This is a genomic window from Streptomyces sp. NPDC040718, assembly GCF_055593565.1.
This window is the reverse complement of sequence record NZ_JBVIXO010000026.1, coordinates 1-42247: the sequence shown is the minus strand read 5'-3', so window position 1 is coordinate 42247 and position 42247 is coordinate 1. Positions and strand designations below refer to the sequence as shown.

At 72.6% G+C, this 42247-nt stretch carries 40 protein-coding genes; 13 read left to right on the top strand and 27 right to left on the bottom strand.

Features of this window, described 5'->3' with window-relative positions:
- Nucleotides 1–98 precede the first annotated feature (98 nt).
- Complete coding sequence (locus ACZ597_RS34680; RefSeq protein ID WP_471339209.1) at nt 99–773, bottom strand: polysaccharide deacetylase family protein; 675 nt, start codon at nt 771–773, stop codon at nt 99–101.
- Between the two features lie 408 nt (nt 774–1181).
- Here ACZ597_RS34680 and ACZ597_RS34675 point away from each other — a divergent pair, with 408 nt between their 5' ends.
- On the top strand, nt 1182–2108 hold the full coding sequence (locus ACZ597_RS34675) for a hypothetical protein (protein ID WP_471339207.1): 927 nt from the start codon (nt 1182–1184) through the stop codon (nt 2106–2108).
- Between the two features lie 109 nt (nt 2109–2217).
- Here ACZ597_RS34675 and ACZ597_RS34670 read toward each other — a convergent pair whose 3' ends face one another.
- Nucleotides 2218–3411 (bottom strand): RtcB family protein, encoded by a 1194-nt coding sequence (locus ACZ597_RS34670; protein WP_471339205.1) that lies wholly within the window; start codon nt 3409–3411, stop codon nt 2218–2220.
- A gap of 208 nt (nt 3412–3619) precedes the next feature.
- On the opposite strand from ACZ597_RS34670, the gene ACZ597_RS34665 reads away from it, so the two are divergent.
- The 3 genes from ACZ597_RS34665 (at nt 3620) to ACZ597_RS34655 (ending at nt 6929) form a co-directional block, all read left to right on the top strand.
- On the top strand, nt 3620–4519 hold the full coding sequence (locus ACZ597_RS34665; protein ID WP_471339203.1) for a DUF3558 domain-containing protein: 900 nt from the start codon (nt 3620–3622) through the stop codon (nt 4517–4519).
- A gap of 134 nt (nt 4520–4653) precedes the next feature.
- On the top strand, nt 4654–5442 hold the full coding sequence (locus tag ACZ597_RS34660; RefSeq protein ID WP_471339201.1) for a DUF3558 family protein: 789 nt from the start codon (nt 4654–4656) through the stop codon (nt 5440–5442).
- Nucleotides 5443–5540: 98 nt separating this feature from the next.
- The gene (locus ACZ597_RS34655; protein WP_471339199.1) at nt 5541–6929 is read left to right on the top strand and encodes a DUF2637 domain-containing protein; all 1389 of its coding nucleotides are present in this window, start codon (nt 5541–5543) and stop codon (nt 6927–6929) included.
- 78 nt (nt 6930–7007) lie between these two features.
- Here the strand turns inward: ACZ597_RS34655 and lysS are convergent, their stop codons facing one another.
- Nucleotides 7008–8750 carry a lysine--tRNA ligase gene (lysS, locus tag ACZ597_RS34650; protein ID WP_471339197.1) on the bottom strand — a complete coding sequence of 581 codons (1743 nt, stop codon included), beginning with the start codon at nt 8748–8750 and terminating at the stop codon, nt 7008–7010.
- 191 nt (nt 8751–8941) lie between these two features.
- Here lysS and argS point away from each other — a divergent pair, with 191 nt between their 5' ends.
- The gene (gene argS, locus ACZ597_RS34645) at nt 8942–10708 is read left to right on the top strand and encodes an arginine--tRNA ligase (RefSeq protein WP_471339195.1); all 1767 of its coding nucleotides are present in this window, start codon (nt 8942–8944) and stop codon (nt 10706–10708) included.
- Between the two features lie 342 nt (nt 10709–11050).
- Nucleotides 11051–11491 (top strand): DUF3995 domain-containing protein, encoded by a 441-nt coding sequence (locus ACZ597_RS34640; protein ID WP_471339192.1) that lies wholly within the window; start codon nt 11051–11053, stop codon nt 11489–11491.
- Nucleotides 11492–11494: 3 nt separating this feature from the next.
- Here the strand turns inward: ACZ597_RS34640 and ACZ597_RS34635 are convergent, their stop codons facing one another.
- Entirely contained in the window at nt 11495–13927 is a 2433-nt protein-coding gene (locus ACZ597_RS34635; RefSeq protein WP_471339190.1) for a tetratricopeptide repeat protein, read from the bottom strand.
- Nucleotides 13928–14063: 136 nt separating this feature from the next.
- On the opposite strand from ACZ597_RS34635, the gene ACZ597_RS34630 reads away from it, so the two are divergent.
- Nucleotides 14064–14861: a VOC family protein gene (locus ACZ597_RS34630; RefSeq protein WP_471339213.1), complete on the top strand. Its 798-nt coding sequence runs from the start codon at nt 14064–14066 to the stop codon at nt 14859–14861.
- Between the two features lie 183 nt (nt 14862–15044).
- Here ACZ597_RS34630 and ACZ597_RS34625 read toward each other — a convergent pair whose 3' ends face one another.
- Genes ACZ597_RS34625 through ACZ597_RS34615 form a run of 3 tightly spaced genes read right to left on the bottom strand, consistent with a single transcriptional unit; the run spans nt 15045 to nt 18152 of the window.
- Nucleotides 15045–17414, bottom strand: a complete 2370-nt coding sequence (locus ACZ597_RS34625) for an ATP-binding protein (protein ID WP_471339188.1) — start codon at nt 17412–17414, stop codon at nt 15045–15047.
- Nucleotides 17411–17782, bottom strand: a complete 372-nt coding sequence (locus tag ACZ597_RS34620; protein ID WP_471339186.1) for a hypothetical protein — start codon at nt 17780–17782, stop codon at nt 17411–17413. Before ACZ597_RS34620 ends, ACZ597_RS34625 begins: the two co-directional genes overlap by 4 nt.
- A gap of 37 nt (nt 17783–17819) precedes the next feature.
- Entirely contained in the window at nt 17820–18152 is a 333-nt protein-coding gene (locus ACZ597_RS34615; RefSeq protein WP_471339184.1) for an ATP-binding protein, read from the bottom strand.
- A gap of 176 nt (nt 18153–18328) precedes the next feature.
- On the opposite strand from ACZ597_RS34615, the gene ACZ597_RS34610 reads away from it, so the two are divergent.
- Nucleotides 18329–19330, top strand: a complete 1002-nt coding sequence (locus ACZ597_RS34610; RefSeq protein ID WP_471339182.1) for a helix-turn-helix domain-containing protein — start codon at nt 18329–18331, stop codon at nt 19328–19330.
- A gap of 21 nt (nt 19331–19351) precedes the next feature.
- Here ACZ597_RS34610 and ACZ597_RS34605 read toward each other — a convergent pair whose 3' ends face one another.
- Together ACZ597_RS34605 and ACZ597_RS34600 are read right to left on the bottom strand one after the other, a co-directional pair.
- The gene (locus ACZ597_RS34605; RefSeq protein WP_125817550.1) at nt 19352–19624 is read right to left on the bottom strand and encodes a DUF1876 domain-containing protein; all 273 of its coding nucleotides are present in this window, start codon (nt 19622–19624) and stop codon (nt 19352–19354) included.
- Nucleotides 19625–19672: 48 nt separating this feature from the next.
- Nucleotides 19673–20458 carry a TetR/AcrR family transcriptional regulator gene (locus ACZ597_RS34600; RefSeq protein ID WP_471339180.1) on the bottom strand — a complete coding sequence of 262 codons (786 nt, stop codon included), beginning with the start codon at nt 20456–20458 and terminating at the stop codon, nt 19673–19675.
- A 94-nt stretch (nt 20459–20552) separates the two neighbouring features.
- On the opposite strand from ACZ597_RS34600, the gene ACZ597_RS34595 reads away from it, so the two are divergent.
- Nucleotides 20553–21473, top strand: a complete 921-nt coding sequence (locus ACZ597_RS34595; protein ID WP_471339178.1) for an ATP-binding cassette domain-containing protein — start codon at nt 20553–20555, stop codon at nt 21471–21473.
- Nucleotides 21470–22216: an ABC transporter permease gene (locus ACZ597_RS34590; protein ID WP_471339176.1), complete on the top strand. Its 747-nt coding sequence runs from the start codon at nt 21470–21472 to the stop codon at nt 22214–22216. Before ACZ597_RS34595 ends, ACZ597_RS34590 begins: the two co-directional genes overlap by 4 nt.
- Nucleotides 22217–22238: 22 nt before the next feature.
- On the opposite strand, the gene ACZ597_RS34585 is transcribed toward ACZ597_RS34590, so the two are convergent.
- The 10 genes from ACZ597_RS34585 to ACZ597_RS34540 form a co-directional block, all read right to left on the bottom strand.
- Nucleotides 22239–22511, bottom strand: a complete 273-nt coding sequence (locus ACZ597_RS34585) for a DUF1876 domain-containing protein (RefSeq protein WP_471339174.1) — start codon at nt 22509–22511, stop codon at nt 22239–22241.
- Between the two features lie 79 nt (nt 22512–22590).
- Nucleotides 22591–23112, bottom strand: a complete 522-nt coding sequence (locus ACZ597_RS34580) for a hypothetical protein (protein WP_471339171.1) — start codon at nt 23110–23112, stop codon at nt 22591–22593.
- Between the two features lie 98 nt (nt 23113–23210).
- On the bottom strand, nt 23211–23801 hold the full coding sequence (locus ACZ597_RS34575; RefSeq protein WP_471339169.1) for a TetR/AcrR family transcriptional regulator: 591 nt from the start codon (nt 23799–23801) through the stop codon (nt 23211–23213).
- Nucleotides 23802–23898: 97 nt separating this feature from the next.
- Nucleotides 23899–24900 (bottom strand): porphobilinogen synthase, encoded by a 1002-nt coding sequence (gene hemB / locus ACZ597_RS34570; protein ID WP_471339167.1) that lies wholly within the window; start codon nt 24898–24900, stop codon nt 23899–23901.
- A 75-nt stretch (nt 24901–24975) separates the two neighbouring features.
- Complete coding sequence (locus ACZ597_RS34565) at nt 24976–25353, bottom strand: hypothetical protein (RefSeq protein WP_471339165.1); 378 nt, start codon at nt 25351–25353, stop codon at nt 24976–24978.
- A gap of 155 nt (nt 25354–25508) precedes the next feature.
- Nucleotides 25509–27194 (bottom strand): bifunctional uroporphyrinogen-III C-methyltransferase/uroporphyrinogen-III synthase, encoded by a 1686-nt coding sequence (locus tag ACZ597_RS34560; protein WP_471339163.1) that lies wholly within the window; start codon nt 27192–27194, stop codon nt 25509–25511.
- Nucleotides 27191–28159 carry a hydroxymethylbilane synthase gene (gene hemC / locus ACZ597_RS34555; RefSeq protein ID WP_471339161.1) on the bottom strand — a complete coding sequence of 323 codons (969 nt, stop codon included), beginning with the start codon at nt 28157–28159 and terminating at the stop codon, nt 27191–27193. The genes ACZ597_RS34560 and hemC overlap by 4 nt, the downstream gene beginning before the upstream one ends.
- On the bottom strand, nt 28156–30186 hold the full coding sequence (locus ACZ597_RS34550; protein WP_471339159.1) for a glutamyl-tRNA reductase: 2031 nt from the start codon (nt 30184–30186) through the stop codon (nt 28156–28158). Before ACZ597_RS34550 ends, hemC begins: the two co-directional genes overlap by 4 nt.
- On the bottom strand, nt 30183–31019 hold the full coding sequence (locus ACZ597_RS34545; RefSeq protein WP_471339157.1) for a redox-sensing transcriptional repressor Rex: 837 nt from the start codon (nt 31017–31019) through the stop codon (nt 30183–30185). Before ACZ597_RS34545 ends, ACZ597_RS34550 begins: the two co-directional genes overlap by 4 nt.
- Nucleotides 31020–31292: 273 nt before the next feature.
- Nucleotides 31293–31571: a glutaredoxin family protein gene (locus tag ACZ597_RS34540; RefSeq protein WP_125602560.1), complete on the bottom strand. Its 279-nt coding sequence runs from the start codon at nt 31569–31571 to the stop codon at nt 31293–31295.
- Between the two features lie 99 nt (nt 31572–31670).
- Between ACZ597_RS34540 and ACZ597_RS34535 the strand changes: the two genes are divergently transcribed.
- The 3 genes from ACZ597_RS34535 to ACZ597_RS34525 all read left to right on the top strand — a co-directional run bounded on the left by ACZ597_RS34535 (nt 31671) and on the right by ACZ597_RS34525 (nt 35269).
- Entirely contained in the window at nt 31671–32678 is a 1008-nt protein-coding gene (locus ACZ597_RS34535) for an HAD family hydrolase (protein WP_471339155.1), read from the top strand.
- Between the two features lie 340 nt (nt 32679–33018).
- Nucleotides 33019–33825, top strand: coding sequence for an ECF subfamily RNA polymerase sigma factor, BldN family (locus ACZ597_RS34530; RefSeq protein WP_471339153.1), 807 nt, complete (start codon nt 33019–33021; stop codon nt 33823–33825).
- A 232-nt stretch (nt 33826–34057) separates the two neighbouring features.
- A complete protein-coding gene (locus tag ACZ597_RS34525) occupies nt 34058–35269 on the top strand; it encodes a DUF5667 domain-containing protein (protein WP_471339151.1) in 1212 nt (403 codons plus the stop codon).
- 138 nt (nt 35270–35407) lie between these two features.
- Here the strand turns inward: ACZ597_RS34525 and ACZ597_RS34520 are convergent, their stop codons facing one another.
- From ACZ597_RS34520 to ACZ597_RS34485, 8 genes are all read right to left on the bottom strand, one after another.
- Nucleotides 35408–36388 (bottom strand): lysophospholipid acyltransferase family protein, encoded by a 981-nt coding sequence (locus ACZ597_RS34520; RefSeq protein WP_471339149.1) that lies wholly within the window; start codon nt 36386–36388, stop codon nt 35408–35410.
- A complete protein-coding gene (locus ACZ597_RS34515; RefSeq protein ID WP_471339147.1) occupies nt 36388–37449 on the bottom strand; it encodes an NAD-dependent epimerase/dehydratase family protein in 1062 nt (353 codons plus the stop codon). The genes ACZ597_RS34520 and ACZ597_RS34515 overlap by 1 nt, the downstream gene beginning before the upstream one ends.
- Before the next feature lie 96 nt (nt 37450–37545).
- Complete coding sequence (locus ACZ597_RS34510) at nt 37546–37644, bottom strand: 30S ribosomal protein bS22 (RefSeq protein ID WP_003948845.1); 99 nt, start codon at nt 37642–37644, stop codon at nt 37546–37548.
- Between the two features lie 144 nt (nt 37645–37788).
- Entirely contained in the window at nt 37789–37998 is a 210-nt protein-coding gene (locus ACZ597_RS34505; RefSeq protein ID WP_162688852.1) for a helix-turn-helix domain-containing protein, read from the bottom strand.
- A 115-nt stretch (nt 37999–38113) separates the two neighbouring features.
- Nucleotides 38114–38944, bottom strand: a complete 831-nt coding sequence (locus ACZ597_RS34500; RefSeq protein WP_471339145.1) for a phosphatase — start codon at nt 38942–38944, stop codon at nt 38114–38116.
- 91 nt (nt 38945–39035) lie between these two features.
- Nucleotides 39036–40184: an acetoin utilization protein AcuC gene (locus ACZ597_RS34495; protein ID WP_471339211.1), complete on the bottom strand. Its 1149-nt coding sequence runs from the start codon at nt 40182–40184 to the stop codon at nt 39036–39038.
- Nucleotides 40156–41379: an MFS transporter gene (locus ACZ597_RS34490; RefSeq protein ID WP_471339143.1), complete on the bottom strand. Its 1224-nt coding sequence runs from the start codon at nt 41377–41379 to the stop codon at nt 40156–40158. The genes ACZ597_RS34495 and ACZ597_RS34490 overlap by 29 nt, the downstream gene beginning before the upstream one ends.
- 43 nt (nt 41380–41422) lie before the next feature.
- On the bottom strand, nt 41423–42076 hold the full coding sequence (locus ACZ597_RS34485; protein WP_471339141.1) for an HAD family hydrolase: 654 nt from the start codon (nt 42074–42076) through the stop codon (nt 41423–41425).
- Nucleotides 42077–42247 lie beyond the last annotated feature (171 nt).

The following is a 42247-nucleotide window of genomic DNA, read 5'->3' as shown; positions in this document are numbered from 1 at the left end:
GCCGCCGGCATCTGGCACAACTGGACCACCGGCACCAAGATCAAACGATCCCTGATCGCCTACGACCACTAAGAACATCGGACTCACTCATCTAGCCGCTACGGGACCAGCCCGGCGCTCTTCAGGTGCGGCATCAGGGCCGCCGGCTTCAGGCCGGCGGCCTTCGCCGCGTCCAGGGCCCGCTGGAGGTCGGCCGCCAGGGTCGGCGTGAAGTGCAGCAGCACGATGTCCCCGGCCTTCAGCTGCGGGGCGGGCGGGGTCTGGCCCCAGGTGGTGAAGTCGTGCGTCCAGGTGACCAGCGCCTTCACCCCACAGGCCTTCGCGGCGAGCCGCACGTCGTCGTCGACCGCCCCGTACGGCGGGCGCAGCAGCTTCGGCGTCCTCCCGAAGGTCTCGGCAAGCCGCTCCCCGGCCCCGCACACCTCGGCGTCCTTGCCGGCGGCGTCGAGGGCGGTGAGGTCGGGGTGGTTGACGGTGTGGTTCTCGACGGTGGCCCGGCCCTGGTCGACCAGGCCGGTGAAGTAGGCGGTGTCGTACGAGGTCGCCCCGGGCAGCAGGAACATCGACACCGGCACCCGCCTGTCGGACAGGATCCGGGCGGCCTCGGGGTCGTGGTTCCAGCCGTCGTCGATGGTGATGAAGACGACCTTCTCCTGGGTCGGCACGTGCGACACGACGGGCGGCAGCCCCACCCCCGCCTGCGCGGACCCGGCGGCTCCGAGGGCGAGCGACAACGACGCGAGCGCGGCGACAAGCACACGAGTTCTCCACATGCCGCACACCTTGGTCTAGACCACCTCCCCCCGTCAATCCCCCTTCCACAAACGGAAGTTGCACCCCCGGCCCCCCTTCCGAGCCCGTACGGGCGAATCCGGGCCTATTGCCCGCGGGCCCCGACGCGCTCCCGCCCATGAGGCACGACACCGCAGTCGCGGACGGCACGTCCGTCCCGATCCCCGGATCCATCGGCATCAGCCCCGAACTGCCCGTGGACCTCGCCCTGGACGGGAGGAGCAGCAGGACCGGGCACGAAACATCGGCCGATCGGCGCCATTTGTGACACCTATCTGATGATCAGACCTCGCGCCTCACGTCGTACGGGCTCCGGCGGGCGAACCATGCAGTCCGAGGCCGCAAACGCCTCCAGGTCAGACCCCCGGTTCCCACGAGGAGCACCACACATGAGTCCTGAGACAAGGACCCCGTCGGGCATGGGCCCGCTGCCCCGGCGGAGCAGATGGCTCGCCGGCAGCGCGGTGGCGTCGATGGCCATCGCCATGCTCGCCTTCACCGCCCCCGCACAGGCCGACACCGAAGCGCCGGAGGCGGCCACCACGACCGCCCTCGCCGGCGACAAGTGCAGGGACGACGACTACGACGACGACCCTGGCCTCAAGGGCGCCGAAGCCAAGCCGCGCAAGGACAAGTGCGACGAGAAGGTCGGCCCCCCCGGGCCTCCCGGACGCCCCGGACGCCCCGGGCCCCCCGGGCCGCCCGGACCGGCCGGACCCGCCGGACCCGCCGGAGCCCCCGGTAAGGACGGCGCGAACGGTGCCCCCGGCGCAGCCGGTGCCCCCGGCGCTCCGGGGAAGGACGGCGTGGACGGCCGGGACGGACGGGACGGACGGGACGGCGCACCGGGCGCACCCGGCTTGCCCGGGCCCCCCGGACCTCCCGGACCTCCCGGACCCCCCGGGCCCCCCGCACATCACGGGCCCGGCGCGTGCGACAACGGCAAGGGCAGGGACAAGGACACCGCCCCCGGCCCCGCCGCCGACCCCGACCTCGAGGAGGAGTCCGACGAGTTCGGCGTCTTCCTGATCGACGGGGTCACGTACGTGGGCCACCGGGACGCCGGCCAGGCCGGACCCTCCTCCCGTCCGGACAGCACGACCGTGCACCCCGGCGACCCCGCCAAGGCCGCCGTCTGCGCCCCCGGCGACGCGACCCTGAGCGCCGCGCCGGCCATCAAGCCCGCGGCGACGGGCAGGACCGTGTACGAACGCCGGACCCCGCAGCGCTGGAACCTCGTCGCCCTCGACACGCTGCTTCCCAACGGACTGCCCGCAGCCGAGAAGGGCAGCCCGACACACTCCCGGCGCCCCTGACCCGACCCGTCAGGACCGCCGGAGAGGACCGCAGAAACACGTGTGCCGTGTCCGGAGCCTCCCGGACACGGCACAGTGCGTCAGCCGGCCCTCGGCCGCCCGGGTGCGTTCAGCCCTTCACGCAGACCACGGCCTTGAGCTTCGCCACGACCCGCACCAGGTCGGTCTGCTGGTCGATGACCTGCTCGATCGACTTGTACGCGCCCGGGATCTCGTCCACGATGCCGGAGTCCTTGCGGCACTCCACGCCCTGCGTCTGCTCCGCCAGGTCCCGCGTCGAGAACCGCTTCTTCGCCGCCGTCCGGCTCATCTTGCGGCCCGCTCCGTGCGAGGCGGAGTTGAAGGCCTTCTCGTTCCCGAGCCCCTTCACGATGTACGAGCCCGTGCCCATCGAGCCCGGGATGATCCCGTACTCGCCGCTGCCGGCGCGGATCGCGCCCTTGCGGGTGACCAGCAGGTCCATGCCGTCGTACCGCTCCTCCGCCACGTAGTTGTGGTGGCAGCTGATCTCCCGCTCGAAGGAGACCTTCGCCTTGCGGAACTCCTTGCGGACGACCTCCTTGAGCAGGCTCATCATCGCCGCGCGGTTGTACTTCGCGTACTCCTGCGCCCAGAAGAGGTCGCTGCGGTACGCGTCCATCTCCGGGGTCGCCGCGAGGAACACCGCGAGGTCCCGGTCCACGAGGTTCTGGTTGTGCGACAGCCCCCGTGCCACACCGATGTGGTGGGCGGCGAGCTCGTTGCCGATGCCGCGCGAGCCCGAGTGCAGCATCAGCCACACCACCCCGGACTCATCGATCGTGACCTCGATGAAGTGGTTTCCGGAGCCAAGTGTTCCGGTTTGCCGCAGCGCCCGGTCCCGCCGGAACTTGACCTCGTCCGCGAGGTGGTCGAAGCGCTCCCACAGGTCCCCGAAGCCCGCCTCCGAGAAGCCGTACAGCCGTGACGGGTCCACCGGCTCGCGGTGCATGCCCGCGCCCACGGGGATCGCCCGCTCGATGCGCGAGCGCAGCTTCGACAGGTCCCCCGGGAGGTCGTTCGCCGTCAGCGACGTCCTGACCGCCGACATGCCGCAGCCGATGTCGACGCCGACCGCCGCCGGGCAGACCGCGTCCTTCATCGCGATCACCGAGCCGACCGTGGCGCCCTTTCCGTAGTGCACGTCCGGCATCACGGCCAGGCCCTTGATCCAGGGCAGCCCGGCCGTGTTCTGGAGCTGCCGCATCGCGCTGTCCTCGACCGACGCCGGATCCGCCCACATCCGGATCGGGACCTGCGCCCCGGGTACCTCTACATACGACATAAGACAACAATCCCCTGAAATCCACAGAAAAGTATGAATACGCGAAAAGCCGCGCTCATCACCCCAAAGCAGACAGGGAACCGGCGCCGGCACGTGCGTGTGCGATAGACATTGTGTCCATCCGTGCCCAAGTCGCGGCAACGGATTTTCCCGAGGGAGCCAAGGGGAGCCAGTGGACGTGGACCCAATGCCGGTACACCGGATGCCGGTGCGTCGTCGCCGAGTCCTGCCGGGCATCGCGATGCTCACCGCGCTCGTGGCCGGAGCGGCCGGGCTCACCGGCTGCACCGACGGCAACGGCATCGGGACGAGCGACCCGAAGGGCGGCGGGAGCACCGCCGCCCCCGCGCAGCCCGGCAAGTACCGCAGCCTGCCGCAGCCCTGCAAGGCCGCCGATCCCAAGCGGCTCAAGGCCATGCTCCCGGCCGCCGACTCCCTCACCACGGAGCAGCGCGACCGGCTCTACGCCGGGACCGCGGACGCCTCGTACGACGGGGACCGGCACGTCGGCTGCCGCTGGAACGCGCAGACCCCCGAGGGGAACCTGCTGCTGTCCGTCACCTTCGAGCGCGTGGTCTCGTACGACCGCGCCACGACGAGCGACGACGACAAGGCCCGCCAGGTGTACGTGCGCCGGCTGACCGACGCGAAGCTGCCCTTCCCCGGACCGACGGGACCCACGGGACCGACGGGACCCTCGGGAAGCCCGACCCCCGGCGCCTCCGGTAACGGTACGAATACGAGTACGGGCCCCAGCACGCCCCCCGCCACCACCCCCGGCGGCAGCACCGCACCCTCCCCGGCCGCCTCCGCTCCCGGTTCCGCTTCGCCGTCCGCGCCGCCCTCCCCGACCGCGCCGCCCGAGCTCGGGTCGCGCGTACTGGAGGGGCTCGGCAGCGAGGCGTTCCTCGACGACAAGCTCGGCGCGGCCGGCGCCACCGCCGCCCAGGCGCGGACGGTGCGGATCGTGTTCCGCACCTCGAACGTCCTCGTCACCGTCGAGTACAGCGTCCAGCCGTCCGGACCGGGCTCGGTCCCCCCGAGCGCGGACACGCAGGAGAAGGCACGCCAGTTGGCGCAGGCCCTGGCCGAGCGTTTCAACGAGTGACAGCGCCGCCCCGAGGGGGCGCGCACGCCCCGCGTGACGGCGCGCACAGCAGCCGGGCGCCCGCTCGGGCTACCGTTGCTCGGGTCCAGCGCCCGTAACGCGCCCCGAAGAAGACCCCAACGTCTGAAGGAACCATGCACCGATCAGCCTCGCGCCTCACCCGCGTTCTCGCCTGCGCAGCCGTCCCGGTGATCCTCACCGTCGCCGGCTGCTCGTCCGACTCGGACAAGTCCTCGGGTGCCAAGGACTCCGGCAAGAAGTCCGATTCCTCCTCGTCCGCCAAGCCGAACGCGAAGTCCGCGGCTCCGCTGGAGAAGGTGGCCTTCGCGAAGCTGCCGGACCCGTGCAAGGCGGTGACCGGCAAGAGCATCGACTCGCTCGTGCCCGAGGCGAAGGAGAAGAACGGCACGGCGGCCAAGTCGAACGACCTGTCCAACCGCGCCAGCTGCTCCTGGAACGGCCTCAAGACGGACGGCGCGAAGGGCTCGCAGTACCGCTGGCTCTCCGTCTCCCTGGTCCGCTACGACTCGCACGCCTCCCTCGGCAGCGGCAACAAGCGCGCGGAGGACCAGTTCAACAAGCAGATCGAGCTGGCGAAGACCACCGAGGGCGCGCACGACGTCAAGGCCGAGCCGGCCGAGGGCGTGGGCGACGCGGCCACCTCCGTGGTCTTCGGCGTGAAGAAGGACGTCGACTTCGCCAACAACTCGATCGTCGTCCGCGCCCAGAACGTGGTCATCACCGTCGACTACAACGGTGCCGCCTACGAGGGCGCCGGCGCCCCCGACCAGGGCAAGCTGCTCCAGGACGCGATCACCGCGGCCAAGGAGACGGTGGCCGCGGTCGGCGCCGCCAACACGGGTGAGGGCGCGGCTCCGTCGGGTTCCGCTTCGGCCTCCGCTTCCCCGTCGGCGCAGTCGTAACGACACCCCCTGCGACAAGAGGGGGCCTAGGGCACGGGTGACGCGCAGTCACCCGTACGCTGTGCCTGCCGTAGCTCGACAAGGGGAGGGGATCGCGGGTGGCCGCGATGCAGCTGACTCGTACGCACCGGATACTCATCGGTGTCGTGGTCGCCGGGGCCGTGGTCATCGCGGCCATCGGTTTCGCGGGTTCGTACGCCGCGGTGCGCGCGCTGGCCTTGAAGAAAGGCTTCGGCAGCTTCTCGCTGGTGTTCCCGATCGGCATCGACGCGGGCATCTGCGTCCTGCTGGCGCTGGACCTGCTGCTGACCTGGATCCGCATCCCGTTCCCCCTGCTGCGCCAGACGGCGTGGCTGCTGACGGCGGCGACGATCGCGTTCAACGGCGCGGCGGCCTGGCCGGACCCGCTGGGCGTGGGCATGCACGCGGTGATCCCGGTGCTGTTCGTGGTCACGGTCGAGGCGGCCCGGCACGCCGTGGGCCGGATCGCGGACATCACCGCGGACCGGCACATGGAGGGCGTGCGGATCACCCGCTGGCTCCTCTCCCCCGTGCCCACCTTCAAACTGTGGCGCCGGATGAAGCTGTGGGAGCTGCGCTCCTACGAGCAGGCCGTCGGCATGGAGCAGGACCGGCTGATCTACCAGGCGCGGCTCCAGGCCCGGTACGGGCGGGCCTGGCGGCGCAAGGCGCCCGTGGAGGCGCTGATGCCGCTGCGGCTGGCCCGGATCGGCGTGCCGCTGTCGCAGACGGCCCCCGAGGGGCTGGCGGCGGCGGGCATCGACCCGGTGCTCCTGCCTCCGGCGGTCGCGAAGAGTCCGGCCGTCGCCGCCGGGCCGGCGGTGACGGGCCCGGACGCGCACGCCGTCCCGGCCCTGCCGGCGGCGCCCGGGGCCGCGGGAGGCACCTCTGCCGCGGTGCCGGCCCAGGCGGGGCCCGCGCCGGCGGCCACCGCCGGGGCCGACGGGTCCGACGGCGGCGCGGCGCCGGAGGTTCCCGAGCAGCGGGAGGGGCCGGACCGGGCCGCGGTGCAGCCGCGGCAGGCCGCCGCGGCGGTGCCGGCCCCGTTCGCGGTGGACCCCACGGCCATGCCGGCCGCGCACGACAGCGCCTGGTTCGCGGGGCCGCGGGCTCCGCAGGCCACGTACGAGGGCGACTACAACCCCCAGTACGTCGAGGGCCTGGAGCCGACCCCGGTCATGGCCCCGGCCGGCCCGGACGAGGAGCGGCCGGAGCGGCCGGAGCAGCTGGAGCCGGAGGCGGAGCCGGACGACGCCGAGGAGGAGAAGTTCGCGGAGGCCGCGTACGAGGTCTTCCGGGCGTACATCGACAAGTACTCCCAGTTCCCGGAGCCGGACGAGCTGGACAAGCACCTCTCCGCCCGTCTCGGGATGACGCACCCGCGCAGCGAGGCCGAGCTCAAGCGGCGGATGCCCGCGCTCAAGCAGCGCTACCAGCGCGACCTGGAGAGCGAGCACATCGCGTAGCCGGCGCGACCACGCGGAAGGGCCCGCACCCCCCGGGGGTGCGGGCCCTTCCTCATGCGCGGCGCGCGGCGTGCGGGATCAGGCGGCGAGCAGCTTGCGCACCCGCTCCGCCCCGACCGCGAGCAGCAGCGTGGGCAGACGCGGGCCGGTCTCCCGGGTCACGAGCAGGCGGTACAGCAGGGCGAAGAACTCGCGCTGGGCGACCTTCAGCTCGGGCGTCGGCTTGGCATCGGGCTCCAGCCCGGCCATGACCTTGGGGACGCCGTAGACGAGGGTGGTGAGCCCGTCCAGCGACCAGTGCGAGTCGAGGCCCTCCAGCAGCAGCCGCAGGGATTCGCGCCCGGCCTCGTCCAGGGAGGACAGCAGCTCGGTGTCGGCGTCCTCGCGGACCAGGGTGCGCTGGTCTGCCGGGACCTGGGTGGTGATCCAGTTCTCGGCGCGGTCCAGGCGCGGCCGTACCTCGTCGAGGGAGGTCAGCGGCTGCGACGGGTCCAGGTCGGAGAGGATCCGCAGGGTCTGCTCGTCGTGCCCGGCGGTGATGTCGACGACCGACGCGAGGGTGCGGTACGGCATCGGACGCGGGGTGCGGGGCAGCTCGTGGGAGGCGACGCGCACGGCGCGGGCGTGCGCGGCGGCGTCGGCCGGCAGCACGGAGCCGTCGGCGACCTTGCCCTCCAGCTTGTCCCACTCGTCGTACAGGCGCTGGATCTCCTGGTCGAAGGCGATCTTGAAGGACTGGTTCGGGCGGCGGCGCGCGTACAGCCAGCGCAGCAGCTGCGGCTCCATGATCTTCAGCGCGTCGGCCGGGGTCGGAACCCCGCCCTTGCTGGAGGACATCTTCGCCATGCCGGAGATGCCGACGAAGGCGTACATCGGGCCGATCGGCTGCTCGCCGCCGAACAGGCCGACGACCTGCCCGCCGACCTGGAAGGAGGAGCCGGGCGAGGAGTGGTCAACGCCGGAGGGCTCGAAGACGACGCCCTCGAACGCCCAGCGCATCGGCCAGTCGACCTTCCAGACCAGCTTGCCGCGGTTGAACTCGGACAGCTTGACGGTCTCGGTGAACTGGTCCTCCGTGCAGACGTAGGTCAGCTCGGTGGTCTCGTCGTCGTACGCGGTGACCTTGGTGAAGTCCTTGTTGCACTCGGCGCAGTACGGCTTGTACGGGAAGTACTCCGCGCCCTCGGCGCTGCCGTCGTCCTCGCCGGCCGCGCCGGAGCCCTCGGCGGCCTCCAGCTCGGCCTCGTCGACCTGCTTCTGCTGGGGCTTCTTGCCGCCCGGCTTCTGCTTGGTGCGGTACTGGGCGAGGATCGCGTCGATGTCACCGCGGTGCTTCATCGCGAACAGCACCTGCTCGCGGTAGGCGCCGGAGGTGTACTGCTCGGTCTGGCTGATGGGGTCGTACTCGACGCCCAGCTCGGCCAGGGAGTCGACCATGGCGGCCTTGAAGTGCTCGGCCCAGTTCGGGTACGAGGAACCCTCGGGCGCCGGGACGGCGGTCAGCGGGCGGCCGATGTGCTGGGCGTGGGACTCCTCGGTGACACCGGGGATGCCCTTGGGGACCTTGCGGTAGCGGTCGTAGTCGTCCCACGAGATGAGGTGCCGGACCTCATGGCCCCGCCGGCGGATCTCGTCCGCGACCAGGTGCGGGGTCATGACCTCGCGCAGGTTGCCCAGGTGGATCGGGCCGGACGGGGAGAGTCCGGACGCGACGACGATGTCTTTGCCGGGGGCTCGGCGCTCCGCCTCGGCGATGACCTCGTCCGCGAAACGGGAGACCCAGTCGGTCTCTGTGCTGCTGCTCTGCGCGCTCTGAGCCACGACACGTCCTTCTATCTCGAATGCTGGCTACGGCCATTCTCCCAGACGGAAGGGGCCGCTCCGGGGTTGCTTCCGCCCACTGATACGCGCCGCCATATGCCGGGAAACGGGCAGCCTCCGCGTGGGATACTCGGCACTTGTCGGAACAACCAAGTGCACGCGCACGTGCAACCTCACAGGAACGGCAGCTCATGGCCTCGGTCCCTTCCCTCGCTTCTTCCGTCGAACAGCGCGTCTCGGACGCCCTCGCCTCCGCCCTGCCGGAGGCCGGTGCCGCCGACCCGCTGCTGCGACGAAGCGACCGGGCCGACTTCCAGGCCAACGGCATCCTGGCGCTCGCGAAGAAGGCCAAGGCCAACCCGCGCGAGCTCGCCGCGACCGTCCTCGAAGGCCTGGACAAGGGCGGCGTGATCAAGGACGTCGAGGTCTCCGGCCCCGGCTTCCTCAACATCACCGTCTCCGACGAGGCGATCGTCAGGACGCTGGCCGCCCGCGCGGCCGACGACCGGCTCGGCGTGCCGCTGAGCCCGTCCGCCGGCACCACGGTGATCGACTACGCGCAGCCGAACGTGGCCAAGGAGATGCACGTCGGCCACCTGCGGTCCGCCGTGATCGGCGCGGCGATGGTGGAGATCCTGGAGTTCACGGGCGAGAAGGTCATCCGCCGCCACCACATCGGCGACTGGGGCACCCAGTTCGGCATGCTCATCCAGTACCTGCTGGAGCACCCGCACGAGCTGGACCACAAGGCCGGTGACGCGGGCGAGGCGGCCGGCGAAGAGGCCATGTCCAACCTCAACCGCCTCTACAAGGCCTCGCGCGCCCTCTTCGACTCCGACGAGGAGTTCAAGACGCGCGCCCGGGCCCGGGTGGTGGACCTCCAGGCGGGCGACCCGGAGACCCTGGCACTGTGGCAGCGGTTCGTCGACGAGTCGAAGATCTACTTCTACTCCGTCTTCAACAAGCTGGACATGGACATCCAGGACCCCGACGTCGTCGGCGAGTCCGGCTACAACGACATGCTGGTCGAGACCTGCAAGCTGCTGGAGGAGTCGGGCGTCGCCGTCCGCTCCAACGGCGCGCTGTGCGTGTTCTTCGACGAGTACAAGGGCCCGGACGGCAACCCGACCCCGCTGATCGTCCAGAAGTCCGACGGCGGCTTCGGCTACGCCGCCACCGACCTCTCCGCGATCCGCAACCGCGTCTCCGACCTGGCGGCCACCAGCCTGATCTACGTGGTGGACGCGCGGCAGTCGCTGCACTTCAAGATGGTCTTCGAGACGGCCCGCCGGGCCGGCTGGCTGAACGACGGGGTCAAGGCCGTGCAGCTGGCCTTCGGCACGGTCCTCGGCAAGGACGGCAAGCCGTTCAAGACCCGTGAGGGCGAGACGGTCCGGCTGGTCGACCTCCTGGACGAGGCGGTGGACCGGGCCGCCGCGGTCGTCCGCGAGAAGGCCCAGGACCTCACGGAGGAGGAGATCGCCGAGCGTGCCGCGCAGGTGGGCATCGGCGCGGTGAAGTACGCGGACCTCTCCACCTCCGCCTCGCGCGACTACAAGTTCGACCTGGACCAGATGGTCTCGCTGACCGGTGACACGTCCGTGTACCTCCAGTACGCGTACGCGCGCATCCAGTCGATCCTGCGCAAGGCGGGCGAGGCCCGCCCGGCCGCCCACCCCGAGCTGGAGCTCACGGCCTCCGAGCGGGCCCTGGGCCTGCACCTGGACGGCTTCGGCGCCCTGCTCGCCGAGGCCGCGGCCGAGTACGCCCCGCACAAGCTGGCCGCGTACCTGTACCAGCTGGCGTCGCTGTACACGACGTTCTACGCCGAGTGCCCGGTGCTCAAGGCCGACACCCCGGAGCAGGTCGAGAACCGCCTGTTCCTGTGCGACCTGACCGCCCGCACCCTCACCAAGGGCATGTCCCTCCTCGGCATCCGCACCCCCGAGAAGCTCTGACGAACCGCCCGGCGGCCCCCTGTGCACCCGGCGGTTTCTAGGGGCCGTCGCGTTTCCGGGGCCCTCGCGCAACACGTGCGGGGTGTGCCGGGCGGGCCACACGGAGGAGGACGACGCGAAGCGGGCCGGCCGCCTGCTGGCCTCCGCCGCGATCCCCTCGGAGGAGCGCCCGGACGCGGTGGACGCGCCGGCCGCGGTCTACGGGACGTCTCGGCCTTCCTCGCGGGCAAGCGCTTACCGGGCTGACCCGCCTTCCACGTGACGCGCGTCACGGGGAACGTTCCCCCGGGGCCGGTCCTCTTCGGTGTGTCAGGGCGCGGCACGGCGGAGGGGATCACGCACATGAACGGCATGGAGCGCACGGCGCGGCGGCGGGCCGCGGTCGCGGTGGCGGGGCTGCTGGGGGCCGACGGCCTCGTCCACCTGTACTGGGCCACCGGCGCCACCTGGCCCGCCTCCGAGGAGCGGAGCCTGTCGCTGGCGGTACTCGGCACGGAGGTGTCCTTCGGCCCGCCCGTCGTCCTCCCGCTGGCCGCGCTGACCCTGACCGCCGGAGCAGCCGTCCTCGCGCACGGGTACGGTCGCGGCGGCCGACTGACGCGGGCCGTCACGGTCGCGGTGGCCGCGGGCCTGGCCGTACGCGGCCTCGCGGGCCTGGGCTGGGCCGCCGGCCTCCTCGACAGCCCGCCGGACAGCCCCTTCCACGCCCTCAACCTCGCGGTGTACACCCCGGCCTGCCTCGGCTTCGGCTGGGCCGCGGCCCGGCTGGCGCGGGAGCGGTGAGGGTCACCGCCGCCGCAGCCGCCGCCACCAGCCGCGCAGGCCCCGGTGGCGGACGGCTTCGTACGACCGCTCGGCGCGGAGCGCGTCCTCCTCACGGCCGGACTCCCGGAACAGGGCGGCGGCCTCCCGGTATGCCTCCGCGGACCGGACGAAGTCGCCCGTCCGGTGGTACGCGGTACCGAGCGCGTACAGCGCGTCGGCCGACCACGTGGGTTCGTCGGCGGACCGGCCTTGCCTGAGGGCCTCGTTGAGCACGCACACGGCACCGGCCGCGTCCGAGAGCCAGAGCAGGGTCACACCCATCTGGGTCAGGGCGGAGCCTGCTTCGCCGTGGGCCCCGGCCGCCGCGGCACACTGCGCCGCATCCCACAGCGCGAGGGCTGCCTCGTCGAGGCGACCCAGCTCCCGGAGCAGCAAGCCGAGTTGCAGCATCACCGCGCCCTCCTCGTACCGTTCTCCGACGCGCCGGAACATCACGGCGGCCTCCCGGAATCGGGGGATCGCCTCGCCGGCCCACCCGTCCGCCACCAGGGCCGAGGCCAGGTGGCCGAGCGCGCGTGCCCTGTTCAGGGACTCGCCGTACTCCGACAGCACGCCCACGGCGCGTTCCAGTGTGTCGGCGGCCTCTGCGGTCAGGCCTTGTTCGGCCAGGGTCACGCCCAGGGCGGTCAGGGCCTCGCCCTCGGTCTCGCGCGCGCCCAGCGCCCGCAGGAGGTCGACGGACCGTTCGATCGCGGTGCGGGCTTCCTCCGGGTGCCCGGCGGCCGACCGCCAGGACGCGAGGTTCCCCAGGGCCACGGCTGTGGCCACGTCGTCGTCCCGCGCGCTGTAGAAGTCGAGGATCTGCTCGCCCAGTTCGGCCGCCTCCTCGGAGCGGGAGGTCTCCCACAGCGCCGTGGCGAGCGCGCTCAGCAGGAGGTGCTCGGCTTCCACGTCCTCGGCCCTCCGGGCCGCCTCGGCTCCGATCCGGGCGTTGGCGATCGCGTCGTCGAAGAGCCGACGCCTGATCAGGTAACCGGACAGCCTCACGGCGAGGACGGCCGCCTTCGCCGGCCTGCCGTGTGCGGCACAGAAGGACACGGCGGCCAGCAGGTTGGCGCGCTCCTCGTCCAGCCAGCGCAGGACCGTCCCGGCATCCGGGAAGTTCGGCGCCTGGGGCTCGCCGGGCCGCCGGGGCAGCAGGTGGTCCTCCGCGCCGAGCATCATGCCGGCGTAGACCGTCAGGACCTGGTCCACGACCGCTTCCCGTCCGTCCTCCTCGGCGTGCGCCGCCGCGAGTTCGGCCGCGTACAGCCGGACCAGGTCGTGCATCCGCCAGCGTTGGGAGCCCTTCGGCTGCTCCGCGAGGAGCCCGGCGCCGGCGAGGGCGGCCAGCAGGGCCCGCGTGCCTGCGACGGCGGTGTCCCAGTCCGCCTCCGCGACCGGTCCGCGCAAGGTGGAGGCCGCGAAGCCGGTCTCGCAGTCCGGCCCCGGCACCGCCGTCAGCAGCCGCAGCATCCGCTGCTGTTCCGCCGGCAGCCGGGCGTACGACAGCCCGAACGCGGCCCGCACCCCGGTCGGGAGGCCGTCGCGGTCGCGGGGGCTCAGGGCCTCCAGGCGGGTGCGGGCGTCCGCGAGCTGGCGGGCCAGCTGCGCCGCCCGCAGGCCGGGGTCGCCCGCCAGGACCGCCGCCGCCACGCTCAGCGCCAGCGGCAGCCGCCCGCAGTGCCCCGCCACCTCGGCCAGGGCCACCGCCTCCGCACCCGGCCTCGGGTCGTCGGGCCGTACGCGGCGCAGCGCGTCGGCGAGGAGGTCCGCGGCGGCGTCCGCCGCAAGCACCTCCAGGTCCAGCACCCGCGCCCTGAAGTCCGGGGCGACGAGCCGGTCCCGGGAGGTGACGAGCAGCCGGTGGGCGTCCCCGCCGGGCGGTACGAGGTCCCGGACCTGGGCGGCGTCGCCCGCGTCGTCGGCGACGACCAGCACGCGGAGCCCCTCCCCCGCACGGGCCGCCAGCTCCGACCGGTACCGGGCGAGCTGCCCGTCGGGGCCGGCCGGCAGCTCGGCGTCCACACCGCACAGGCCCTCCAGCAGGGTCCCGACGGCCTGCCCGGAGCCCACCGCCCCGGACGGGTCGTACCCGCGCAGCGACAGGAGGAGCACCCCGCCGGTGAACCAGCCGCGCGCCACGGCCCGTTCGGCGGCGGTGACGGCGAGCGCGCTCTTGCCGACCCCGGCGAGCCCGGCGACGACCACGGCCCGCTCCCCGCTGCCGGGCTCCAGCGCGGCCAGCAGCCCCCCGAGCTCCTCCTCCCGCCCGACCAGCGCCTCGGGGGCGTCGGGCAGGGCACGCGGCGGCACCGGCCCCCGGCCCGCACCGGCGTAGTAGTCCCCGCTCACGACGAACTGTTGGATCCGGGCGCCCCCTTCGGCCCGGGCCCACTGCTCCGAACTCGCCATGCCCCCACGATGGCACCGGCGGCGGACCGCGCCCAGGCCCGGGTGTCACCCGTTCGGCCCGATTCCGGGTGCCGGAGCCGGGTAGGGGATGGCCCGTCCAGCCCCAGCACCACCGACGGAGGCATCCGTGCCCGACATGAACGGCCCCTACAAGCCCGGCACCCCCTGCTGGATCGACCTGATGGTCCCCGACCAGCAGGCGGCGCTCGACTTCTACTGCGACCTCTTCGGCTGGCAGGGCGAGGTAGGCCCGGCGGAGCAGGGCGGCTACTCCGTCTGCACCCTCAAGGGGAAGCCCGTAGCGGGGATCATGAAGGCGATGAACCCGGACGGTACGGTGCCGGACCCGCTGCCGCCGACCGTGTGGACGACCTACCTGTCCACGGACAGCATCGACGCCACCCTCAAGTCCGTCACCGACGCGGGCGGCACGGTCATGATGGGCCCGATGGACGTCATGGAGCTCGGCCGGATGGCCGTGATCTCCGACCCGACGGGCGCCGTCGTCGGCCTGTGGCAGCCCGGTACGTTCGACGGCGCGGGCATCGTCAACGAGCACGGCGCGCTGATCTGGAACGAGCTGACCACCGGGGACCTGAAGGCGGCCTCGGCGTTCTACTCCTCGATCCTGCCCGTCACGACGGCGGAGTCGGAGATGGAAGGCGCCGAGGGTTACGTCGAGTTCAAGGTGAACGACCGGGCGGTGGGCGGGATGATGGACATGAGCAAGCTGCCGCCGGGCGTGCCGCCGCACTGGCAGCCGTACTTCCACGTGGACAGCGTGGACGACGTCCAGGCGGCCGCCGTCCGCGCGGGCGCGACGGTCCTGGCCCCGGCGTTCGACATGGTCGCGGGCCGCATGGCGGTCCTGGCCGACCCGCAGGGCGGCGCGTTCTCCGTCATCACGGCGTCGATGCAGGAGGACCCGGCCTAGGACTCGTCCCCAGCCTGTGGACGCGCGCCGCCTCTACACGCGGGGCGGCGCGCACGAGGCTCCGGCCTGGGGTCGTCGGCATCGGTAGCGGTGGCGGGGCCGGGGGCGGCGACGGGGTGGGGTCCGGGGCGGAGCTCCGGGGAACCGGCGAAGGGCGGGTAGGGGACGGCCCCGCGGGGCCCCTCAGCGGCGCCGCCACCGGCGGCGGGGGCGGGCTGCCTGTCCGCGCAGCGAGGCGGCGGACGCCCGGGCCACCGCCTCCCGTTCGGTGTCGCCGAGCCCCGCGTGGAGTCCCGCCGCACGCTCGAAGGCATCGGCGGCGTCCGCGTGCCGGTCCAGGGCGTGCAGCGTCAGGCCGAGCGCGCCCGCGAAGGCGGCCTCGCTGTGCCGGTCCCCCGCCTCCGCAAGGAGCCCGCAGGCACGCTCCAGTGCCTCCCGCGCCTGGTCCAACCGCCCCGCGCGGCGGTGGAGCAGGCCGAGGTTGCCCAGGGTCATCCCCTGGCGGTGCGGGTCCTCCTCCGCGACGGCGTCGAGGGCCTCCTCGTACCGCGCCCTGGCTTCCTCCTCCCGTCCCAGCTCGATCAGCGACTCCGCGAGGGCGGTCAGCGTCCGCGCCGCCTGCTTCCGGTTGCCGAACTCCCGGTGGGTGGCCAGCGCCCGTTCCCGTGCGGCCACGGCCTCCTCCCGCTGTCCGGCCCGCCAGAGCACGTCCGAGAGGGAGTTCAGCGAGGACGCCTCCCGGTGGCGGTCGTCCAGGTCGTTCATGAGGGAGACCGACTGCCGCAAGGCGGCGATGGCCTCGTCCAGGCGGTCCGTGTGCTCGTAGATCTGGGCGAGACCGGCCAGCACGGTGCCTTCGGCGTGCCGGATACGCAGCTCCCGGAAGACGTCCAGCGCCTCTCTGAGCACCTTCTCCGCCTCCGCCCACCGGTTCTCCACGGCGTACAGGCTGCCCAGCATGTTCAGGGCCTTGCCCTCCCCCATGCGCAGGGAGTTCTCACGGAACACCGCCAGCGCCCGGGTCAGCGGCCCCGCCGCCTCCTGCGGCCGGTCCGTGCCGAGCCAGGCGAGGCCGAGGTCGTACAGCCGCCCCCCGACCTGCTCGGGGGTCCCCCTGCCTTCCGTGGCCGCGAGGAGCAGGCGCGCCACCGTGAGCGCGTCCTGCCGGTACCGGTAGATCTGGAGGTACGACATCAAGGTGCCGCCCAGTTCCACGGCGGTCCCCGGCCGTCCGGAGTCGACGGCGAAGCCCACGGCCGCGACCAGCATGGCCCGTTCGGCTCCGAGCCAGTCCAGGACCTCGCCCATCGACGGCAGATCCGGCCCCGCCGCCCGCCGCGTGTCCACGCCGAGGACGTACTGCGCCACTTCGGCCTGGATGACCAGACACCCCAACAGGGTGTCCACCGCCTCCTCCCGGCCGTCCTCCGCCGCGCACTCCTCCCCGCGCTCCCGTGCGTACAGCCGGACCAGGTCGTGCATCCGCCAGCGCCCCGAGCCGACCGGCTCCTCCACGAGGAGGGAGGCCCGTACGAGTGCCGCCAGCTTCGGCCGCAGGTCGGCCGGCCTCTCGCCCGTGAGCAGCGCGGCGTACTGCGTAGCGCAGTCCGGGCCCGGGTTCACCGTCAGCAGGCGGAAGACGCGGGCCTGGTCGGCCGGGAGCCGCCCGTACGAGAGGTCGAACGCCGCCCGGACGCCGTCGGCCAGCTCCGAGTCCAGCTTCGCCAGCCGGGTCCGGGCGTCGGCCAGTTGGGCCGCCAACTGCGTTACGGGGAGTCCCGGATCTCCCGCCATGAGCGCCCCCGCCACCGTCAGGGCCAGCGGCAGGCGCCCGCACTGTTCGGCCACCTCCGCGAGGGCGTCCGGTTCCGCCGCCGGGCGGGGGTCCTGCGGCCAGGTGCGCAGCAACGCCCCCGCGAGGAGTTCGGAGGACGGGTCGGGCGCCAGTTCGTCCAGCAGCACGACCCGCGCGAAGAAGCCCGGGCCGACGAGCCGGTGCCGGGAGGTGATCAGCAGCCGGTGTCCGGGGTGCGCCGGTACGAGGCCCCGGACCTGGGCCACCTCGCCCGCGTCGTCGGCGACGATCAGCACCCGCTGCCCGGCCTTCGCGTACTCCGCCAGCCGCGCCCGGTACAGCGCCGCCCGGCCGTCCGGGGACTCCGGCATGTCCGCGTCCCGGATCCCGAGGAGGCGCAGTATCTCCCGTACCGCGTCGGGCCCGCCGCCGGGGGCGTAGCCGTGCAGGCGCAGGAAGAACACCCGGTCCCCGAACCAGCCCAGCTCCGCCGCCCGGTGCGCCGTCGCCACGGCGAGCGCGCTCTTGCCGACCCCGGCCAGGCCGGCGACGACGGCGACCGTGGGCCCGCCGTCGGCGAGGAGGGCGATCAGCTCCTCGGCCGGCCCGTCCCGTCCGAGGAGTACGGGGGGCGCCTCGGGCAGGCCGAGCCCGGCGCGGGGCGCGGGTCCGGCGCCGGGGGCGTAGTTGATCTGGTCACCCGCGATCTGGGTGATCCGCGCGTTGCCGCCGGCCCTGGCGCGCTGCTCGGCCGTCACGGGCACTGCTCCTCGGCCTCACCGCCGCCGCGCTGCTGGATGCGGGAGTCACCGTCGGCGCGGGCCTGCTGGTCGACCCGGTCGGGGGCGGTGCGACCGCCGTCCTGGGTGATCTGAGAGGTGCCGGATGCCCGGGCGCGCTGGCGTACGGAGTTCCCGCCGTCCCCACCGGAACCTCCGGCCCACCAGCCGCCGACGAGGGCGATCACGGCGGCCATGGCCCCGCCGAAGCCGGCGGCGACGGAGGCCCGGTCGGACTCCTTCTCGGGGAACCAGCCGAAGGGGTCCCAGAGCCCGAACCTGAAGGCGATCAGGAACCCGATCCCGGTGGCCGCCACGACCACGACCCATCGCCACGGACGCGACATTGCTCCCCCTACGGCCATATCTTCCGATCAGCCGAAACTAGCAGTCCCCGGACCGGAACTCGGCCCATACGACCTTCCCGGGCGAGCGCGGCAACACCCCCCACAGGTCGGCGACGGCTCCGACGATCCGCAGCCCGTTGCCGTGCGGCCGCCCGAGGATCCGCGACCGCCCGGGCCCGCTGTCGTGCACCTCGACGCGCACGCAGCAGCCGAAGTTCAGCAGGCGGAGGCGGTACGCGCGGCCGCGCGGGATCCCGTGGCGGAGGGCGTTGGTGGCCAGCTCGCTGACGCAGAGCACGATGTCCTCGCGGCGAGCGGGAAGGTCCCAGGCGGCGAGCGTCTCGCGGGTGAACACCCTCGCGGTGCCCACTGTTTGGAAGGCCCGGGGGAACAACCGCTCCCGCATCAGGCCGGGTTGAGCATTTAGATTCACGGGACGACGATCGCGCACTGTGACTAGTCTGCAACAGTGCGTCGGCCCGTACTCTTCGAGGAGTACGGGTCAGCAAGGGGTAATCCACCTCCGAGGGCGGGGAGTTCATCGCCATGCCACCGAAGAAGCGCCCGCGCGCGAACGCGACGACCATGAAGATGGTCGGCCGACAGGCTGCCACTGCCAGGGCCGCCAAAGGCCTGACCCAGAGGGAACTCGCCGCCCGGATCAAGGTGGACGAGGAGACCATCGCCTCCATCGAACAGGGCCGCCGCCGACTGATGCCGAACGTCGCCGAGCTGCTGGATCTCCACCTGGGCCTGCCCGGGCTGCTGACCATCGCGGCCAATGAGATGCCGGAACGGGACCCCCTTCCCACCTGGTCCGAGCACTACATGGAGCTGGAGAAGCAGGCGATTTCCCTCGACTGGTACGAATGCCTCGTCATCCCGGGGCTACTCCAGACCGAGAGCTACATGCGCGCCCTCTTCCACAACCGCATCCCGGCGTTCCCCCAGGAGGAGATCGAGACCCTGACGGCCAAGCGGCTGGCGCGCACGCAGATGCTGTATCGACAGGACCCACCCAGTCTGAGTTTGGTCGTCCTGGAGGGAGCCCTCCGCGACCGGATCGGCGGCGACGCTGTCTACGTCGAGCAGGTGCGCCATCTGCTGGCGTGCATGGAGCTTTCCCACGTCACGCTCCAGGTGCTGCCCTTCGGCCAGACCGCCCACCCTGGCCTCTCGGGCCCCTTCACCATGCTGGAAACCCCTGAACACGAGCACCTTGGATACTTCGAAGGCCAGCGAGGCAGCAGGATCATCAGCAGCCCCGACGACGTAAGCATCATGGCGCGCCGGTATGCCATGCTGCGGACACAGGCCCTCAACCCCCAGGAGACGGGCTGCCTGTTGACCCGCTTGCTAGGAGCAGCTATGAGCACCGAACTCACTTGGTTCAAGTCCAGCTACAGCAGCGACGAGGGCGACAAGTGCGTCGAGGTCGCCACCACCCCCGCCACCGTCCACGTCCGGGACTCCAAGGTCCCGGACGGCGACACGCTGACCCTCGCCCCCGCGAGCTGGGCGGCGCTCACCGGCTGGGTCGGCCGGTAGGGGCACCGCCCAGAATCGGAATCAGCGCGTGATCGGGTACGACGTGCGTCCCGATGCCCCGTCGATCTCGTCGTGCGCCTTGGTCAGCAACTGCTCCTTCAGATCGTTGAGCGCGCGCGCCGCCGCGAGCTCCTCGCCCACCCTGGGCTGATTACCGTCACTGGGGTGACGGCTGGCGTAGCCGTGAGAGCGCAGCTCGCTCCCGTCCGGCAGCCGGACGAGGGCGGCGGCGCGGGTGCGTTCGCTGTCCTCGTCGAACTTCACGTCGACGTGCCATCCGACGGCATCCTTCATGGCGATCACCTCCGTGGCCGCTGGCTTCCAGCGTGCACCCGTACGCGGCTAAGCGCTCGGCGGGGCCTCCTGTGCCTCGCGTTCCGCGATCAGGCGGGCCAGGCCGTCGAGGATGCGGTCCAGGCCGAAGCGGAACTGGAAGTCGGGTTCGCCGGAGCCGGCGAAGGCGGCCGAGTCGAGCAGGCGGGTCAGGGCGGGGTGGGTGTCGGAGGCGGTCAGCAGGCGCAGGGAGTTCACGTAGCGGCCCATGACCTGGTCCGGGGGGAGGCCGCCCTTGATGATCGCGTCCATCATGTCGGCGGCCATGGTGGCCTCGTTCCGGACGAGCCCGCCGATCAGGATGATCGCCGAGAGCTTCTCGCCCTCTTCCAGGACCGTGCCGGCCATGGAGGCGAGGCCGCGTTCCATCCAGGCCAGCTGGTTCGGTGAGGCCGGGGCCGCCGTGAGCGGGATGCGCAGGATCCAGGGCTTCGTCATCAGCAGGGTGCGCTGGGAGTGGGCCCAGTCCGTCAGCAGGGCCCGCCAGTCCCACCCCTCCGCCTCGGGCGGTAGCGGCGGCGGGGTGCCGACGCCCGCCTCGGACATCAGGATGTACAGCTCTTCCTTCGCCGTGACGTAGCGGTAGAGGGACATCGTCGAGACGCCCAGCTCCTTGGCCACGCGGCCCATGGAGACGGCGGCGACGCCCTCGCCCGCGGCGAGGGCGACGGCCGCGTCGACGATCTTCGGCAGGGTGAGGCTGGGACGCGGGCCCTTGCCGGGGCGTTCGCGCAGGCCCCAGGCCATTTGCAGGCTCAGCGGGAGCCCGGTTTCATCCGGTTCGTCCTTCGCCACGGTCACCCCTCCCCTCTCGTCTCGTTGACCCACATCCTAGTTCTGTGTATTACTTACACAGAAGCGCGTAACCCATACGCAGAAGGGATGACCCGTGAACGACCACGCCCTGTACGCCCGCGCCCTGACCAAGTCCTACGGCGGCACCCGCGTCCTCGACGGCCTCGATCTGGCCGTCCCGCGAGGCTCCGTACTCGCCCTGCTCGGCCCCAACGGGGCGGGCAAGACCACCTCCGTCCGCATCCTCGCCACCCTCACCGAGCCCGACTCCGGGACCGCGAGCGTCGCCGGGCACGACATCACCGGTGCGCGGGCACTCGTACGCGAACGAATCGCGCTCACCGGGCAGTTCGCCGCCCTGGACGACCTCCAGACCGGCATCGAGACCCTGCGCATGATCGGCCGCCTGACCGGGCTCTCCGCCCGCGACGCACGGACCCGCGCCGACGGACTCCTGGAGCGCTTCGGCCTGACCGAGGCCGCCGGCCGGCTCACCAAGACCTACTCCGGCGGGATGCGGCGGCGCCTGGACCTCGCCGCGAGCCTCGTCGGCAGGCCGGAGGTGCTCTTCCTGGACGAGCCCACCACCGGGCTCGACCCGCGCAGCCGCCTCGAACTCTGGGACGTCGTACGGGAGATGCGCGCCGACGGGACCACCGTCCTGCTCACCACCCAGTACCTGGAGGAGGCCGACCGGCTCGCCGACCGGGTCACCGTCCTCGACGCCGGCCGGATCACCGCCGAGGGCACCCCGGCCGAGCTGAAGGCGCGCGTCGCCGGGCACCGCCTCGACCTCACCCTGACCAGCCTGAAGGCCTACGAGGCCCTCGCCGCCCGTGCCGTGCACCACGCCCCCGACGAGCTGACGCTGGGCCTGGCCACCGACGGCTCCGCCGCCCAGGTACGGGCACTGCTCGACGAACTCGACCCCGACCACACCGACATCGCCCGCTTCGCCGTGCGCAGCGCCACCCTCGACGACGTCTTCCTCGCCCTGACGGGAGCAGCCAGATGACCGCCACCGCCCTCACCATGGCCGGGCGCAGCCTGCGCATCAGCCGGCGCAGCCCGGACGCGCTGATCGCCGCCCTGATGCTGCCGGTCATGCTGATGCTGATCTTCGTCTACTTCTTCGGCGGGGCCATCGACACCGGAACGGAGTACGTGACGTACGTGGTCCCGGGGGCGATGCTGCTGTGCGCGGGGTTCGGCGCGGCGAGCACCGCCGTGAGCGTGGCCGACGACATGAAGAACGGCATCATCGACCGCTTCCGCTCCCTGGACATCGGCGGGGTCCCGGTCCTGGCCGGGCACGTCGCGGCCTCGGTCGTACGGAACCTGCTGTCCACCACCCTGGTGCTGCTGGTCGCCCTCGCCATCGGCTTCCGGCCCTCGGGCGGGCCGCTCGCCCTGTCGGCCGCCGCCGGGCTGCTCGTCGCGTACATCACCGCGATCTCCTGGCTCGCGGCGGCGCTGGGGCTGCTGGCCAAGACCCCCGAGGCGGCGGGCGGGTTCACCTTCCTGATGATGTTCCTGCCCTACCCGTCCAGCGCCTTCGTCCCGATCGAGACCATGCCGTCCTGGCTGCACGGCTTCGCCGGGAACCAGCCGCTGACCCCGGTCATCGAATCGCTGCGGGCCCTGCTCCTGGACCAGTCCGCCGGCGACACCCCGTGGACGGCCCTCGCCTGGTGCGCGGGGATCACCGCCCTGGCGCTCACCCTGGCGGTGACCCTGTTCCGGTCCCGGACCCGCTAGGCGCGGGGCGTGCGCCGGCCGGTCAGCCGGTCAGCGGGTACGAGTGCTTGCCCGTGGCCTCGTCGATCTCCGTGTGCGCCTTCCGCAGCAGCTGGGACGCGAGGTCCATGAGCGCCCGCGCCCCCGCGATCTCCTCTCCGACCCGCAGCTGCCCGGGGTCGGAGGGGTGGCGCATGGCATAGCCGCGCGCCCTCAGTTCGCAGCCGTCACCGAGTCTGAGCAGGGCCGCCGCACCGGTGCGGTGGCCGTCCTCGTCGAACTCCAGCTCCACGTGCCACCCGGCGAGCGTGGCCATGGCGGATCACCTCCACAGTCGGCCTACCCCTCCAGGGTGCGCCCGCCCCGCCCCGCCCGCACCCCCTCGGCCCCGCCGCTCACACCCGCTCCCCCCTGCGGGCCAGCAGCCGGTGGAAGCGGCCCGGCCGCGCGCCGTCCCCGGCGGGCGGCGGCCCGGGCAGGCAGGCGCGCAGCCAGGGCGCGTCGAGGCGGGTGTCCTGCGGCCGGAGCCCGGTCGTGGTGATCTCCGCCAGTGTCCCGTCCGGGCGGTACGAGGCCACGCGCAGCCCCGACAGCCCGCGGCGGGGCCACAGGCCCACGGCGACCACCAGCCTCCCCAGGTCCTCCCCTGTGGGACCCGGAGGGGCGGCGGTCTCGTGGACGTAGACGGCGCAGTCGGCGTCCAGCTGCCGCAGCCGTCTGCGCAGGCCCTCCGACTCCGCCTGGTCGGGCAGCGAGTCGAGGGGCGCGGTCCTGGGATGCCGGTACACCCAGAGCCTGCTGGGCAGGGCGCCGTGCAGGCGCATGGTGGTGCAGGCCTGCCGGAAGGCTTCCCGCTGGACGCGTTCCAGGAACGCCTCCGGTTCCGGCTGCGGTTCTGCGTCGTGACCGCTCGTCATGACGGAGAGTCTGGCGCCCCGGACCGCCTTTATGGAAGTTTTTTCTAGAAAGATCTTCTAGAACAGGTCTGGATACCGGTGGTATCGCGCCAGGCCGGTCAGGGCTCCAGGGAGCGCCAGATGACGTCCGGCAGGTACTTCACGGCCTGGTCGAGGTCCATCTCGTACGTACTGGCCAGCCACCGCTTGGCCGCCTCGCACGGCGGGCCCATCACCATCACCTCGACCACCGGCCCCGGAATCGGCCGGATCTCACCCTTCGCCATCCGGTCCCCCATCCACGCCGCCATCGGCCCGAGCTTCGCCTCCTTGGCCGCCTGGATCTCCGCCGCGTGCCCCGCGAGGTAGCCGGAGTAGGCGGAGGCGTGCAGGAAGAGCGCGGCGTCCCGGTGGTCCCGGGTGAACTCCAAATAGGCCCGCACCAGGGCCCGTACGCCGGTCCGGGCCGTGCGGCAGCGCAGCACGGCGGCCGTCATCGCGTCGAACAGCTCGCCCATGCAGCGGATGTACAGGGCGGCGGCCAGCCCGTCGAAGCTGCCGAAGTGGTGGTAGAGGCTGCCGAGGCTGACCCCGCTGGCCGCCGTCACGGACTGCACGGTGAATCCCTGCTGGCCGGACTCGGCGTACACGCGCAGGGCGGCGGTCAGGAGCTGGTCGACCGTGGCCGCGCCACGCTGTTGCTTCACCATCCCGCCAGCCTAGGACACAAGGCAGGACTGGAACATTCTTCTAGAACGAAATGGGGGGTGCGGGCCCGCCGGGCTCGCACCCCCACCGGTTTCCGGCTCAGCGCTCCGCGCGCAGCCGGCCCGCGACCTCGGTCGCCCAGTACGTCAGGATCGTGTCCGCGCCCGCCCGCTTGATGCCGAGCAGCGTCTCCATGATCGCCCGGTCGCGCTCGATCCAGCCCTTCTCCGCGGCCGCCTCGACCATCGCGTACTCGCCGCTGATCTGGTACGCCGCCACCGGCACGTCCACGGCCTCGGCGACCCGGTGCAGGATGTCCAGGTAGGGACCGGCCGGCTTCACCATGACCATGTCGGCGCCCTCCTCCAGGTCCAGCGCCAGCTCCCGCAGCGACTCGCGGGCGTTCGCCGGGTCCTGCTGGTAGGTCTTGCGGTCGCCCTGGAGGGAAGAGGCGACGGCCTCGCGGAAGGGCCCGTAGAAGGCGGAGGAGTACTTCGCCGTGTAGGCGAGGACCGCGACGTCCTCGTGGCCCGTCTCGTCCAGCGCGTCGCGGATCACGCCGACCTGGCCGTCCATCATCCCGCTCGGGCCCACCACGTGGACGCCCGCGTCGGCCTGGACCTGCGCCATCTCCGCGTACCGCTCCAGCGTGGCGTCGTTGTCGACGCGGCCGTGCTCGTCGAGGACCCCGCAGTGGCCGTGATCGGTGTACTCGTCCAGGCACAGGTCCGACATGATCACGAGGTCGTCGCCGACCTCGGCCTTCACGTCGCGGATCGCGACCTGGAGGATGCCGTCCGGCTCCGTGCCCGCCGTGCCCAGCGCGTCCTTGTTCTCGTCCGCCGGAACCCCGAAGAGCATGATCCCCGAGACCCCCGCCTCGACCGCCTCGACGGCGGCCTTCCGCAGCGTGTCCCGGGTGTGCTGCACCACGCCCGGCATCGCCGAGATCGGGAGCGGCTCGCTGATGCCCTCCCGGACGAACGCCGGCAGGATCAGGTCCGAGGGGTGCAGCCGGTACTCCGCGACCATCCGCCGCATCGCCGGGGTGGTGCGCAGCCGACGGGGCCGCGAACCGGGGAAGGAACCGTACGCGCTCATCTTCTAGTCGCCTCTTCGAGCTTCGACAGCAGTCCACTCAGCGTAGAGCCCGCCCCCGCCCCGCCCGCGCAGGGCCTACGCCGGCCAGTCCACCAGCCCGTAGAAGACGGCCGCGTTGAACAGGACCAAGCCCGGCGCGACCAGCGCGAGCACCACGCGCCGGGCGGAGTTGCGGCGCCGCCACGGCAGCAGCCAGGACGCCAGCAGGGTGATCAGAACCACCACCAGCCCGCCCAGGAACACCGGCCAGGCGACGTCGAAGCCGGCTTCGAAGACGTCGGAGGCCTCCTCGTCGCAGGAGTCGCAGGCCATCGGCGACAGCCCCGCGCCGAACAGCGACAGCAGGCCCATGGGCACCGTCAGCAGCGTGGAGAGCAGCGGCGCCACGAACGCCCGCCGGTCGGTGGCGCCTCCGGCTGCGGCGGCGGGGGCGGGGGCGAGGTTCTCGGTCATGGCCCCACTGAACCGCGCACCCCGCCCCGCCGGCATCCGCGCGGCTACTCACCCCGCTACTCAGCCCCGCACGGGTACCGCGCCGCGACGACCGCCGGGAACGCCGAAGGGGCCCGGGGACGTACACCGCTCCCGGACCCCTCCAGCCGCTAACCTCACGTCGCGCGACGCCGGCGCGCGCCCGGACGGCGCTCGCTCGGGCGGGCCACCGTCTCGCCGGCCGCCTTGGCCGCCTCCCGGCGCGCCTCCCCGTACGCGGCCAGCGCCTCCGCCAGCTTGCCCACGCTCGGCTCCGGCGACAGCACGTCCACGCGCAGGCCGTGCTCCTCCGCCGTCTTGGCCGTCGCCGGCCCGATACAGGCGATGACGGTCACGTTGTGCGGCTTGCCGGCGATGCCGACCAGGTTCCGCACGGTGGACGACGACGTGAACAGAACGGCGTCGAAACCGCCGCCCTTGATCGCCTCACGGGTGTCCGCCGGCGGCGGCGACGCGCGCACGGTCCGGTACGCCGTGACGTCGTCGACCTCCCAGCCCAGCTCTATCAGCCCGGCCACCAGCGTCTCCGTGGCGATGTCGGCGCGCGGCAGGAAGACGCGGTCGATCGGGTCGAAGACCGGGTCGTACGGCGGCCAGTCCTCCAGCAGACCGGCGGCCGACTGCTCACCGCTCGGCACCAGGTCCGGCTTCACGCCGAACTCCACCAGCGCGGCCGCGGTCTGCTCGCCCACCGCGGCGACCTTGATGCCCGCGAAGGCACGCGCGTCGAGCCCGTACTCCTCGAACTTCTCCCGCACCGCCTTCACGGCGTTCACCGAGGTGAAGGCGATCCACTCGTAGCGGCCCGTCACCAGGCCCTTGACCGCCCGCTCCATCTGCTGCGGGGTGCGCGGCGGCTCCACGGCGATGGTCGGCACCTCGTGCGGCACCGCGCCGTACGAACGCAGCTGGTCGGAGAGCGAAGCGGCCTGCTCCTTCGTACGCGGTACGAGGACCCGCCAGCCGAACAGCGGCTTCGACTCGAACCAGGCCAGCTCCTCGCGCCGCGCCGCGGCACCCTGCTCACCGACCACGGCTATGACCGGCCGCGAGCCCTCGGGCGAGGGGAGCACCTTGCCCTGCTTGAACACCTGGGCGATCGTGCCCAGGGTCGCGCTCCAGGTCCGCTGCCGGGTCGTCGTACCGCCCACGGTCACCGTCAGCGGGGTCTCCGGCTTGCGGCCGGCCGACACCAGCTCGGCGGCCGCGCTCGCGACCGTCTCCAGCGTCGCCGAGACCACGACGCCGCAGTCGCTCGTGCCGACCTCGCTCCAGCAGCGCGCCGAGGCGTGCCGGGCGTCCACGAAGCGCACGTCCGCGCCCTGCTCGCCGCGCAGCGGAACACCCGCGTACGCGGGCACGCCGACGGCGGTGGCCACACCGGGCACCACCTCGAAGGGGATCCCCTGGTGGGCGCAGGCGAGCATCTCCGCGGCCGCGTTCCCCTCCAGTCCGGGGTCGCCCGTCACCGCACGGACGACCCGCCTGCCGGAGCGCGCGACCTCCATGACAAGATTGGCAACGTCCGCGGCGGTCGACGGAGTACGGATCGCCGGGACACCGGCGGCGGCTGACACTTCGTCAGCGACCGTCAGCTGCGGCGTGTCGACGCCCGCCCGCGCATGGGTCCGTACGACCTCTAGCACCTCGGGCTCCGCGATCAGTACGTCCGCGGCGGCGAGCGCCTCCACGGCGCGCAGCGTGAGCAGACCCGGGTCGCCCGGACCCGCACCGAGGAAGGTGACGAGCCCGGGGGCGGCTACGCCCGCGAAGGGGGAGGTGGTGGGGCTTGAGGGGTTCAAAGGGATCGCTCCCCCATCAGACCGGCCGCGCCCTTGGCCAGCATCTCGTCCGCGAGTTCGCGGCCGAGCGCCATGGCCTCGTCGTACGACTGGGGCACGGGACCGGTGGTGGACAGCTGCACCAGCGTCGAACCGTCGAGGGTCCCGACGACACCACGCAGGCGCATTTCATTGACAATCTGCCCGTCGGCCAGCAGGTCGGCGAGCGCGCCCACGGGTGCGCTGCACCCGGCTTCCAGGGCGGCGAGGAGCGCACGCTCCGCGGTCACGGCGGCCCGCGTGTGCGGGTCGTCGAGCCGGCCGAGCGCGGAGATGAGGTCCGCGTCGGAGGCGAGGCACTCCACGGCCAGGGCACCCTGGCCGGGCGCGGGCAGGACGTTGTCGACCGACAGCAGGTCGGTCGCCTCGTCGGCACGCCCGATCCGGTTCAGGCCGGCCGCGGCCAGCACGACCGCGTCGAGCTCACCGGCCCGCACGAAGCCGATCCGGGTGTCGACGTTGCCGCGGATCGCGACGGTCTCGATGGACTTGCCCAGGCTGCGGGCGTACGCGTTCAGCTGCGCCATGCGGCGCGGCGAACCGGTACCCACGCGGGCCCCGTCGGGCAGCTCCTCGAAGGTCAGGCCGTCGCGGGCCACCAGCGCGTCGCGCGGGTCCTCGCGCTTCGGCATGGCCGCGATGACCAGCTCGTCGGGCTGCGCCGTCGGCAGGTCCTTCAGCGAGTGCACGGCGAAGTCGACCTCGCCGCGCACCAGGGCCTCGCGCAGCGCCGTGACGAACACGCCGGTGCCGCCGATCTGCGCGAGGTTCTCGCGGGACACGTCACCGTAGGTCGTGATCTCCACGAGCTCGACGGGACGGCCGGTGATCGCCCGTACCGCCTCGGCGACGTGCCCGGACTGGGACATGGCCAGCTTGCTGCGCCGCGTGCCGAGCCTGAGGGGCTGGTCGGGACGTGTGTTCATGATGCCCGTCCTGGGTCGTCGTTCATCGGATCGGCCGCGTCCGCCCGGCTGACGGATGCCACCGTCTGAGGGTCGAGGTCGAAGAGTTCGCGCAGCGCCTCCGCGTACCCGGCGCCGCCGGGCTCGCTCGCGAGCTGCTTGACGCGCACGGTCGGCGCGTGGAGGAGCTTGTCGACGACGCGGCGCACGGTCTGGGTGACCTCCGCGCGCTGCCGCTCGTCGAGATCGGGTACCCGCCCGTCGAGCCGTGCCACCTCCATGGCGACGACCTCGGCGGCCATCGCCCGCAGGGCGACGACGGTGGGCGTGATGTGCGCGGCCCGCTGCGCGGCGCCGAACGCGGCCACTTCCCCGGCCACGATCCCGCGCACGGCGTCGACGTCGGCGGCCATGGGCGCGTCGGCGGAGGCCTCGGCGAGGCTCTCGATGTCGACGAGCCGCACGCCCGGGATCCGGTGCACGGCGGCGTCGATGTCCCGGGGCATGGCCAGGTCCAGCAGCGCCAGCCGTACGGGAACGGCCCCGTCGGCCAGGCTCCGCGCCGCCCGGCGCGGCTGCCGCTGCGCGGCGGCCTCACCCTGATCGGCCCAGGCCCCGTGCAGTTCGAGCGACCCGGCGTCGACCCCGGCGAGCGCCGAGCGGCCGCCGCCGGCCGGAGCGTCGACCGGCGCGTCCAGCCCGACGGGACACCCGTCGCCCTCTACGGCGGCGGGCGCCGCGATGGTCCGCACGGCCCCGGCATCGGCGATCCGCCGCCCGCCTTCGGCGGCGGCGACGAGCCGGGCGACGACCTCGGCGTCGGCGAAGCCGCCGACCACCGCCCGCGGCACCGCCGAGGACGGGGCCGCGGCGAAGCCGTCGGCCGTCCCCGGCCCGGAGGCCCGGGGCGCGACCCCGTTCTCCAACCCCGCCGACGCCTGAGGCCCGGAGGCCCGGGGCGCGGCCCCGGCACCTTCCAACCCCGCCGACGCCTGAGGCCCGGAGGTCCGGGGCGCGGCCCCGGCACCTTCCAACCCCGCCGGCGCCTGAGGCCCGGAGGTCCGGGGCGCGGCCCCGGCACCTTCCAGCCCCGCCGGCGTTTGAGGCCCGGGGGTCCGGGGGCGGAGCCCCCAGGAGGGGGCCGGGGGCTCGCCCCCGGTTTCGGGAAGGGGCGGGGTGGGGGAGAGCCCCGCAGGGCCCGCCACCCCAGCGGCAGCGGACACGGCGGCGGCGACGTCGTCCCCGGTCAGCACCAGCCCGGTCGCCCCGGTACAGGACACGACGACGTCCACCCGCGCGAGCTCACCGGCGACGGCCGACATCGGAACGGCCCGCGCGGCGACACCAGTGCCCGAGGCAACCAAAATCTCCGCAAGACGCTCCGCCCGCTCCGCGGTCCGGTTCGCCACGACCACCTCGGCGACGCCCACCCGCGCCAGCGTCGCCGCCGCCAGCGAGGACATCGACCCGGCACCGATCACCAGCGCACGCTTCCCGGCGGCCCACTCCCCCACCGGCAGGTGCACGGCGAGCTGCTCCAGCCCGAAGGTCACCAGCGACTGCCCGGCCCGGTCGATCCCGGTCTCCGAGTGCGCCCGCTTGCCGACGCGCAGCGCCTGCTGGAAGAGGTCGTTGATCAGCCGGCCGGCCGTGTGGAGCTCCTGCCCCAGCGCCAGCGCGTCCTTGATCTGGCCGAGGATCTGGCCCTCGCCCACGACCATCGAGTCCAGCCCGCACGCCACCGAGAACAGGTGGTGCACCGCCCGGTCCTCGTAGTGCACGTACAGGTAGGGGGTGAGCTCCTCCAGCGCGACCCCGCTGTGCTGGGCCAGCAGCGTGGACAGCTCGGCGACACCGGCGTGGAACTTCTCCACGTCGGCGTAGAGCTCGATCCGGTTGCAGGTGGCCAGCACGGTCGCCTCGGCCGCCGGCTCGGCGGCCAGGGTGTCGTGCAGCAGCTTGACCTTGGCGTCGGCGGACAGCGAGGCCCGCTCCAGCACGCTCACCGGCGCGCTGCGGTGGCTCAGGCCTACGACGAGCAGACTCATGCCGGCATCACCGCCGGCACGTCGCCCTCGGGGCCGCCCTTGCGCGCGGCCGCGGCGGCCCGCCCGGCCGGCGGCTCGACGGCGGCGGCGGGCGCGGCACCGCTCGCGGCGGCGACGGTGTCCGCCCCGGACTCCTCCTCGGCGTCCGCGTCCGAACCGCCGCCGGCGCCCTCGCCGGCCTTGCGCTGTTCGTGGAACGCCAGGATCTGGAGCTCGATGGACAGGTCGACCTTGCGCACGTCCACGCCCTCGGGCACGGACAGCACGGTCGGCGCGAAGTTCAGGATGGAGGTCACACCGGCGGCGATCAACCGCTCACTGACCTGCTGGGCCGCACCCGCGGGCGTGGCGATGACGCCGATAGAGACGCCGTTCTCCTCGATGATCTTCTCCAGATCATCGGTGTGCTGCACGGGCATGCCGGCCACCGGCTTGCCGGCCATGGCCGGGTCGGCGTCGATCAGCGCGGCCACGCGGAAGCCGCGCGACGCGAAACCGCCGTAGTTGGCCAGGGCGGCGCCGAGGTTGCCGATGCCGACGATGACGACCGGCCAGTCCTGGGTCAGGCCGAGTTCGCGGGAGATCTGGTAGACGAGGTACTCGACGTCGTAGCCGACACCGCGCGTGCCGTAGGAGCCGAGGTACGAGAAGTCCTTGCGCAGCTTCGCGGAGTTGACTCCGGCGGCGGCCGCGAGCTCCTCGGAGGACACCGTGGGCACCGATCGCTCGGAGAGCGCGGTGAGCGCGCGCAAGTACAGCGGAAGCCGGGCGACAGTGGCCTCGGGAATACCTCGGCTGCGGGTCGCCGGTCGGTGAGTTCGGCCAGTTGCCACGATGCTCCTGCGGGATGAGCGGGGCTGCAGGCGGCCTCTTGTCCCAGGACCGCCCCGTCGAATGCAGGCTATGTCTTTGTGAACGCGTGCACAAAGATTGTGTCCGCTTTGTCCGAGCAAAGTGACCGGGGTCACGCGGGCTGGGCAGTAGGGGCCCGGGCCGGGAACGGGCCGAACCCGTTCAAATCCCGAGGGGGGCAAAGCGGTACACACTCCTCATCGATACGCCCCCGAGTCCCCATAAATCGCCCACGATGGTAACGGGCGAAACGGTCAGGCTCCCAATGCCCGACGCAGCCGGTCGGGGTTCACCCTCCAGAAGGTGTGCTGTTCACCGTCCACCAGCACCACCGGGATCTGCTCCCAGTGCAGCCGGTAGAGCTCCTCGTCCTGCGAGATGTCCTTCTTCTCCCACTGCGCCCCCGTCTCGGCGCAGACCTTCTCGATCACTTCCTGGGCGTCATCGCACAGATGGCACCCCGGCTTCCCGATGAGCGTCACCATCCGCTCCCCGGGACGCTTCTTCTCCTTACGGCGCAGCAAAGGGCTCATGCCGCCATTGTCCCGCGCCGGGCCGTGGTGCCCGAAGAGTTAACCGCTCCGTTTCCCGGCGGTTCGGGAACTCCCGAACACAATGGCTATGCTCGCGTCATGGCCGCTCTGGGATGGCTCACCCCCCGTAGGCGCTCCGCGACGGCGCGGAGCGTGCTGGCAGGCGAGGCCTCGGCCGAGGCCGCCCGCAAGACCGCGCAGGCCGGTGCGCCACACGCCCCCGAGGCGGCCGGCGGACCGGAGACCGCGCCTGCGGCCGTCACCGGGGAAACCCCCGGCGGCGAAGCCCCGGCAGCGGAGGCCGAAGCCGCGGAGCCGGAGTTCCCGGTCCACGGGGACGACCTGGCGGCCGCGTTCTTCGACCTCGACAACACCGTCATGCAGGGCGCCGCGATCTTCCACTTCGGCCGCGGCCTCTACAAGCGCGAGTTCTTCCGCCGCCGCGAACTGGCCCGCTTCGCCTGGCAGCAGGCCTGGTTCCGGCTCGCCGGGGTCGAGGACCCGGAGCACATGCAGGACGCGCGCGACAGCGCCCTCTCCATCGTCAAGGGCCACAAGGTCTCCGAACTGATGGCCATCGGGGAGGAGATCTACGACGAGTACATGGCGGAGCGGATCTGGCCGGGCACCCGCGCCCTGGCCCAGGCGCACCTCGACGCCGGCCAGAAGGTGTGGCTGGTCACCGCGGCCCCCGTCGAAACCGCCACGATCATCGCCCGCCGCCTCGGCCTGACCGGCGCCCTGGGCACCGTCGCCGAGTCCGTGGACGGGATCTACACCGGGCGCCTGGTGGGCGAGCCGCTGCACGGCCCCGCGAAGGCGGAGGCGGTGCGCGCGCTGGCCGCCGCCGAGGACCTCGACCTCGAACGCTGCGCGGCGTACAGCGATTCGCACAACGACATCCCGATGCTGTCCCTGGTCGGACATCCGTACGCGATCAATCCCGACACAAAACTGCGCAAGCATGCCCGCGCCAACGACTGGCGGCTGCGCGACTATCGGACCGGCCGCAAGGCCGTGAAGGTCGGCGTCCCGGCCGCCGCCGGAGTCGGCGCGATCGCGGGCGGCACGGCCGCCGCCATCGCCCTGCACCGGCGCCGCAAGTAGCAACGCCGGGCCCCCGCCCTCCCGCGGGCCGCCCGGCGGTCATTCGCTCCCCTTTACCCGCGCCGTCGGCGCGGCACTCCGGCCTGCCCGACTCGGTCGCGAGCCACCGTGGAAGCGTCCATTCCGCGCATCCAAGCGATCAGGAATCGATCACCAACCGGGCCTGAATATGCCCTGGACACGCAACAGAAGTGTCGTAACCGGTGATTTAGGCAACTGGGTGTAGCGCTGCCTGTACGAAGCGTTATTCTCCTCAAACGCATGCCACCGCCCATCCGTCCCCACGACGGGTGAACGGTCCCGCACTGCACGTGATGGAAGCTCTGCCTCTGGGAGTCCCGTGTACCCACCTGTCGGGGTTGACGCCTCGGGCCTGGCTACGCTGCGCGCAACGGTCCTCGACCACCTGCGCGGCTTCGTCCCCACCGCGTACGCCGTCCCCGCCTTCGCCGCCGCGGTCCCTGCCGGCCTCGGCCCGGCCGGCCCCTGCTACGCCCTGACGGACGGCGGGGCGACCGTGGGCAGACGCGGTCGCGCGGGCTCCGCCGCCTCCGCCGGCACCAGCACGCCCACCGCCCGCCGGCCCACGGCGGACAGCGACCAGGCCCGCATGATGGACCTGGTCGAACGCGCCCAGGCCGGCGAGGCGGAGGCCTTCGGCCGCCTCTACGACCAGTACAGCGACACGGTGTACCGCTACATCTACTACCGCGTCGGCGGCAAGGCGACCGCGGAGGATCTCACCAGCGAGACCTTCCTGCGCGCGCTGCGCCGCATCTCCACCTTCACCTGGCAGGGCCGCGACTTCGGCGCCTGGCTGGTGACCATCGCGCGGAACCTGGTGGCGGACCACTTCAAGTCCAGCCGCTTCCGCCTGGAGGTCACCACCGGCGAGATGCTCGACGCCAACGAGGTGGAGCGCAGCCCCGAGGACTCCGTCCTGGAGTCCCTCTCCAACGCGGCCCTGCTCGAAGCCGTGCGGAAACTCAACCCCCAGCAGCAGGAGTGCGTCACCTTGCGCTTCCTCCAGGGCCTCTCGGTCGCCGAGACCGCCCGGGTGATGGGCAAGAACGAAGGGGCGATCAAAACGCTCCAGTACCGGGCGGTCCGCACCCTGGCCCGCCTGCTGCCGGACGACGCCCGCTGACCCGCTCCCGCACACAAGACGACCCCACTACCGGTGACCCCTCGATGACGCTGTGGTCCGATCATCCTTCGTCCGTAACCCAAGTGCCGCGCCGCTCGTTGTGCGGGATGCAGGCTCCCTGTGGACAAGCCCTGCCCGAAGCCGCTCACCCGAAAGTGTGGATGTGCTCAAGGAAGGCAACCTTCCGGACACCTTGGGGAGTCGATCGTCATGACGAGAGGAGGTGCCGCCAGTGATCGCGAACGTGACTCCGCACCGGCGGGCGAACGCCTTCGCCCAGGCCCTGGAGGATCGGACCCCGTCCGCTCTTTCGGAACCGGAACCGGCGGCCGAGCAGTCCGAGGCACCTGCCGAATCCGCCGACCACGACCGGTTGTTGGCCCTGGCGAGCGTGCTCGGCGAAATGCCGCGCCCGGTGCTGGACCCCGAGGTCAAAGTGGTGCAACGAGCACAGCTCGTCGCCGCCATGGAGGCCATGGTGATGGAGGAGAGGGCCGGGGGCGGTGCCGCCGCGGACCCTCTGGTGCCCGAGCAGCGGACCGGCCGCGGCGCCCACCGGGCGACCTCGCTCCGGAAATTGCGGCCCCGCTCCCGCTGGTCCAAGGGCATCGCAGCGGGGGGCCTCACCGTGGGTGTGGCCGCAGGGGCCTTCAGCGGAGTGGCCGCTGCCAGCACCGACGCCCTGCCCGGTGATCCCCTGTACCCGGTCAAGCTGGGTATGGAGGACCTGAAGCTGGGCATGGCCGACGAGGGCGCGGACCGGGGCGAGGTCTACCTCGACCGGGCCTCGAACCGCCTGTCGGAAGCGCGCCGGCTGATGGAACGCGGCCGTTCCGGGCCCCTGGACCACGAGGTCCTGGGCGAGATCCGGCGGGCGCTGGCAGGCATGCAGCACGACGCGGCGGAGGGCCACCGGCTGCTCCAGGCGGCCTACAAGCGGGACGGCTCGCTCGGCCCGATCCAGACCCTGTCCTCGTTCTCCAACTCCCACCGCGACGCGTGGGGCCGACTCCGGTCCAACCTGCCGCCGCAGCTGATGGACGTGGGCGATCAGGTGACCTCCGTCTTCCAGGCCATAGACGATGAGGTGGCGCCGCTCCAGAGCATGCTGCCCAAGCCCCCGGAGCAGCACCGGGGCGGCCCCGGCGGCACCCCCGCCAGGCCGAGCACCCCGGCGACGGGCAAGCAGCAGCCCGTACCGGCACCGGACGCCCCCGCGGCGGGGCAGGCCCCGGCCGCGCCCAGCCCCTCCGGCAGCCACGCCCCGGCCCCCGGCAGCGGCCTCCTGGGCGGCACGGGCAACCTGCTCAACCCGCCCGCGCACGGCCAGTCCGCCCCGCCACCCTCGGCACCCCCGGCCCAACCCCAGCCGGACATCACCCTCCCGCCCCTCCTCCCGGGCCTCCTCCCGGGTCTGGGCATCCAGGCGGAGGACGCCGAGTAACACGCCCGAACGCCGGCGGGGAAATCCAGCCCCGCCGGCGTTTGAGGCGCGGGGTCCGGGGCGGAGCCCCGGGAGACGGAGAAAGGGCGGGGCGGGGAGCAGCTCCGCGCAGCGGCACCCCGCACCCCCGCCCCACCGTCAGAAGAACACGGACCGCCGCTGCACCAGCAGCTTGTACAGCGCGTGCTGGATCTGCTCCCGCACCTGGTCCGTCAGGTTGAACATCAGCATCGGATCCTCCGCGGCCTCCGGCGCGTACCCGTCCGTCGGGATCGGCTCGCCGAACTGGATCGTCCACTTCGTCGGCAGCGGCACCGCCCCCAACGGCCCGAGCCAGGGGAACGTCGGCGTCACCGGGAAGTACGGCAGCCCCAGCAGCCGCGCCAGCGTCTTCGCGTTGCCGATCATCGGGTAGATCTCCTCCGCCCCCACGATCGAGCACGGCACGATCGGCGTGCCCGCCCGCAGCGCCGTCGAGACGAACCCGCCCCGCCCGAACCGCTGGAGCTTGTACCGGTCGCCGAACGGCTTCCCTATGCCCTTGAAGCCCTCCGGCATCACCCCGACGAGTTCCCCGGCCTCCAGCAGCCGCTGCGCGTCCTCCGCGCACGCCAGCGTGTGCCCGGCCTTCCGCGCGAGCTCGTTCACCACGGGCAGCATGAACACCAGGTCCGCCGCCAGCAGCCGCAGGTGCCGCTGCGCCGGGTGGTGGTCGTGGACGGCCACCTGGAGCATCAGACCGTCCAGCGGGAGCGTCCCCGAGTGGTTCGCCACGATCAGCGCGCCGCCCTCCTTCGGGATGTTCTCGACGCCCCTGACCTCCACCCGGAAGTACTTCTCGAACAGCGGCCGCATCAAGGACATCAGGACCTGGTCCGTCAGCTCCTTGTCGTAGCCGAACTCGTCGACCTCGTACTCGCCCGTGATCCGCCGCCGCAGGAACGCCAGCCCGCCCGCGATCCGCCGGTCCCAGCCACCCTCGCCGCCGCCCCTCACGGGGGCCTCCACGACCGGCTCCACCGGCTCCTGCCGGTCCGGGACCGCCCGCACCTTCCGGGCCGCACCCGCCCGCCGGCGCGGCCGGTCCTCGTCGAACGGGATGACCTTGGCGTCGGCCACTATCGCTCCACTCCCTCGGGAACCTCGTCAACGTTCAACAGCCCCGCGACCCGCCCCACGGCCCGCGCCACCCGCTCCGGAGGCAGCAGCCCGCTCCCCCGGCTCCGCGCGAAGTCCGCGAAGGTCTCGGCGGTCGTGTACATCGGCCGGAAGCCCAGCGTCTCCCGCATCTGCGTGGTCTCCACGACCCGCCCGTGCGTCAGCAGCCGGATCTGCTCCGGCGAGAAGTCCGTCACCCCCACCGCCCGCAGCGCCTGCCCCACCCACGTCACCGCGGGCAGCAGGAACGGCACCGTCGGCCGGCCCAGCCGCCGCGCGCACTGCGACAGCAGCAGCACCCCGTCACCCGCGATGTTGAAGGTCCCGCTGTTCAGCGTGCCCCGCTCCGGCTCCCCCGCCGCCAGCCTCAGGACGTCCACCACGTCGTCCTCGTGGACGAACTGCAGCCTCGGGTCGTAACCCAGCACCGTCGGCATCACCGGCATCGAGAAGTACTCCGCGAGCGCGGAGTCCGCGAACGGCCCCAGGATGTTCGCGAAGCGCAGCACGCACACCGCCACGTCCGGCCGCCGGCGCGCGAAGCCCCGTACGTAGCCCTCGACCTCGGCGGCGTCCTTCGCGAAGCCGCCCGCCGGCAGCGACTTCGGCTGCGTGGTCTCCGTGAAGACGGCCGGGTCCCGTGCCGTGCCCCCGTACACGCTGGTGCTCGACTTCACCACGAGCCGCCGTACCGTCGGGGACTTCTGGCAGGCCCCCAGGAGCTGCATCGTCCCGATGACGTTCGTCTCCTTGACGGTGCTGCGCCCGCCCGGCGCCCCCGCGGCGGCGCCGCCGGTGACCGCGAGGTGGACCACCGTGTCCACGGCGTGCTCCGCGAGCACCCGGGCGATGGCCGACTGCCTGATGTCCGTCCGCACGAACTCGGCCGAGCCGAGCCGGTGCGGCGGGCTCACCGCGTCGACCGCGATGACCCGCTCCACCTCCGGGTCGCGCTGGACGCGGCGCACGAAGCGGCCCCCCAGCTGCCGGGACGCCCCGGTGACGAGCACGACCTTCCCCACGAGCTCAGCGCCTCCCTCGAAGAAGTACCCCCGGCTGCACCGCAGCCCCTCCACCAGGATGGTGGAGGGGCTGCGGAGAACACGTACAGCTGCCGTTTACTTCTTGTTACGGCGCTGGACGCGGGTGCGCTTGAGCAGCTTGCGGTGCTTCTTCTTAGCCATCCGCTTGCGCCGCTTCTTGATAACAGAGCCCACGACTACCCTCGCTCACTTCTCTTCACTGGTGCGGGGCGTCTGGGCCCACACGACCTACGTCGGCCTAGCCTACCCGCCCAAAGTCAGAGCTTGTAATCCGAGCCCTCCGCAGGAGTTACCGAGCCCCGGCAGGAGGCCCGGACATCAGGCCGACTCCACCCCCACGAAGGACTCCCGGAGGTACTCGTGGACCGCGTTCTCGGGGACCCGGAAGGACCGGCCCACCCGGATCGCGGGCAGATGACCGTTGTGCACCAGCCGGTACACGGTCATCTTCGACACTCGCATCACCGAGGCGACCTCCGCCACGGTCAGGAACTGAACCTCACTGAGAGGCCTCTCGCCAGCAGCCATGACACCCACCTGACCTTCCGCGCATGACGGGCACCGGCTTCCCCTCCGGTTACTCCTCGTCGTCGCACGCTCACTCCCCAGAGTAGGGGCGGGTGATACGAGTGGGGAAGAGGAGCTACGGCCACTCCTGACGCTCCGACAGTCCGGCGCGATTCAACACGTGCCGGATGAGCGGGCCGTAGTAGTCCGAGCGCACCCCGTCATCAAGCGGAACGGCCACCGCCACCCGCCCCTCGGCCTCCCCGACGAACAGCGCCGGATCATCCGTATCGCCCAGCCCGATCGCCTCCACACCCAGCTGACCTGCACCGCAGACCCACCCGTGGTCACCCACCACCAGTTCCGGCAGCGGCCCCCCGGCCTCCGCCAGCGCACCCAGCGCGATCCGAACCGGCAGCGGCGAATGCGAGTGTGCGCCGGTGGCACTCCCGGCCCCCCGCGCGCCGGGCTCCCGCACCAGCGCGACCCCCCGTACGTAATCGATCCGGTGCGGACGTACGCCGAACCGGGTCGCCATGTCGACATCCACCCCCTGCGCCGGAGTGAGGACAACACATCCCGCCGCCGACAACGCCTGCGCCAAACCGGCGTAGAAGGACAGGAGCCGGTGCGGGTGCCCCGTCCCGAACAGCACCGGCGACCGGGCCCCCGCCGCCGCCCCCAGCCGCTCCGCGAAGGCCTCCAGGGCCGCCAGCGTCAGCTCCGGATCGATCATGTCCGGGCCCCTGACGTGCGCCGGATCCGCCGAGACCCCGCACTTGGCCGCCATCAGCCCCAGCAGGTCACCCACGCCCCACCGCCGCTCCGGCTCCAGCCCCAGCAACACCCGGGGGTCCCCCGCCGCGAACAGCCGGTAACTGCGCAGGCTCTCCTCCCGCGTCGTCGCGACGGGCCCGGCCAACCGGGCGGCCAGCAGATGCGCACGCAACGCGCCGGTGCTCAACACCCTCCGATGCTGCCGCACCGGATCTGCCGGTTCATCAATTCTGCCGAACCGCCCCACAGTTGGCGTAACCACGCCAAGGGCTGACCCTGCGTCACACCAGCATCCCGCGCAGCGGGAACACCGCCCTCCGCGTCGCGAGAACGGCCTGATCCGTACGGTCCGCCGGGTCGTAGCCGGCGTCCCAATCCCGCCATCCCGGTGTCCGCCCGTCCGTCATCCGGGCCGGCCCGCCCTGCCGCGTCCGCGCGTACACCTCGTCCCGCCACGACTGCGGCACCATCGCCAGCGGATCCACCGGCCGGTGCGCCGCGATCCCCACCAGGTGCGTCCATGACCGCGGTACGACGTCCACCACCGCGTACCCGCCGCCGCCCAGCGCCAGCCACCGGCCGCCCGCGTGCTCGTGCGCCAGCGCGTGGCACGCCTCCTGCACCGCACGCTGCGCGTCCAGCGACACCGCCAGGTGGGCGAGGGGGTCCTCGAAGTGCGTGTCCGCCCCGTGCTGCGTCACCAGCACCTGCGGCCGGAAGTCCGCCAGCAGCTCCGGCACCGTCGCGTGGAAGGCCCGCAGCCACCCCTCGTCCCCGGTCCCGGCCGGCAGCGCCACGTTCACCGCGGACCCCTCGGCCGCCGGACCGCCCGTCTCCTCCGGCCAGCCCGTCTGCGGGAACAGCGTCCGCGGGTGCTCGTGCAGCGACACCGTCAGCACCCGGGGGTCGTCCCAGAACGCCGCCTGCACCCCGTCCCCGTGGTGCACGTCCACGTCCACGTACGCGACCCGCTCGGCGCCCAGCTCCAGCAGCCGCGCGATCGCCACCGCCGCGTCGTTGTACACGCAGAACCCGGCCGCCCCGCCCGGCATCGCGTGGTGCAGCCCGCCCGCGAAGTTCACCGCGTGCCCGGCCTCACCCCGCCACAGGGCCTCCGCCGCCGCCACCGACTGCCCCGCGATCAGCGCGGACGCCTCGTGGATCCCGTGGAACGCCGGATCGTCGATGGTCCCCAGCCCGTACGAACCGTCCGCCACCCCCGGATCCGCCGACACCTCCCGCACCGCGGCCACGTAGTCCTCCCGGTGCACCAGCCGCAGCGTCGAGTCCCCGGCCGCCGGAGCCGCACGCACCTCCATCTCCCGGTCCAGCCCGAAGGCGCGCACCAGGCCCATGGTCAGCGCCAGGCGCACCGGGTCCATCGGATGGCTCGGTCCGAAGTCATACCTCGTTACCGCCTCGTCCCACATCAACAGCCCGGTCACCGGCTCGCCGCTCATGCCCGACACCGTATCGGGCCCGGCCGACGCCGAATGAACGGGCGTAGAACAAGGTCGCCAACACCAGCACCATCGGCACCACCATCGCGCCCCGGTAGTTCCAGGCGTCCCCGATCCCGCCCACCAGCGGCGAACCGATCAGGAAACCCACGTAGTTGAAGATGTTCAGCCGAGCCACCGCCGTGTCGGAAGAACCGGGGAACAACCGCCCGGCCGCCGCGAAGGTCTGCGGCACGATCACGCACAGCCCGATCCCCAGCAGCGTGAAGCCCAGCATCCCCACCCAGGCCCCCGGCGCCACCGCCACCACCCCGAACCCGCCGGCCGCCACCACCGTCCCGGCCCGCACGACCGCCGCCGCCCCGAACCGGCGCACCCCGAGGTCCCCGACCGCCCGCCCGACCAGCGTCGTCACCATGTACACGTTGTACGGGACCGTCGCCAGCTGCTCCGAACTCCCCAGCACGTCCTGGAGGTACTTGGCACTCCAGTTCGCCACCGTCGAATCCCCGATGTACGCGCACGCCATCACCAGGCACAACGGCAGCAGCAGCTTCCCCCCTCCCGCCGGCCACCCCTGCTCGGCCTTCCCGCCCCCGGCCGCCGCGTCCACGTAGAACCGGCTCCCCGCGAACGCCACCGGCAACAGCACCACCACGGCCGGCAAGTAGCCCGAGAACAGCGACAGGTGCCAGTGCGCCCCCGCCCACGCCGCCGACGCCCCCAGGATCCCGCCGAGGCTGTACGAGGCGTGGAAACCCAGCATGATGCTGCGCCCGTACGCCCGCTGGAGGCTCACCCCGAGCATGTTCATCGAGGCGTCCAGCGCGCCCACCGCCAGCCCGAACACCCCCAGGGCCACCGCCACCTGCCACATCCCGCTGCCGGCCCCCACCCCGAGCAGGGCCAGCAGGACGACGGGCTGCGCCCACCGCAGCACCGTGCTGGGCGCGACGCGCTTCACCAGGTGCTCCGTGGCGACGCTGGACACCCCGGCAAGGACCGGCACGGCGGCGAGGAAGGCGGGCAGCAGCCCGTCGGATATCCCGTACCGGTCCTGAATGGCCGGGATCCGCGTCACCAGCAGGGCGAAGGCGACACCCTGCACGAAGAAGCTGAACCCGAGCGCCCCGCGCCCGCGGCGAAGCCGTACGTCAACCGTCATGGCGGCACAGCGTAGGCCCCGCCGCTACTGGTGGGTAGAGCGATCACGCACCCAATCCGAGCAGGGCGGACAGCTCTTTCATCTCCCCGAAGCAGGCGGTGGCACCGGCGAGCCTGTCGGCGGGCACCATGGACGTGAAGCCGAGGACGTCCATCCCGGCGGCCCGGGCGGCCTCCACCCCGAGCGGGCTGTCCTCGACCACCACGCACCGCGAGGGCGGGACGCCCATCATGTCGGCGGCGTGCAGGAACAGGTCCGGCGCCGGCTTGCCCTTCCCGACTTCCTCCGCGCTGAAGATCCACTCCTCTTCGAACCACTCGTCCATCCCGGACACCCGGTGCCCGACGCGGATCCGCTCGTGGCTGGAGGACGAGGCCACGCAGTAGGGCATGCCGATCGCGGACAGTTCCCCGAGCAGGTCGGCCACGCCGGGCACGGGCCGCAGTTCCCGCTCGAAGGCGGCGAACACCCGCTCGTTGAGGACCCGCTCGAAGTCCGCCGGCAGCTGCTGCCCGGTCCGCTCCTGGACGAGGTCGTGCACCCGGTGCACGGCGGAGCCCATGTAGTCCCGCAGGGAGTCCTCGTACGTGGTGGGGTGCCCGAGCTCCGTCAGGTACTCGGAGAGGATCGTGTTGGCGAGCGGCTCACTGTCCACGAGGACGCCGTCGTTGTCGAAGATGACCAGCTCATAGCCCATCGGCCCACCATACGAGCAGTCACCTCACGTTGACGGGAACCGCGTGCCGGTAAACGGCTGAACGCGCCCGAACGGGCCCGTAAACGCAGAAAAGCCCCGCACCAGAAGGTGCGGGGCTTTCCCACAATGATTGTTCGGCGGCGTCCTACTCTCCCACAGGGTCCCCCCTGC

Coding starts and splice junctions, on each gene's coding strand:
- ACZ597_RS34680 (WP_471339209.1), bottom strand. CDS start 773: ATGTGGAGAACTCGTGTGCTTGTCGCCGCGCTCGCGTCGTTGTCGCTC.
- ACZ597_RS34675 (WP_471339207.1), top strand. CDS start 1,182: ATGAGTCCTGAGACAAGGACCCCGTCGGGCATGGGCCCGCTGCCCCGG.
- ACZ597_RS34670 (WP_471339205.1), bottom strand. CDS start 3,411: ATGTCGTATGTAGAGGTACCCGGGGCGCAGGTCCCGATCCGGATGTGG.
- ACZ597_RS34660 (WP_471339201.1), top strand. CDS start 4,654: ATGCACCGATCAGCCTCGCGCCTCACCCGCGTTCTCGCCTGCGCAGCC.
- argS (WP_471339195.1), top strand. CDS start 8,942: ATGGCCTCGGTCCCTTCCCTCGCTTCTTCCGTCGAACAGCGCGTCTCG.
- ACZ597_RS34640 (WP_471339192.1), top strand. CDS start 11,051: ATGAACGGCATGGAGCGCACGGCGCGGCGGCGGGCCGCGGTCGCGGTG.
- ACZ597_RS34635 (WP_471339190.1), bottom strand. CDS start 13,927: ATGGCGAGTTCGGAGCAGTGGGCCCGGGCCGAAGGGGGCGCCCGGATC.
- ACZ597_RS34630 (WP_471339213.1), top strand. CDS start 14,064: ATGAACGGCCCCTACAAGCCCGGCACCCCCTGCTGGATCGACCTGATG.
- ACZ597_RS34620 (WP_471339186.1), bottom strand. CDS start 17,782: ATGTCGCGTCCGTGGCGATGGGTCGTGGTCGTGGCGGCCACCGGGATC.
- ACZ597_RS34610 (WP_471339182.1), top strand. CDS start 18,329: ATGCCACCGAAGAAGCGCCCGCGCGCGAACGCGACGACCATGAAGATG.
- ACZ597_RS34605 (WP_125817550.1), bottom strand. CDS start 19,624: ATGAAGGATGCCGTCGGATGGCACGTCGACGTGAAGTTCGACGAGGAC.
- ACZ597_RS34590 (WP_471339176.1), top strand. CDS start 21,470: ATGACCGCCACCGCCCTCACCATGGCCGGGCGCAGCCTGCGCATCAGC.
- ACZ597_RS34585 (WP_471339174.1), bottom strand. CDS start 22,511: ATGGCCACGCTCGCCGGGTGGCACGTGGAGCTGGAGTTCGACGAGGAC.
- ACZ597_RS34580 (WP_471339171.1), bottom strand. CDS start 23,112: ATGACGAGCGGTCACGACGCAGAACCGCAGCCGGAACCGGAGGCGTTC.
- ACZ597_RS34575 (WP_471339169.1), bottom strand. CDS start 23,801: ATGGTGAAGCAACAGCGTGGCGCGGCCACGGTCGACCAGCTCCTGACC.
- hemB (WP_471339167.1), bottom strand. CDS start 24,900: ATGAGCGCGTACGGTTCCTTCCCCGGTTCGCGGCCCCGTCGGCTGCGC.
- ACZ597_RS34565 (WP_471339165.1), bottom strand. CDS start 25,353: ATGACCGAGAACCTCGCCCCCGCCCCCGCCGCCGCAGCCGGAGGCGCC.
- hemC (WP_471339161.1), bottom strand. CDS start 28,159: ATGAACACACGTCCCGACCAGCCCCTCAGGCTCGGCACGCGGCGCAGC.
- ACZ597_RS34550 (WP_471339159.1), bottom strand. CDS start 30,186: ATGAGTCTGCTCGTCGTAGGCCTGAGCCACCGCAGCGCGCCGGTGAGC.
- ACZ597_RS34540 (WP_125602560.1), bottom strand. CDS start 31,571: ATGAGCCCTTTGCTGCGCCGTAAGGAGAAGAAGCGTCCCGGGGAGCGG.
- ACZ597_RS34535 (WP_471339155.1), top strand. CDS start 31,671: ATGGCCGCTCTGGGATGGCTCACCCCCCGTAGGCGCTCCGCGACGGCG.
- ACZ597_RS34505 (WP_162688852.1), bottom strand. CDS start 37,998: ATGGCTGCTGGCGAGAGGCCTCTCAGTGAGGTTCAGTTCCTGACCGTG.
- ACZ597_RS34495 (WP_471339211.1), bottom strand. CDS start 40,184: ATGTGGGACGAGGCGGTAACGAGGTATGACTTCGGACCGAGCCATCCG.
- ACZ597_RS34490 (WP_471339143.1), bottom strand. CDS start 41,379: ATGACGGTTGACGTACGGCTTCGCCGCGGGCGCGGGGCGCTCGGGTTC.
- ACZ597_RS34485 (WP_471339141.1), bottom strand. CDS start 42,076: ATGGGCTATGAGCTGGTCATCTTCGACAACGACGGCGTCCTCGTGGAC.